This is a genomic window from Pirellulales bacterium (assembly GCA_036490175.1).
Taxonomy (GTDB): domain Bacteria; phylum Planctomycetota; class Planctomycetia; order Pirellulales; family JACPPG01; genus JACPPG01.
In genome coordinates, this window is sequence record DASXEJ010000336.1 from 1 (window position 1) to 44250 (window position 44250).

Annotated in this window: 36 protein-coding genes; 13 read left to right on the forward strand and 23 right to left on the reverse strand. The window is 61.1% G+C overall.

The genetic code is table 11. The annotated features are described in order from the left end of the window. Both VGG64_25275 and VGG64_25280 read left to right on the forward strand, forming a co-directional pair. Entirely contained in the window at nt 1–96 is a 96-nt protein-coding gene (locus tag VGG64_25275; protein ID HEY1602942.1) for a GxxExxY protein, read from the forward strand. A gap of 195 nt (nt 97–291) precedes the next feature. Continuing rightward, on the forward strand, nt 292–3618 hold the full coding sequence (locus VGG64_25280) for an error-prone DNA polymerase (GenBank protein ID HEY1602943.1): 3327 nt from the start codon (nt 292–294) through the stop codon (nt 3616–3618). A gap of 37 nt (nt 3619–3655) precedes the next feature. Here VGG64_25280 and VGG64_25285 read toward each other — a convergent pair whose 3' ends face one another. Beyond that, nucleotides 3656–6769: a PVC-type heme-binding CxxCH protein gene (locus tag VGG64_25285; GenBank protein ID HEY1602944.1), complete on the reverse strand. Its 3114-nt coding sequence runs from the start codon at nt 6767–6769 to the stop codon at nt 3656–3658. 252 nt (nt 6770–7021) lie between these two features. On the opposite strand from VGG64_25285, the gene VGG64_25290 reads away from it, so the two are divergent. Beyond that, entirely contained in the window at nt 7022–7975 is a 954-nt protein-coding gene (locus VGG64_25290) for an ABC transporter ATP-binding protein (GenBank protein ID HEY1602945.1), read from the forward strand. 173 nt (nt 7976–8148) lie between these two features. After that, a complete protein-coding gene (locus tag VGG64_25295; protein HEY1602946.1) occupies nt 8149–9717 on the forward strand; it encodes a hypothetical protein in 1569 nt (522 codons plus the stop codon). Between the two features lie 103 nt (nt 9718–9820). Here VGG64_25295 and VGG64_25300 read toward each other — a convergent pair whose 3' ends face one another. Both VGG64_25300 and VGG64_25305 read right to left on the reverse strand, forming a co-directional pair. Further along, nucleotides 9821–10444, reverse strand: a complete 624-nt coding sequence (locus VGG64_25300; protein ID HEY1602947.1) for a class I SAM-dependent methyltransferase — start codon at nt 10442–10444, stop codon at nt 9821–9823. Nucleotides 10445–10751: 307 nt separating this feature from the next. Further along, nucleotides 10752–11003, reverse strand: a complete 252-nt coding sequence (locus VGG64_25305) for a hypothetical protein (GenBank protein ID HEY1602948.1) — start codon at nt 11001–11003, stop codon at nt 10752–10754. Nucleotides 11004–11877: 874 nt separating this feature from the next. Here VGG64_25305 and VGG64_25310 point away from each other — a divergent pair. Next, a complete protein-coding gene (locus VGG64_25310) occupies nt 11878–12582 on the forward strand; it encodes a hypothetical protein (GenBank protein ID HEY1602949.1) in 705 nt (234 codons plus the stop codon). A 155-nt stretch (nt 12583–12737) separates the two neighbouring features. On the opposite strand, the gene VGG64_25315 is transcribed toward VGG64_25310, so the two are convergent. Both VGG64_25315 and VGG64_25320 read right to left on the reverse strand, forming a co-directional pair. Beyond that, nucleotides 12738–12923 carry a hypothetical protein gene (locus tag VGG64_25315; GenBank protein ID HEY1602950.1) on the reverse strand — a complete coding sequence of 62 codons (186 nt, stop codon included), beginning with the start codon at nt 12921–12923 and terminating at the stop codon, nt 12738–12740. Between the two features lie 303 nt (nt 12924–13226). Next, entirely contained in the window at nt 13227–13463 is a 237-nt protein-coding gene (locus VGG64_25320) for a hypothetical protein (protein HEY1602951.1), read from the reverse strand. 328 nt (nt 13464–13791) lie between these two features. Here VGG64_25320 and VGG64_25325 point away from each other — a divergent pair, with 328 nt between their 5' ends. Then, nucleotides 13792–14061, forward strand: a complete 270-nt coding sequence (locus VGG64_25325; GenBank protein ID HEY1602952.1) for a hypothetical protein — start codon at nt 13792–13794, stop codon at nt 14059–14061. Between the two features lie 62 nt (nt 14062–14123). Here the strand turns inward: VGG64_25325 and VGG64_25330 are convergent, their stop codons facing one another. The 7 genes from VGG64_25330 to VGG64_25360 all read right to left on the reverse strand — a co-directional run bounded on the left by VGG64_25330 (nt 14124) and on the right by VGG64_25360 (nt 21818). Then, the gene (locus VGG64_25330) at nt 14124–15536 is read right to left on the reverse strand and encodes a flavin monoamine oxidase family protein (GenBank protein HEY1602953.1); all 1413 of its coding nucleotides are present in this window, start codon (nt 15534–15536) and stop codon (nt 14124–14126) included. Nucleotides 15537–15746: 210 nt separating this feature from the next. Continuing rightward, complete coding sequence (locus VGG64_25335) at nt 15747–16295, reverse strand: hypothetical protein (GenBank protein HEY1602954.1); 549 nt, start codon at nt 16293–16295, stop codon at nt 15747–15749. A 214-nt stretch (nt 16296–16509) separates the two neighbouring features. Continuing rightward, on the reverse strand, nt 16510–17532 hold the full coding sequence (gene moaA / locus VGG64_25340) for a GTP 3',8-cyclase MoaA (protein HEY1602955.1): 1023 nt from the start codon (nt 17530–17532) through the stop codon (nt 16510–16512). 27 nt (nt 17533–17559) lie between these two features. After that, nucleotides 17560–18009 carry a molybdenum cofactor biosynthesis protein MoaE gene (locus VGG64_25345; GenBank protein ID HEY1602956.1) on the reverse strand — a complete coding sequence of 150 codons (450 nt, stop codon included), beginning with the start codon at nt 18007–18009 and terminating at the stop codon, nt 17560–17562. A gap of 5 nt (nt 18010–18014) precedes the next feature. Then, complete coding sequence (locus tag VGG64_25350) at nt 18015–18260, reverse strand: MoaD/ThiS family protein (GenBank protein HEY1602957.1); 246 nt, start codon at nt 18258–18260, stop codon at nt 18015–18017. Next, the gene (locus tag VGG64_25355; protein ID HEY1602958.1) at nt 18257–21232 is read right to left on the reverse strand and encodes an anaerobic glycerol-3-phosphate dehydrogenase subunit C; all 2976 of its coding nucleotides are present in this window, start codon (nt 21230–21232) and stop codon (nt 18257–18259) included. The genes VGG64_25350 and VGG64_25355 overlap by 4 nt, the downstream gene beginning before the upstream one ends. A gap of 67 nt (nt 21233–21299) precedes the next feature. Beyond that, entirely contained in the window at nt 21300–21818 is a 519-nt protein-coding gene (locus tag VGG64_25360) for a hypothetical protein (GenBank protein HEY1602959.1), read from the reverse strand. 676 nt (nt 21819–22494) lie between these two features. On the opposite strand from VGG64_25360, the gene VGG64_25365 reads away from it, so the two are divergent. Then, nucleotides 22495–23535, forward strand: coding sequence for a hypothetical protein (locus tag VGG64_25365; protein ID HEY1602960.1), 1041 nt, complete (start codon nt 22495–22497; stop codon nt 23533–23535). 67 nt (nt 23536–23602) lie between these two features. Here VGG64_25365 and VGG64_25370 read toward each other — a convergent pair whose 3' ends face one another. The 4 genes from VGG64_25370 to VGG64_25385 all read right to left on the reverse strand — a co-directional run bounded on the left by VGG64_25370 (nt 23603) and on the right by VGG64_25385 (nt 26500). Further along, nucleotides 23603–24358, reverse strand: coding sequence for a hypothetical protein (locus tag VGG64_25370; GenBank protein HEY1602961.1), 756 nt, complete (start codon nt 24356–24358; stop codon nt 23603–23605). 133 nt (nt 24359–24491) lie between these two features. Continuing rightward, nucleotides 24492–25151, reverse strand: coding sequence for a GTP cyclohydrolase I FolE (gene folE, locus VGG64_25375; protein HEY1602962.1), 660 nt, complete (start codon nt 25149–25151; stop codon nt 24492–24494). 207 nt (nt 25152–25358) lie between these two features. After that, entirely contained in the window at nt 25359–26048 is a 690-nt protein-coding gene (locus VGG64_25380) for an LON peptidase substrate-binding domain-containing protein (protein ID HEY1602963.1), read from the reverse strand. A gap of 50 nt (nt 26049–26098) precedes the next feature. After that, nucleotides 26099–26500: a DUF309 domain-containing protein gene (locus VGG64_25385; GenBank protein ID HEY1602964.1), complete on the reverse strand. Its 402-nt coding sequence runs from the start codon at nt 26498–26500 to the stop codon at nt 26099–26101. 341 nt (nt 26501–26841) lie between these two features. Between VGG64_25385 and nth the strand changes: the two genes are divergently transcribed. Both nth and dcd read left to right on the forward strand, forming a co-directional pair. Then, nucleotides 26842–27669, forward strand: coding sequence for an endonuclease III (gene nth, locus VGG64_25390; protein HEY1602965.1), 828 nt, complete (start codon nt 26842–26844; stop codon nt 27667–27669). Between the two features lie 110 nt (nt 27670–27779). Beyond that, complete coding sequence (dcd, locus tag VGG64_25395) at nt 27780–28358, forward strand: dCTP deaminase (protein ID HEY1602966.1); 579 nt, start codon at nt 27780–27782, stop codon at nt 28356–28358. Between the two features lie 255 nt (nt 28359–28613). Here the strand turns inward: dcd and VGG64_25400 are convergent, their stop codons facing one another. Together VGG64_25400 and VGG64_25405 are read right to left on the reverse strand one after the other, a co-directional pair. Then, nucleotides 28614–29762 (reverse strand): TlpA disulfide reductase family protein, encoded by a 1149-nt coding sequence (locus VGG64_25400; protein HEY1602967.1) that lies wholly within the window; start codon nt 29760–29762, stop codon nt 28614–28616. A 266-nt stretch (nt 29763–30028) separates the two neighbouring features. Beyond that, nucleotides 30029–31402 carry a PQQ-binding-like beta-propeller repeat protein gene (locus VGG64_25405; protein ID HEY1602968.1) on the reverse strand — a complete coding sequence of 458 codons (1374 nt, stop codon included), beginning with the start codon at nt 31400–31402 and terminating at the stop codon, nt 30029–30031. A gap of 108 nt (nt 31403–31510) precedes the next feature. On the opposite strand from VGG64_25405, the gene VGG64_25410 reads away from it, so the two are divergent. Continuing rightward, nucleotides 31511–33379: a pentapeptide repeat-containing protein gene (locus tag VGG64_25410; GenBank protein HEY1602969.1), complete on the forward strand. Its 1869-nt coding sequence runs from the start codon at nt 31511–31513 to the stop codon at nt 33377–33379. Between the two features lie 59 nt (nt 33380–33438). Here VGG64_25410 and VGG64_25415 read toward each other — a convergent pair whose 3' ends face one another. From VGG64_25415 to VGG64_25425, 3 genes are all read right to left on the reverse strand, one after another. Beyond that, nucleotides 33439–34848 (reverse strand): DUF1501 domain-containing protein, encoded by a 1410-nt coding sequence (locus VGG64_25415; GenBank protein HEY1602970.1) that lies wholly within the window; start codon nt 34846–34848, stop codon nt 33439–33441. 132 nt (nt 34849–34980) lie between these two features. Further along, a complete protein-coding gene (locus tag VGG64_25420) occupies nt 34981–36528 on the reverse strand; it encodes a trypsin-like peptidase domain-containing protein (protein HEY1602971.1) in 1548 nt (515 codons plus the stop codon). A gap of 211 nt (nt 36529–36739) precedes the next feature. Then, a complete protein-coding gene (locus VGG64_25425) occupies nt 36740–38911 on the reverse strand; it encodes a penicillin acylase family protein (protein ID HEY1602972.1) in 2172 nt (723 codons plus the stop codon). 297 nt (nt 38912–39208) lie between these two features. Here VGG64_25425 and VGG64_25430 point away from each other — a divergent pair, with 297 nt between their 5' ends. Together VGG64_25430 and VGG64_25435 are read left to right on the forward strand one after the other, a co-directional pair. Then, a complete protein-coding gene (locus VGG64_25430) occupies nt 39209–40840 on the forward strand; it encodes a carboxylesterase family protein (GenBank protein ID HEY1602973.1) in 1632 nt (543 codons plus the stop codon). 201 nt (nt 40841–41041) lie between these two features. After that, nucleotides 41042–41275, forward strand: a complete 234-nt coding sequence (locus VGG64_25435; protein HEY1602974.1) for a hypothetical protein — start codon at nt 41042–41044, stop codon at nt 41273–41275. Nucleotides 41276–41308: 33 nt separating this feature from the next. Here the strand turns inward: VGG64_25435 and VGG64_25440 are convergent, their stop codons facing one another. Further along, nucleotides 41309–41827, reverse strand: coding sequence for a hypothetical protein (locus VGG64_25440; GenBank protein ID HEY1602975.1), 519 nt, complete (start codon nt 41825–41827; stop codon nt 41309–41311). Between the two features lie 148 nt (nt 41828–41975). On the opposite strand from VGG64_25440, the gene msrB reads away from it, so the two are divergent. Continuing rightward, complete coding sequence (gene msrB / locus VGG64_25445) at nt 41976–42464, forward strand: peptide-methionine (R)-S-oxide reductase MsrB (protein ID HEY1602976.1); 489 nt, start codon at nt 41976–41978, stop codon at nt 42462–42464. 187 nt (nt 42465–42651) lie between these two features. On the opposite strand, the gene VGG64_25450 is transcribed toward msrB, so the two are convergent. Next, nucleotides 42652–44250 (reverse strand): hypothetical protein (locus VGG64_25450; GenBank protein HEY1602977.1); only part of this gene is annotated, 1599 nt, incomplete at its 5' end.

Below are 44250 nucleotides of genomic sequence, written 5' to 3' on the forward strand. Positions count from 1 at the left end.
CTGACCTATCTCAAACTCAGCGGTAAGCAAGTGGGCTTGCTGATCAATTTCAATGTGCCCGTTCTGAAAGATGGCATAAGGCGCAGGATTCTCTGATCAAAGTGCAACGCCTTTGAAATTTTTCGAGAACCATAAACGTGCGAAGGACCTTTCAACACCTTCTGCATGTCTCCGTGCCTCCGTGTCTCCGTGGTGAAAGTCTTTATTCCCATGTTTTGACGATGCGCCATGCCCGATCCGCCCCCTGCGAAACGTGCCGTTCGTTTTTCTTCTACGCCGCGAGCAAGCGCGGTGCGGCCTGCAGTCCGTTATGCCGAGTTGCACGTCAAGACGAACTTCTCGTTTTTGGAGGGAGCTTCGCATCCGGATGAACTGGTCGCTCGTGCGGCCGAGCTGAACTATGCGGCCTTGGCCATTACGGATCGCGATAGTCTGGCAGGGGTGGTGCGCGCTCATGCCGCGGCCAAGGCCGTGGGGCTAAAGCTTTTGATCGGCGCCGAAGTGCACCTGCTCGACGCACCCGCGGTTGTTCTGTTGGCCACCGATCGGGCGGCGTATGGGCGACTGGCGCGGCTGCTCAGCCTGGGGCACCGCCGTGCGCCGAAGGGATGTTGCGAGCTACGCCTGGACGATGTGGCCGAGCATGCCGAGGGCCTGTTGGCGCTAGTATCTTTGCAGGATGCCGAAACGGAACCTGGGAATCTGTCTCGACAGGACCAAGCGCGCGGAGCAACCGCGGGCGGCTTCGCGGAAGATGTCGCGGACGAAGTTGCGAATGCCAGCAAGAACAATAACGAGGCAGCGACAGCCTTGCGCCTCTCGTCCGGCTTTTCGCGGCATCAGGGCCAGCGGATAAAGAACTGGCTGGCTCGCTATCGTGAAGCTTTTGGCGATCGCTGCTACGCGCTGGCCGAGTTACACCGGGGGCCGGATGACCAGCGCCGGCTCGCGGAAATGATCGAGAAGGCGGGGCACGCGCGGGTGCCGCTGGTGGCTGCCAACGACGTGCATTATCACGTCCCCCCGCGGCGGGCGCTGGCCGACGTGCTGCTGGCGACGCGTTTGGGCACGACGGTCGTAGCGGCGGGGCCACAGTTATCTGCCAACGCCGAACGGCATTTGAAATCACCCGGCGAGATGGCCGAACTGTTTGCCGCCTTCCCTGCGGCTATCGCGCGCACCTGTGAGATAGCGGATCGCTCGACATTCTCTCTTGAGGAATTGCGTTACGAATATCCCGAGGAACTTTGCCCGGCGGAAATAACGCCGCTGGCTCATCTGACGATGCTCGCCTGGCAGGGCGCACAGCAACGTTATCCGCAGGGAATTCCAGACAAGATTCGCACGCTGGTCGAGCACGAGTTGAAACTGATCGAAGAGTTGCACTACGAGGCGTATTTTCTCACCGTGTGGGACCTGATGCGATATGGCCGCAGCCGCGGCATCCTTTGCCAGGGACGCGGATCGGCGGCCAATTCCGCCGTTTGTTATTGCCTGGGAGTTACCTCGGTCGATCCGGCGCAGATTGCGGTGCTGTTCGAGCGATTCGTCAGCCGCGAGCGTAACGAGGCTCCGGACATCGACATTGATTTCGAGCATGAACGCCGCGAGGAGGTGTTGCAGTACGTATACGACAAATATGGACGTGATCGCGCTGGCATGACCGCCGAAGTGATTACATATCGCCCACGCTCGGCCGTGCGCGACGTGGGCAAGGCTCTGGGGCTGTCGCTGGATCGGGTCGACGCCCTTTCCAAAACGCTGGATGGCCATCACGACGAGCATCGTTGGAGCGATCGGCTGCGCGACGCCGGCGTGGATACCGAAAGCCTGGTGGGGCGCCAGTTGGCTGCGTTGGTCGAACAGTTGATCGGCTTTCCTCGCCATCTTTCCCAGCATGTCGGAGGCATGGTGATCACGCACGGGCCCTTGTGCGAAATGGTGCCGATCGAAAATGCCGCCATGCCCGGCCGCACGGTGATCCAGTGGGACAAGGATGATCTAGACGAGTTGGGGATTTTGAAAGTCGATTGCCTGGCACTGGGCATGCTGACCGCGATTCGCAAATGCTTTGACCTGATCGAGCTTCATTGTGGCCAACGATGGACCTTGGCCACAGTGCCGGCCGAGGATCCGGCCGTGTACGAAATGATCTGCCGCGCCGACACCATCGGCGTATTCCAGATCGAAAGCCGCGCGCAGATGAGCATGCTGCCGCGGCTACGGCCGAGCAAGTTTTACGATCTGGTGATCGAAGTGGCCATCGTGCGGCCGGGGCCGATCCAGGGAAACATGGTGCATCCCTACTTGCGCCGGCGTGCCGGGCTGGAACCGGTCACTTATCCCAACGACGCCATTCGCGATGTGTTGGAAAAGACCATGGGCGTGCCGATCTTCCAGGAGCAGGCCATGCGGCTGGCCGTCGTGGCGGCCGGTTTCACGCCGGGGGAAGCGGATCAGTTGCGTCGCGCGATGGGGGGCTGGGGCCGGCCTGGCGTGATCGAGCAATTTCGTCAGAAATTGATCACCGGGATGCTGGCTCGCGGGCTGTCGGCCGAGTACGCGGCGGGCGTGTTTCAGCAGATCAGCGGCTTTGGAGAATATGGCTTTCCAGAGTCGCATTCGGCCAGTTTTGCGCTGTTGGTTTATGTCTCGGCCTGGCTCAAGCATTACTATCCAGACGCGTTTGCCGCGGCGCTGTTGAATAGCCAGCCGATGGGTTTTTATGCGCCTGCCCAGTTGGTGCGCGATGCCCGCGAGCATGGCGTAGAGGTACGGCCTGTGGACGTAAACCACAGCCAATGGGATTGCACGCTGGAGGCAGGCGATTTGGATTCAGCACAGGACGCGCGAGAAGGTCCTGCATCTTCTTCTTACGCGGCAAGAGGGGCAGGACGGGCGCTACGTCTGGGCATGCGCTTGCTGCGAGGGTTGCCCAGTGGCGTGGCAGAAAAGATTGTCGCGGCGCGTGGCGCGACTCCGTTCCACTCGCTGGCCGATCTCGCCCGGCGGACGGGGTTGGGGCGGGCAATGTTGATGCGGCTTACAAAGGCAGACGCCACGCGGTCGCTGGCGCTCGATCGGCGCACGGGATTGTGGCAGGCGCTGGCCGAAGAATCGCAGGCCCGGGCGCTACCGTTGTTCGATCGTTTGCCGGGGGATGCGGAAGAAGAACCGGCTGCGCCGCTGCCTACCTTAACGACGTATGAAGAAGTGCTGGCCGATTATCGGACGGCGGGTCTATCGTTGCGGGCACATCCGATGTCGTTTTTGCGAGCGAGGCTCGAGCCGCTAGGGATCTTGCGGGCTGGCGAATTGGCCACGGCGCGGCCGGGGCGCCAGGTGCGCGTGGCCGGCCTGGTGTTGGTACGGCAACGCCCGGGCACGGCCAGCGGCGTCACCTTCGTCACGCTAGAAGACGAAACCGGCGTGGCTAATCTGATTGTTCGCCCCGATGTCTGGCGACGCTATCGCGCGGCGGCCAAGCATGCCGCGGCACTGATGGCCCAAGGACGGCTGGAGCGACAGGGCCAGGTGATTCACATCCTGGCCAATAAGTTGGTGGACGTGGTGCAGATTTCGCAGCGGATCGACTCGCAATCACGGGATTTCCGGTGAACGAAGCCGTGCCTGGCACGGGCACACGCCGACGCCCTCACTCGCCCCCTTCGCGGCGGCCGGGCTGCGTGCCGATGTCGTAATGCATCTCTTTGAGAAATGTCAGCAGGTCGGCCATCTGCTGTTGATCGACCGTTTTCTCGAGTCCTTCGGGCATGAGCGACTTGTCGCTGCTGGCGATCTGGTCGATCTCGCTTTTCAGGATCGTTTGTTCAATGTTCTTGTCGCGTCGCAGCGTGATGCTGCTGGCGGTTTCGGCCGCGATCAATCCGGAGTGAATCCCGCCGGAACGATCGATGATCGTGTACTGAATATAGGCCGGCTGCACCTCGCGATTGGGATCCAGGACGTGCAGCAGCAACTCTTCGGGTGTGCGATGCTTGGTCAAAGCCAGGTTTGGCCCTACGGCCTGACCTTGCGCGCCAATCTGATGACAGGCCATGCACTCACGCTGGTAGATTTTCTCGCCGGCCGCCGAATTCCCCTGTAGCGCGAGCGCCGGCCGGTAGCGATCATACACCTCTTGACGAGGGCTGGTGTCGACCTCGAACAGCTTTTCGGCACGGAGCCGCACCGCCACGTCGCGATGCGCCAGCAGCATGCCGCGCTCGACGCGGGTGACCTGGTTGGCGGCTGCTTCGCCGCTCTCGATAGCGGCGACAAACTGTGCCAGCCACTCGGGCCGGCCGAACAATGCCTGTACCGCAACGGCGCGCACGCGTGGCGTATATTGCCGCCAAGGCGCCAGCAATAGCGCTGCGACTTCTGGATTGTCGAACGTGGCCAACGCCTGCACGGCGTTTCGCTGCGCTTCCTCGGGTTCGTGCGGCACCAGCAGGCTCGCCAGCGATTCACTGACCTGGTCGAATTGGCCACATGACAATGCCGAAATCGCTTGAGATCGCTCGCCCGGCGGCGTGTCCGGGCTGGTTACTTGCCGCTTGGCATCGGAAACGACATGGTCGACCAGCGCCGCTGAGCTTGTCGAAAGCCGGGGTCGCAACCGTTGCAAACTGGTCTCGGCACCGCGCAAGCCGCTCGCCATGCCCAGCAGGATCGGTTGCATGGTCGTCCGCGAGACAGCGGCGGCGGAATTCGCTAGCGCGTCAAGCAAATCCGCAGCCTGACGATCGTGGTCGTCGTCACGCCCGACAAGAAAAGCCAAATGTCGCAGCAAAGTTGCATCGCACGAGTTTCCAGCGGCCGAGTCGAGTCGTACCACGTTTAGCAAGAACGCACGGGCGCGTCCTCGGCTGGAACTGAGTAGGGCCATGCGAATCCAGGGGTCGCTGCCGTCGCGGCGCGCGATGATTGTGAGACCGTTAACAGCATCTCTCTGGGCAGCTTCGTCACCGCCAATCTCGCCCACCGAGAACGCAACCTGAAAGCGCACGCGCGGCGATTCATCCGCTGCCAGGCGCACGACAAGGGCCCGCAGGTCTGCGGCCTCGGTCAATCGGGATTCGGCCAATCGCACGGCATGCTCGCGGACGCCGGAACTTGTGTCAGCCAAGGCGACGCGCAGATCGTCGTTCGTTAATGCGCCGAGTTGATCGAGCGTGTAGAGGGCGTGCAGCCGCGCCAACTCGAACGAATTCTCGCTGGCCATCTGCCGCAGCGGCTCGACAGCGGCTTTGTCTTGTCGTTCGCGCAGCAGACGCTGCGCCGTATCGCGCCACCAGCCGCCGCGATGCGCAAGCGCAGCTACCAGGTCCGCCGTGCTGGCCGAGTTCAATTGCGGTTGCGCGGGGGTCGTAAATCCGTCGGGCGTGATGCGATAGATCCGACCGCGGCCTTGGCTTCGCAAGTTGATGCGCGTCACCACATCCCACGGCACGTGTACCGATTCGATTACCTCGCGGGCCATATCGGTGACGTAAACGCAGCCATCCGGGGCATTGAGACTATTAACAGGCCGAAACCAGATGTCGTTCGAGCGGACGAATTCTGTGTTATCGTCGGCGCGCAGCGAGCGAAACGTCACGCCGTCCGGCTCCAGACGGCGGCGATGGATCAGGTTGGTCTGGCCGTCACCAACGATTAGGTTGCCGCGATATTGCGGCGGATAAGCATCGCCGCGATAGATCACCAGGCCCGCCACACCGTCCAATACGTCATGGCTCAGCCCTGTCGAGTTGGCCGAACGCTCGCCCAGGGCCAATCGCCGCGTCGAACGCACGATGCGCCAGCCTTCGAGCGGGCTGATTCGAAAAATCTGCACGGCGCCCGGCGTCAGATCGTTCACGGCGCTGGGAACGGCCAGTAACGGATTGCGGGCCAGATAGCGATTGGGCAGCATGACCTGCATCGACGGGTCGGCCTGATCGCACAGGAAACGATTTCCCCAATCATCGAAGGCGTTGCCGAACTGTCCTCCGCCCGTGGTCAACTCAATGCGCATATTTTCGGGATCGAAACAGAAGTCTCGCCCGCTGATGGCCACGGGTTCGGCGGCCGGGTCATCCTCGGCGCGGATTTGGCCGCCGTTCTTGGACGTGGTGGCGTAGATTTTGCCGTCCAGGCCCCAGGCCAGGTTATTGACCGAGCCTTGTTCGTTTTGCGTGCCAAAGCCAGAGTACACAATACGGCGCACGTCGGCCTGTCCGTCACCGTCGGTATCTTTGAAGTAGTAGATGTTGGGTGCCGCCGCGACAAAGACTCCCTGTCGCCAGGGGACCACACCGGTGGGCCACAGTAATTCGTCCGCGTAGGTATAGCTCTGGTCAAAGTGGCCATCGCCGTCGGTATCGACCAGCATGCGCACGCGGCCGGTCGGCTTGTCCCCTTGCTGAGGACGGTAGGGATAGTCGCGCATCTCGGTGACGAACAAGCGGCCTTGTTCGTCGAAGGCGGCTGCCACCGGATCCACGACGTCGGGTTCGTGAGCCAGCAGATCCATACGAAAGCCGGGAATCGTCTCGAAAGACTTAAGTGCTTCGGCCGGCTCACGAGCGGGAACGGGTTTGAGAAGTTCGTCGAGCTGAAGCTGTGGCAACAGGGGAGCAGTACTGCTCGTTGTCGGGCCGCGCACTCGCGCCTGCGCGGCGGGCGGATCGTGCCTGGGCCGGCTGGCGATTGCCAACCAGGTAAGACCACCTAGCATGCAAACGATAAAGATCCGCGTCGACAGGCTCATCGATCCTCGCATCATCGCGACAGGTTCGGGCTCTCAGCGCCGCAGCCACATGCCGACGGCGCACGACCGGCGGTCCTCGCCCCGCACCACATGATAAGCCCGCCGGAACGCAGTCGCCAGAATCGGCCGCCGGCGAACCTGGGCAACCAGTGCGTTTTTTTATCCCGCCAAAAACGGCCGCAGGCCCGCCAAATGTCGGCGGGAGTCATGATTTCCACCAGCGCTTTGCTTACCCGCGGTGGACCCCTTACAGTTGAGGGTCGCATCGTGGGCACGTCGCAGGGGCTGTTGTGCATGATCGAAATCCGCCATCTCCGCAAACAGTACGACAGCACTGTCGCGATCGACAATTTGAATCTGTCGATTCCCGAAGGTGAGGTTTTTGGGCTGATCGGGCCCAATGGCGCGGGCAAGACGACTTTGATCCGCATACTCGCCACGCTGATGGAACCCACCTACGGCGAGGTGAAAATCGCCGGCATCGACGTCTGCGAAGCACCGCTAGAAGTGCATCCGCTGATCGGCTACATGTCCGACTTTTTCAGCATGTACGAAGACATGCTGGTGTGGGAATACTTGGATCACTTCGCGGCTTGTTACGGCATCGAGCGGGCGCGGCGCGAGCAGCTTATCGACGACGTTTTGGAGCTGGTCAGCCTCGAGGTGCGTCGCGACGACAAGATCAAGGCGCTGTCGCGTGGGATGAAACAGCGGCTGTGCTTTGCCAAGACCCTGCTGCACCAGCCGAAGGTGTTGCTGCTGGACGAACCGGCGTCGGGGCTGGATCCGGCAGGACGAATCGAATTCCGCGAGATTCTCAAGAAGCTGCGCGACATGGGGCGCACCGTGCTGATATCGAGCCATATCCTGACCGAGATGGCCGACTTCTGCACGTCGATTGGCATCGTCGAGCAGGGGCGCCTGCTGGCCAGCGGCCGCGTGGAAGATATTTTGCGGCAACTCAAATCGCGAATGCGGCTCGTCATCGAAGTCGCGGCCGAGCAACCACGGCTCGTGGCATTGTTAAAGGAAGAGCCTGCGGTGGAAGAGTTGGAGACGCGCGACGGCCACGTGACGTGCGCTTGGGGAGCCGCCCGAGAGGATCTGCCCGCGCTGCACCGGCGCTTGGTGCAAGCCTCGATCCCGTTGGTCTCGCTGAGCGTGAAGAAGGACGATCTGGAGGATATATACATGCGCATCTCGGGTCATCGGACGAGCTAAATGGTGAGTCGTGTCGAATGTCTCAGCCGGCAATGCCAAATCAAACTGTGGCGGCACGCGTACGGCATGAAATTCGATCCTGGTAGTTCGTGCTTCACACGGCATTCGCAGCTTAGATCCTGGACGTTGGATTTATAAGATCTTGGCCCATTCCTTATCTGCAAGCAGCTCTCATGCGACTTGACTACTGGAACGATCCGCTGGTGGTGAGCGCATACCGTGTGCGGTTTCGCGGCAGCGGGCCGTCGATTGTCGCCGGTACGTACTTTCTGGCGTTAGTTACGACCGGGGGCATCCTACATCACTATCTGGCGGCCGACCCGAATGTGTCCTGGGTGCGGGTCTATTTTATCGTTCTGATCTCGGTGGAAGTTGTGATCACCGGCTTGTTCGCCATGATGGCAACCTGGCAATCGATGCACGCTGAGGTCGTGAATCGCACGCTCGACTATCAGCGGATCGCGGCGGTAGCGCCGCGCGACATATTGCTCGGCAAGCTAGTCGGCGAGCCGGCCCAGGGTTACTTGATGGCGCTGGCCGGATTACCCCTTTTGGCCTGGTGCTGGGGTATGGGCGCCGTCTCCCTGGAGGCGTTGGTACTGCTCGTCCTGCAGGTGTTTACCACGGCGATTTTGCTAGGCACGCTGGGACTGGTGCATCCGTTGGACACGGGAGGCGACAAGAGCAAAACGTCCGGTCGCACGATCAGGAATGTGGCGCTGATAATTTTCGGCGTGTACGCGATGCAGATGTCGATCTTCATGTCGCTCATGGGCAACCATCCATTGACGCAAGTCCCACTGGGATTGCTGACGCCCGTGTTTTCGATCACGGCCGTGGCGCGCGAGATGCCAGAGGAATATGGCCTGCCATTTTATTCCTGGCGCGTACCGTGGCTGTTTCTCACTCCGGTGACCCAACTAGCGGTCGTGGCCATCGTTTTGCACTCGATCACCCGTCGTTTGGTCAGTCCTGTGAACGTGGCATTGGGCAAGCCGATCGCCTATGCGATCCTAGCGGCGATCGACGTGATCGTGATCGGGGCGATGCTGGATCCCCGCACATTTCCACCGGCGCTCGACATGCGTGTCGCAGCGTTTTGCTTGGCGCATGTCGTCGCCTCGTTGCTGATTGTCTTGACGGTCACGCCCAACCGTGAATGTTTGCGAACCTGGATCTGGCGGCTCCGTGGACGGCAGCCGTGGTGGAAAGATGCATTGGTCGGCGAACGCTCAGAGAATTTCGGGGCGCTTGTCGCGTTCTGCCTGATGGGACTCGCCGCAGGCATGCTTTTAATCATCTTGCCTGCCGGCGCGCAGGTGGCGCCCGTTGCCGTGGGAGAACGAGTGGCGTTCTGTTTGCCGCTCGTGGGCACGATGTGCCTGCTGATTTTGGCAGTGGGGTCGCTTTACCAATTGCTGGTGTCAATCGGGACGGCTGGCGCGACGATATTTGTCGGACTCGTGGCCACGATCGTGATCGTTCCGCACATGGCCGGCGCTTACCTGCAGATACCGGAACTGATGGCCGCGAGCCCTTCGGCACAGTTTACGCAGTGGATTGCGGAGGTGCCCCCGAGCTTGCCGCTGTGGCCGCTGGTGGCGGTTTACGGCACGATCCTGATGGTCTCTCAGTACGTGCTTCGTCAGCGGATCAAGAAAAGCAGCGCCGCGGTTGGGCGCATCATTGCCGGGATGCTGGCCGAACCGGTTCCGGCCGAGTCGGTCGCCAGCGGCGCGTAGTGATTCCCAGCGAAACGCTGATTCAGCGCGCGACGCGAATTATGCTCGCGCGGCGGGCGCCGCGCGAAAGCATTTGAAGGCCCGCGCCCAATGCGGCCGCGAACTACGCATCGCGCCGCACGAGGCCCACGGACCAGGCCAACGGCCCAGGGCTGACGTCGACGTTTTCGAAATGAAACGGCCGGATCCATTCGATGTTGAACATCGTGCCCAACTCGGTGCGAATTTCTTGCTCGCTGACGCGCGGAGGACCTTCGCTCGTAGATTCGTCGTTGGCGTTGCCGGTCAGCAGCAAGAAACGGGTGCCCGGTCGTGTGAGCCGGTCGACGGTAGCCAGATAGCCTGGCAAATTCGTGCGCCGCACGCAGTGGTAGCAACCGCGATCGAAGACGAAATCAAAGGGTTGTTGAGCCGGCATGGCCGCTACATCGGCGACGAAGAAATCGATGCGCAACAGCGCTGTTTGCGCGTGTTGACGGGCGCGATCAATGGCCACGGCCGAAATATCGGCGGCCGTCACCCGAAATCCCTGCTGGGCCAGGTAAATGGCGTTCGTGCCCGTGCCGCATCCCAGTTCGAGGGCGCTACCGGGAGTAGCAAATCCCTCGGCGAGCACGCGCACCAGTTCCGCCGAGGGGCGCTGCGTGTCCCACGGTAGGTCGCCTGCTTGATAGACCTCGTCCCAGTCGCGGGATGTGACGGTTTTGGGGCGTTCCGCCTGGCTCATTATAGCGCCTCCGCGCGGGTAACTGATTTGGGAACCATCGCCGCTGAATTATAGGCGCTGATGCCACGAGAAGGCTAACACACTTAAAAGTGCGCCAGGGAGCCGTATGCCTGAGGTGCGGGCTTGCGAAATTGTGCCGCGACACCCTCTGCCAGTCGAACGACCAACTTGATTGCGAACGGACCAATCCGATTACGCAGTGCCGCGAGATGGCCAGTGGCGACAGAGCGATTGATATCGCACCGCTTGCAGACCCGGTAGCGGCGATCCGGCGCACACTTTCTGTGCGCAGTCAGTGCCGGACGCGTTATCGACCGATTTGGTCGAGCGTTGTGATAGGGGTCTCGATCGTCCCGGCGATAAGGTATTTGCCCTTGCCTTTGCGGGTTACTTTCGAGCCGCCGGCCGCGGTTTTGAGATGCTTCCGTCCGGCGAGCTGCATCGTGCCCCCCTGGAAGTCGTACGACACGAAATCTTGCGTGCGGACGATCTCGTGATCGTTGCCCGCGGCATCTTTGGCCACAAAGCGACCGGTTTCGCGCGTCTCGTGTCGATCCATTTTTTGCGTCCTTCGCAGTTCCAGGATTGGTCGGCGGCAGGGCGCAGTATAGACCGCAAGTAAGGAGATAAGCGGATAATTGTTCTCTATGACGACGGAATGTGAAAGGAATGCAAAAAAAGTGCGAACCGCCGGCAGAGGCACTACCGGGCGGGCGATGCGTGCCGGCAGTTCTATTCCTGCGCACGGAGTGGAGCGCAGGCGTGCCGAGATCATGGCAAAGAATCGCCGATCGCGAAACCCTGCTGACGGAATCGCAAAGCTCGTGGGCTGGCCGCGCGTGGCAAGGGAACCGCGCGCCAAGGGACAGCCCATGCTTTGCCGAACAAGTTCCCCACAATGGCGCATGGCATGTCCCGGCTGTCAAAAGTGTCTATTGCCTGAGGAGCGCGGGGGAATGCTAAGAGGCACGCTTGCGTCGCAGCGTGGATACCCAAAAGCGGCTATCCAAGGCCCACCATTAATGCCCGGTCCATAGCCCCGGCACGACGTGCCGATATGAAAGCAAGTGGTAAGCTTGTGGTGAGCACGTGCGTTGCTGCTGAGCATCATGACGGCGCCGCGCCTTGACGGGTCAACTTGATTCTTGCGGCGTCTGCTGCCAGCGGCGTAAGTGCCCCGAGAGGCGGCATTGCGAACCGAACCGCTGCTGCGGACTGACATTCGTCCCGCGCCCGCGAGGCATGGCCAAACGCGGGACGGTTCGCCATTCGACCGGGCGCACGTCCTGACAGTGGGTGGTATCGATTATTTGGCCGAAAATCGCCCCACGTCGATCGCTCCGCGTAGTTGTTGATGCTGAGCATTACGTAAGCGCACTAACAAGTGGCTGTTTATGCCTTGACCGTCGACGCCAGGAACTCACAATAAGATCATGGTGTCGGGACATCCAAGACCGGTAGTAAACGCCGCTGCCACGGTGATCGACCGGCCGGACTTTCTTGTCCGGCTAGGGGTGTTACTCCCTTGTTCGGAGCAAGATGTCAAGGAGGCGTACCTAGCCAAGGCCAGGCACGCACACCCGGACGCTGGCGGTAACCACGAGCGATTTGTCGAGTTACAAACCGACTACGAGAAGGCGCTGGAATATTGCAAGTTCCATTCCGGTCGCCGGCGTTGGCTAGCTGATAGCGTCGAGCGCTATATCGAGCAACAGCAGGTGGTCGCCGAAGTCGAAGAACGGGGCGGTCGGGCCACCTTGGAGCACCTCGACTGGCTGAAGCGCGAAGTCGGCGAGGATTTTGCCCAGGTGCTGGATACGATCGCCGGCATTCGATTTTCTGGCCCCATGATTGGCGATGAGGAGATCGAGTATCTCGTCAGTCGTCGTGCGGTGCTCGATTCGCTCCATTGGCTCGACCTGTCGCGGTCGAAGGTCACGCACCGCGGCTTGTCTAGGCTGGCGGCGTTGCCGAATCTGCGGAAAATCGATATCCGCGAAACCGCGATCGGCAATCGAGGCGTTAAGGCGATGAAGTCCCTGCCGAAGCTGGAGTGGGTCGGACTCAGCGGCACCGCGGTCAATTGGTTCGGGCGATTTCGCTTACGCCGCTGGCGGCCCAACCTGCAAATCGCCTGAGCGTGCTGGCAATCGCCGCGGTCTCGACCGGGACATTTTCCTTCCGCGCAAACGTTAGCCCGAGGCAGATGCGAGATTCCGGCGGCTTTTATTCGCCGCCAGACTCTCGCCGCAGCATCGGGCTGGTGCGATTACTCGATTGCGGGCCTGATGAATCAGGCGGCGTCTTCGAGCTTGGTGAGCATTTCGATCGCTAGGCGGGCGTTGGCAAGCCCGCCGATCTGGTCGACAAAGTCCTGCACGGCCAGCATCTCGTCGACGCCGAGGTCCACGTTGGCCGCGTCGATGGCGGATTCGATTTCGGCGGCCGTTAGATCTTGAATGCGGAGAAAGCGGCTCATGGCTGGGTCCTTCCTTGGCTCCAGAGGGGAATGCGAGCTCACAGTGAGGAATCGGAAGCAAAGGGGTTGCGAATTGAGCGATTCGTCCGAAGTCTGTAAGCAGATACCGATTAGGCAACTTTCGACAGCGCATCGCTGCCAGCAGAGCAGTGTTGCGCCGGCGACTTCTCGCTAGCGCCGCAGCAACACCACGAACGAACGCGCACGGGCTACGCGCGCCCTTAAGAGGTGCAATCAACAGTCGCTGCAAAATAGGCCCCGTCACAAAAGCCCGGTCAGATGGCCCCTGTCAGATAGGCCCTATCAGATAGGTGCAATCAAACAGGCGACGGAAGTCGGTTGTTCGGCCGTCGAATGACCCACGAAGATTCCCAACGCCGGTGCGACCACCTCCGGCCAAGCCATGCCGTAGCGCTTGAGCACATCGGGCAGCACGTCGCGCACACGGCACAGACCTTCGTCGATCGCGGCGGTGCTTGGGTACTGGCTTACCGAGCTGCTCGCGCGGCGATCGCCATCACGGTCGTCTAAAGCCCGCATCGATTGTTCCCCCTTGCGCACTGCGAAGGAATTTGATGTCCTAGCCGTCAGAATCGATTTTACCGGATACTGTACAAATGTCAACTATTTGGGTGCGGGGCGTCTCGCGACTAGGTACCGCGACTTGGCGGTAGGACCGGGACGAGGGGCCGAGCCCTAAATATCCGCGTTTCTAGCGATCCAGTTGCGATCCCCTCTGCGGCCTAGCGAAGCCCGGAGATGTGCGGCGAATAAACGAGCGATTGTGCTTGCGGCAACAACGTTGCCATCGATACGCCGATGCAAGTCAGGCGAGAGCAATCGGATTAACCCTCGGAGTTTGTTGCGGATGAACGAGGTAATACACTTCGACCCGGTCCACGACCTGGTTCTGCAGATCATGAGCGAACTCGGGGAGTGTGCCGCCGACGAGTCGGAAATCACCAAAAGTGTCTTGGTTCGGCAAGGACACTACTGCGGGCGAGCCTTCAAGTTCCGCGACATCCGCGCCGTTTGGTTCGCGGAAGCCAACGAGCTGAAATTCTACCGCGAACGTGGTCCGCTGTTGCGCTCTGTGCGATTGAACGGAGCGACGCAAGCGTATCGCGCGGCGGCCTAGCGTCCTTGCCCGGTGCAGTCGCGATCGCAGAATTTGGCACAGCAGCGCGACGGCCGGCGCGCTTACGACAGGGTGCCCACGCGTCGCTGGGCTGGCAACAGCGGAATGACCTCGGCCGCGGCGCGCTCGCCCGACTGGATTGCGCCATCGAGATAGCCTAGCCACTCGTCCGCGGTCTCTGTGCCCGACCAGTGGATGCGGCCGCAGGGGCGTCGCAGTGCCTCGCCAAAGCTGGTCAGCGCACCGGGGCTGGTTACGCCGACGTAGCAGCCGCGACTCCAGGGATCGTCATTCCAGTTCTTCTCGGCGAAATCGGTCGGGGCCAGCGCCTGCGGACCGAAGAACCGCGCGAATTCTTCCAACACGCCGGCTCGTCGTTCGGCCGGCGATCGCTCGCCCCAGACCCGTGCCACCTCGCCATCGCTGAACGATACCAGGGCCGGGTGTGCCCCGTCGTGAGATGAATCATCGAATGTCGTGACGGTCGGCCCCGTATCGCTGAATGCTTCGCCCGATAGCCCGGCCTCGCGCCAGAACGCGCGATCGTATGTGGCGACGTACTTGATAACCGATCCCATCGGCATCCGCGCCGCGATCTGATCGCGTGCAGCCGGCAAAGCGGCTTCGTAATGAATGCGGCCGGCCAATAGCGGCGGGATGGCCACGATAACGCGTTGAGCAGAAAAGCGGCCGACGTCGCTGCGTACGATCACGCCGTCGTCATGTTGTTCGATGGCGCGGACCGGCGCGCTGAGAATCAGCCGATCGGCCAGCGGCTCGGCCAGCCGCTGCGAGATCTGTTGTGCTCCGCCGACAAAGCGTTCCTGTTGCGCGCCGCCACGAATCGAGATGAGACTTTCCAGCCCATGTCCCGAGCGCAAATAGTTGAGAAAGAACAAGAACGACAGGTCGCGCGGTTCCGAGGTGAAGACGGCCCGCGTCACGATGTCGAGGAAAAGTCGCGCTCCCTTGGTGCGCATGTTGCGGCGCTTCCAGGTTTCGAGCGTGATGCTGTCCCATTCGCGGGCATGCGGCGCTGCCCAGGGGCGATCGGGGGACAATTCACGCTGAAATTTATCGAGCCTCTTGCTGGCCCACAGCAATTCGAGCTGCGCAAGCACGGACAATCGCGGCAGGTCGCCCTTGTAACGCTGCAGCTTGCCGGCCCAGGAGAGAATCTTGGTGCCGGTGTCGTACTGTGGGAATCGCTCAATCCCTAGTTCGCTGGCCAGTGCCGCTAGCCGATTTTGCGTGGGACCGATCCACTGTCCCCCCAGGTCGATCGTCTCGCGACCGAGCTGCTGACTGAGCGTGCGTCCTCCCACCCGGTCGCGGGCTTCCAAAATCAGACAGCACACGCCTTGTCGGGTAAGCTGTCGTGCAGCGCAGAGACCTGCCAGTCCTGCTCCTACCACTACGACGTCGATGGCCTCGCGCGAACTGCCCGCTCGTTGCTGGTCGGCCGCAAGCGACATGATCGTTCTCCCCCGTAGAGCTGCGAAGTGGCCGCTTTCCCCCGGCGCACAGGCTAACCGCGCGCATCGACGATGGTCAACCAGATTTATGCCGTAAGAGATGTCGTCCCAGCACTGCGCATGACGGGGACGGCGCTCGACAATCACGGAGACGGCCAACGGCGGTCGCGGTGCGGAGTGCGGCGCTCTCTCGCCACAGTCCGACTGTGGCTAGCGCCGCAGCGGGACGTCCTCGACCAACGCGTCCGAACCGGTGTCGCCGGTCGATTCTGCCGCAGGCGCGGGCGTGGTTGTCCGGTGGCGATTCCACCAGGCGACGAGCTTGGGCTGCTCGAAGGCCTTTTGCCCCTTGATGACCTCGACCGAGCGGACATCTTGATTGGCGTCGTAATGCACTTCGACGCGCACGTCGGTACCATCGGCCAGCATCTCGGCCGGGATGCCCACCACTTCCCACAGCCCGAACGTGGCCACGTCGGCTGCCCCGTGGATCAGTGCCCGGCCGGCCTTGACCCCCTTGGTGTATCCCTGCTTAAAGGCGAAGACGTCGACGGTGTCTCCTTCGCGCTCGTCAATCCAGGTGGGCGCACCGAGCTCGGCAATGACATGCGTGCGCGCTGTGCCCTGGCTAAGCACGCCGAGATCCTTCTTTGGAGGCTGTTGCGTGGCCTTTACCGCGGCGCAGCCGCCTGCCATCGCCGCCGCGCAGGCGAGCAAGATCAATATGCGGTCGAGGGATTGGACGCCAGCAACATACACAGTGTGTCGGGCTCCGCAGTAGGAGGCTAGGGGGGGGCGATCATACTTATGATCGACCAACCGGGTCAATCGCTGGCATCCGACGATCCTGTCAATCTCGCAACGGAAACGCTTTAAACGCGCCTTCCGCAAGCAGCGAATACGTGGTCTACGTAAGCCGGGAGTAGAAGGGGGGCGCCCAAGCAGGGTGGCCGCGGTGCTAGAAAACCTGCGGTCAGCCGCCGATCTGAAACATCGCGCGATCGGGTTTAACGAATCGATCGCTATTGATGCCGTGACCGGCTTTCTTAGCGCCGACGCACGTGCTTACCAGGTCGGCCAATTCTTCGTCGCTGCCTCCCGCGCGAAGCAGCGCGCGGGCATCCCATTCCACCGTCGAAAACAGGCAGTTGCGCACTTGGCCCTCGGCCGTTAGCCGCAAACGGTTGCAGTCGCCACAGAAGGGTTGGGTCACCGGGTTGATGAAGCCCACCGTGCCATGACCATCGACAAAACGGAAGTCCGTCGCCGGTTGGCTCGGGTCGACGATCGGCAGCGGCTCGAGCGGCGCGATCTCGGCCTCTAGGATGCGGCGGATTTCATCGCCGGCGAGCACCTGAGAATTGTCCCAGGCACCGTCCGCATCGAGGGGCATGAATTCGATGAATCGCAGCTCGAATCCATGATGCCTGGCGAAGTGGCCCAGCGGCACAATCTGTGTCTCGGTGATGCCACGGATGGCCACGGTATTCAGCTTGATGTTTTCAAAGCCGACGCGTTGCGCTGCGAACAATCCCACCACGATGCGTTCGAAACCGTCGCGCCGCGCGATCAGCCGGAACGTCTCGGCATCGAGCGCATCGAGACTGACATTCAAGCGGTGCAGGCCGGCATCCCGCAAGGCCTGGGCATTTTCGGCCAGCAGAATGCCGTTGGTCGTCAGCGCGATGTCTTCAATCCCTGGTACGGCAGCTAAGGCTGCCACCAGGCGTGGCAGATCCTGCCGCACCAGCGGTTCGCCGCCGGTGAGCCGAATCTTGTTCACACCCAGCCCGGCCACCACGCGGGCGAACCGCACGATTTCTTCAAAAGTTAAAATCTCGTGGCGCGGTCTGAACGAGACGTTCTCGGCCGGCATGCAGTAGAAGCAACGAATATTGCACCGATCGGTGACGCTGATCCGCAGGCTATTGTGCACGCGGCCAAAGCCATCGACCAAAGGTCGCACAGTCGTCGAGATGGACGTAGGGCAACTCATATTCGCCATCATCCCCCAGGAACCCGTCTATTGCAACGGACGGCGCGCATCCCCCTCGCACGTCGGCAGACCCGGATGAACCCACTCGGTGGTTCCATCGGCCCAATGTTCCTTCTTCCAGATCGGCACAACCTCTTTAAGTGTATCGATCAGCCACTTGCCGGCGGCGAAGGCCGCTTCGCGGTGGGGCGTGCTGACCGCCACGGCAACGCTCACTTCGCCCAAGGCGACGGCCCCCAACCGATGCACGATCGCGCACTCGACCAGCGGCCAGCGGCGGCGGGCTTCGGCCTCGAGTTCCGCCAGCTTCTGTTGGGCCATGTCCGGAAAGCATTCGTACTCGAGCGACGCGGTCCGGCGCCCGGCAGTGAACTCGCGTGCCGTGCCGAGGAACAACACGACGGCGCCCGCTTGCGCCGAACCGACGCGGGCTAGCAAGCCCGCTATGTCGATTGCGTGAGTGGTCAATTCCACCATAGTTGCTACCCTCCGCTCACCGGCGGAATGCATGCGATTTCGGCCGGTTCGACGATCGTTGCCCCGTCGTCAGCATAATTAGTGCCAATGGCAAACATGACATGCGGTGCAATACGGGCCAACTCGGGGCTATGGCCCGCCAGCGCTTGTCGCAATTGGCCAATCGTGGCCGTCGCTGGCAGTTCCAACTCCAACAAATCGCGGCCGGCGAGCTCGCGGGCGACGGCAAACAACTTCAGGCGCACAATCATGTGACCACCAGATCCTCGCTCCGCGCGGTCAGTAGCGCGGCGGCCTCGGGCATCACGCCGTAGGCTAGGGCGAGCAGCTTGAGCGGGTGAATCGTCGGCTTGCTCGTCCCTTGTTCCATTTGCAGTTTGCAGGCACTGCACTCGGTCGTGCCGGCTTGAAATGTTCCGTCGCGCATGGCCGAAATCAAGCCCCAGCCGGCCCGCAAGCTATTGCGATAATTTATCTGCGCCAGTCCGAAAGTGCCGGCCATTCCCGAGCATCCCCGCTCGGTTTTTTGTACCGACAATCCGGGAATCAATCGCAGCAGACTCTCGCCCGGCGAGCCGATTTCCAGCGCCTTCAGATGGCAGGGTTGGTGATAGCCGAGCGTGGCATTGACCGGCTTGAAATCGAGTTGCAACTTGCCAGTGAGGTGCATTTGCCACAGATAGTGGCAGGCCTCGAATGTATTCGCGGCGACAAGTCGGGTGTCATCGTCGTCGAGCAGCAGCGGATACTCGCGGGTCAGGCAGAGCACGGCCGACGGCTCGCTGGCCACGATTGTATATCCCTGTCGGATAGCCTCGGCCAAGATACGCACGTTGGCCGTGGCCACCTTGCGGGCCGCATCGACCGCTCCGCGCGAGATCATCGACATGCCGCTGGTGGCCTGATCCGGATGGACGTAAACCGGCACACCGTTATGTTCCAGCACGCCCACCAGGGCTTCGGCCAATTGTGGATCGTGGTAATTGGCGTACACATCGACGAAGTAGAGGACCTTGCGTCCGGTGCGGCGCGTGGGATTGGTCAAACGGCGCCGCGCGGCCCGCCGGATAAAGTTTCGCGACGCAAAGCGCGGGAGTTTGCGGCGTTGGGCAATGCCCAACACTTTCTCGACGAACCAGCGCGCCTGGCGGTTGCGAATCACCCAATTGGTGAACGGACTTAACAGCCCGCCAATTACGCCGACCAGGTCGATCCGCGACAGGACCCAATCGTCCAACCGCAGCCCATTGTTGGCGACGTATTGCGCCTTGCCCTCGATCATGAGCTTGGGGATATCGACTCCGGCCGGACACTCGAGCCGGCACATCTGGCAATTGACGCACAGATCTGCGACCTCCTTGAAATCGTCCGAGGCCAGCGTCTTGGGATCCAGTGTGCCGGTCAGAACGCCGCGGATGAGGTTCGCCTTGGCACGGGGCGATGCTTCCTCGGCCGGCGCGAACCGAAAAATCGGACACATGCGGACCGAGCTGTCTTGGGCTCGGCAGGCGCCGCAACCATTGCAGCTGGTCGCCACGTCGGCCAATTCGGCGGCGCTCCAATTCAATGCGAGCTCGACCAAGGCCGGCTCCTCCTCCAGCGGCGTGTCGGCCGCGACCGGTACTTCAGACAGCATGGCCGGCACCAATGCCGGACGAAGATTGCGTGTCATTAGGTCGGGATCGTCGCCGATCACTTTGCCCGGATTGAGGATATTTTGCGGGTCGAAGATGCGTTTTACTTCGCGCAGCACGGGATACAGTTCGCCGAACTGGCGTGCCACGAATTGCGTGCGGCTGAGTCCGTCACCGTGCTCACCACTAATCGTGCCGCCGACGGCAAATACCGCCTCGTACAGATCGCTGGCCAGAGCCGACATGATGCGAACATGGTCGGGGTCGGCCAGATCGAGAAACGGGCGAATGTGCAACTGTCCGTGGCCGGCATGACCGAACAACGACGCTGTGACCTGATGCCGTTTGAGCACGTTCTGCATCTCGACGAGGAAGCCTGCAAGCGCGGCAGGCGGAATCGCGATATCCTCGATAAACGGCAAGGCGCGCGTCGAGCCTTTCAATCGATAAAGCGTCGGCACGACTTTTTGTGCTAAGCGCCAGGAGAGCTCCATGTCGTCCCGGCTGAAGGCTGCCCGCGATTCGATCGCCAATCGCTTGCGCCGCCGCACGCGTTCCGTGAGTTGGCGCATCCGCTCGCGTAGTTCGAGCGGGTCGGGGCTTTCCAATTCCACTAACAACAGGGCTTCGGCTGTCGCTGGAATCATCGACGCGTATTGCGGATCGGTCTCGCGCGCCAAGTTCAAATGACGGCGATCCATCAGATCGCAGGCGATTGGATTGAACGGCAGAATCTCTTCGACGGCGCGGGCCGCGTTTTCCAACGATTCGCAAAGGAACAGCACGGTGCCCAAATGTTTGGGCAGCGGGTGCGTCGTGACGGTCATTTCTGTAAAGAGGGCCAGCGTCCCCTCGGATCCGGCCAGCAGGCGGGGAAGATCGAGATGCCCGTCGCTGAGCACGCCTGCCAGTTCGTAACCACAGCGATTCACCAGGCTCTTGCCCTGGTGTGCGGCGATCGCTGCGGCATGACGCGCGAGTAATTCGGCCAGCTGCGTTACCAGGTTTCGCTTGATCGGATCTGGGTCATTGCTGACACCGTCCAAGAGAGGTTCGCGCCCCACGTCGAGTGGTGTGCCGTCGGCCAGCACAATGCGCAATTGCCTGATGTTGTTGCGGGCTGAGCCGTATTTGAGCCATTTCGATCCGGCGGCGTCGATCGCCACGACGCTGCCCATCGTGGTTACATGGCTCATCGCCGGATCTGGCCCGAACACGCGTCCGTAGGCCGCGATGTATGCGTTCAGACGTTCCAACACCACGCCCGGCTGCACCTGAACCCAATCGGGACCATGGGCCAGGATGCGGCGAAAATCATTGGAAAAATCCAGCACCAGGCCAGGGCCGATCGATTCGCCGGCCAGTCCCGTTCCCGCTCCGCGCGCATGGACGGGAATCAGATTGGTATGGGCGTAGCGGAGGCAAGCCGCCACGTCGGCCGCCGAGCGTGGGCGGATAACGCCCAACGGCTTGATCTGATACAGACTGGCGTCGCTAGCATAGAGTTGCAGGAAGACATCGTCGCAGCGGACCTCTCCGGCGACTAACCCCCGCAAGTCTTCCTGGATCCGCGTGCGCTGTTCGTCCATGGAGACATAGTGCCCAGCCGAGCCGGTCTAGAGGCGTGAATGCGATCGGTCGTTCAGCAGGCAGTTATTAATGATCCGGCGAATCGGGAGGGGAGTGAACTTCTGCGGTGGCACGTGCAACCGCTGAGCTGGGTTGGGCCAGCCGGGCCGCCTGTTGCCGATACTTTTCGTGCGTCTCGAGATTGAATGGCCCATGTTCGGTCATCGACGCCAACTCGCGATACTCGGCGTGGCAGCGGTAGCAAACCAGACTTTCGCCAACCAGGAAAAACAATCCCATATCGGCCAGCGCCGTCGCGGACAAAACTGCGAAGGTCAGATAGGTCCAATAAAAGTACCAGGTCACGCAACTGAGCCCGAACCCGATGACGACGATCGCCAGACCCAGACGCTGGGGGAAATCCTTGCGGACAAACAGGTCGTCGCTGCCGCAGACCAGGCAGCGGTGCAGCTCGGAATTGCTCCAAGCGTCTGACGGCGCCGGCAGCACAGCATGGCACTGCGAGCAGTCGATCAAGGTCGCATTGTCAGCGAAGGAGGCGGCTCCAGTCTCGTGGCAGCGCGGACAGGCAAACGTCACGTTCATCAGGGACAGTTCTGGCAGAAAGATCCACACTCATGGCCCGGCTTCGCCCGGGCCTCACTCCATCATAAAGGCTCAGTTTTCACTGACAACCATAAGTCATTGTAATCAAACGGGATGCACCGGTCCAAATGCCCTAAAAGGTTTGCCCAACTGTTTCTGAGAATGCCCCAGTTTTCCCGGCTATTTCCGTCCGCTACTTACCGGCTGAATTACCGGTTTACTTGCCAAATGCTCCCTCCTCCAAGGGATTGAGGTAGCTGGTTGCAGGCAATGCAGCCGGTGTGATGACCGTTTACTACTGTGACCGGTGCGTTCTCCTTCGGCATTCCTGCTTTGCTCGCAGCAACCCGCACCGATGATAAAAGCTCCTACACTGATTCCCAGTGCAACTGGAACAGTGACCCATCAGAGCGATACGAACCTGACCGTTGCTGCAGATAACCCGGCCCCCCGCCAGCGTATTGTTTGGTGGAATTCGAGTGGTCGCGTTCTGCACATTCACGACGCACGCGTCGCTGCGATAGCCGACTACCGTCGTAGAGCGGGCGACTCTTCCTGTCCATTTGAACTAACAATAAGTTAATCCGCGATTTCCTTGAGACTCCTATGCCCTTCGGGTAGTCTGATCCGAAGTTCGGCCCAGCTTGATTCTTTTGCAGTAGAGAAGGAGTCGCTAGTGAGATCGACAAGAATTCGTGCGTTTCAGGGTGCTGCGATCGCTGTCATTCTGGGCTTAAGCCAAGTAAGCAGTGCTGCGGTCGTCAGCTTCACGGTGGACACCACCGGTGGCGCAACGGGTTTGACCCCCATCGCCAACACAGCAGCCAACATCGGCAAGTACGCGGCGGGTAGCTTCCTCACGCTGAGTGGTAACATTAGTGCTTCAACAAACGGCGTGACGGCCGCCAGTACCTTCGGCGTTACCGCTGGCTCCAGCGGCTCCTTCTCGACCGGAAATCCGGGTAGCCTTACGTCCTACTATGCCGGGACGCTGTTGGCCAACGTGACTCCAACCTCCATTGCGTTCCCTGGCGGAAGCAGTCTTGATGCCAGCGTCTACACCGCGCATTACCCCGAGGTGAGTGGGGCCGCCGTCTTCCTGGCTCCGCAAAGCGGTGGCGGAGCGTCGGGCGTGCCGGGTTCGGATCCCGCCGACTACGGTGCGAGCATCACGCTCAAGACCCCTAGCCTGGTTGTAGCGGCAAGCGGTAACGCTGCATTGCGAAATGCGGTCGCCGATATCTCGCAGACGGGCGGCATCTTGAGCCAGGCCCTGATCGGCACCCCGGGAACCCAAACCTTCACGACCACCGGCAACCTCGGGGTCGCCCTTACGGATGGAGACCTGGATTACAACCTTAAAGGAGCCGTGATACTCGGACAAACCGCTCCGAACATCTTCGGAACTGGTTCGCTTGCCGGAGCCCCAATCGGCGTGAGCGCGGGCGGAGTCGGCACTTTGACAACCGTGATTGTGGACCCCATTCGTCAGATTGAGAATCTGATGCTCACGGTGCCAATCATGTCTACGTTCACTGAAGAGATAACCGGTAGCACAGCAATCACCGTCGCCATCACCCTGACGGGACAAGTCGCCGCTTATGCGACGTATCAAGTGCCAGAGCCAGGGTCGATCGTGATGTTGATCTTCGGTGGACTGGCCCTGATCCCCCTTGGCTATCGCCGACTGCGTAAGCAATATGTCGATCAGGCCTAGTGCTTTGTCAACGCTTAAATTTCGAAAGGACGTTGTCCAGTAGGGAGTTAAAAACAGAAACGCCATATCACAAAGGATAGCCCGATTGGGCGGACAGTAGGCCGGATGCCAATTCCCCCAGGAATGTGGTGATGACGGCCACATACAGGATGCCGGTGGCGCTTTGTGTATTCGGGATTTTCAGCGTTTGCCAGGCCATTGCGGCCAGCACTGCCGTACCGACCAGTCCTCCCAGCCAGCGCAACGAGAGGAACAGCACATCGGTCATGGTGGGCCAGCCGGTGGCGGCTACGTCTTGGCTGAATCCCCAGGCGCACACGCCGGCCCGCAAGACCACGGCCAGGGCCAAGAGTCCCGTCAATCGCCACAGCGGGGCAAGGGGCATCCCCGGTGCGTTCAAGTACCAATGCCCCAGCAGCATGGCGGCCATCGTCGTGCCCAACAGCAGCCCACCGGTCAAAGGATCGAGCCAGGCAAAAACGGGGGACATTAGAAGTGTCTCGCCAGCCGTCGCTGCCAGGCGCGCGGCCGTCAGGTCGGCCGAGGCAACAAGTGCCAGCGCCAGCAGACCCAATCGCGGTCGCTCGTACAGCCACAACACAGCCCCCACGTAGCTGAGCACTGCGGCGGCCACCGACGGCCAGAAGGGATGTGACGACACCTGCCCACCGCCGGTCAACAGTGCGACCAAGACGTTCAGGCCTAAGAGAACATACAAGTTATTGCGGTAATAGCCGCTAGTGACTTGCCGCGGCGAGACCAGCATCATCGCCGCCGCGAGCCCGAACGACAGCCGCAAAATGAACTGGGTGAGCGTCAACACGGGGCGAAGGTATCTTCCGCGAGAGTCCGGACGGTGGCGGAACGGCCGGTAATGGTTTGCAAGGCGGTAGGAGTAAACAAAGCGGAAGCAGTGAGATCGTGCCCGCCGCCGCGCAATGACCGGTTTGGGGCGGCTATGACTTTCGGTTGCCGTAAATCAGGTTCATGATCTCGGAGCGGCTCGACAGGTTGGCACGGAACACGCCACGCATAGCCGACGTTACGCAAACGCTGCCTGGCTTGCGCACGCCACGCACCGTCATGCAGGAATGCGAAGCTTCGATGACCACGGCCACGCCCTTGGCTTGCAGTTCTTCGACTAGCAAATCGGCAATGGTCTCGGTCATCCGCTCTTGAACCTGCGGGCGCTTGGAGACGACTTCGATCACGCGGGCGATCTTACTGAGCCCGATGACCCGGCCATTGGGCAAGTAACCGACATGGGCCTGGCCCATAAACGGAAGCATGTGATGCTCGCACATGCTGTTGAAGCTGATGTCTTTGACGAGCACCACTTCGTCGTATTTCTCCGTGAAAAACTTTTGCAGGTGCTTGCGCGGGTCATCGTGTAGGCCGCTGAACAATTCGGCGTACATTCGCGCGACACGGGCCGGCGTTTCGCGCAGCCCCTCGCGATCGGGATCCTCGCCGACGGCGGCCAGGATCTCGCGCACAGCGCGGCGAATGCGCGCCTGATCGACGGGGCTGGCGGGTTGGGAGCCTGTCGCGGCGGTCGGATGGTCGTCCAATTCGGCCGTGAGCGTCTCAAAAACGGTATCAGCGGAATCCGCCATAACACACTTCCACAGGTTTCACATTGGGGCGTCACTGGATATTAGCGCCGCCTCAGGGGGGGGTCAAGCGGCCTCGACGGCGAACCCCCTCCAATGCGTGGTCGTAACTCTCGTGTACGGCAGAAGATGCCGGTTGCACGAGCTACGACCACACTGGCGTGTTTCATCGCCCGTGGCGCATGTTGGCAGCGCGCCGCCCAGGACGCGTCAGTTGACGCTGAAGTTTGGCGGAAACGATAGATCGTTCTCGGTGCCCCGCTTTGCCAAGTGATCGAGCAGTTGCGCGGCCCGCGAGTAGACGTCGCACTGGGCCAGCAACTCGGCTTTCTGCGCAACGTCCAACGGCAACGTGTAGGCCACGATATCGGTTAGCGTGGCGAGATCGATCTCTTTGCTGAGCAGCTGGGCGAGTGGCCCTTGAACCTCGGTCGTATTGGGCATCGCACCGCGGAAGGCAGAGAACAAGCGGCGGGTGAGCGCCTCTTTATCGGCCGACGATTGGGCCGGAAAGCGATCGACGCAGATTTGGGCCGGCGCGCGGCGAAAACTGGCCATCGGCGGCAATTCCGTTCCCAGGGCAATGCGGGCCACGCCGGCCAATAGCAGGTTGTGCCGGCCGTCGGGCAGGCGGACGTGCGTGGCGATCCGCCCCAAACACGCGATGGGGTGTACGGGGGGCCGCCCCTCGTAGTCGTTTTCCCAGCCGGGTGCCAACACGGCCATGGCCAGCAACCGGTCGTCCGCCAGGGCGTCTTCGAGCATGTCGCAGTAGCGGGGCTCAAAAATGTGCAACGGCTGCAGGACGTGTGGAAACAGAACGAGATTCGGCAGCGGAAACAGCCGTGCCACGCCCGAGAACTCGGCCGGGTCGAATTCGAGGTTGTCAGGTAAGGCCATGATCGACCGAGCGAGAATGTACGACAGCGCGCGACCAGCCCAGCGCAAGTCTAGCTCGAACCGCCGGCAGGGGGCGGAGCCAAATGAATCTCGGGAATTTTCTCGGCCTCGATCTCGACGTCCGGCCGTTCCTCTTCGCTGTCGACAATGCCGGCAAAACAGAGTTGCATTTCGGCGAAAAACTTGTCGAGGTCAATTCCCTCGTGAAACGGCCGGTAGGGCGCCAGGTAACCCAGGCTCGTGTAATACAGCTTTCGTGCGCCGCGGATATTGCCGTTGCCGAAATGGTGCAGTGCCACGGCCGCCTGGATCAGTCCTTGATAGAATTTTCGGGACGCGCCCTGGTACTCGGTCCACAGCTCTTCCCAGGCCTCGTGACTTTCGAAGAAGTCGCATTCGTTAAACAGTTCGATGCCACGCAGATACAGCGGATCGTATTCGGCCGTGGTCATGGCGGACGGGTCTCGGCAAGATGAACAGGCTGCGAATTTTTTGCGAGCCAGTGCGCGATTATAGTCGATGCCGCGGGACGCGACTATCGACGGCCGTCGACGGAAAACTCGCACGAGGCTGACACATGCGCAAGCCATTGCCGCGTCGCGCACTGCTTCGTAGCGTTCGTCCTGCCGACAGATGACATATTGCCTGCCGAAGCGTTTTGACTGCTTGACAGGGAATGCGGTAACTTCAAAAATTGATGCCGGCGCCTCTTCTTGTCTCGATGCGGGAATGTTCACCACCTACGGGATCGGTCCCGACTGGTCGACCGGCGGCACCCTTTTTCTAGGCACGCATGGCAAGCACCGTTACAGCTCGAAGTCATGCGGCCCGCGTGGCGCGCAAGCTTGCGCAGCTCTATCCCGACGCCGAATGCGCGCTGGTTCACGATTCTCCGTTGGAATTGTTGGTTGCGACGATCCTTTCGGCGCAATGTACGGATGCGCGGGTGAATATCGTTACCAAGGAGCTGTTCCAACGCTATCGCACGGCGGCCGACTTTGCCCAGGCGCCGCTTCCCCAACTGGAGAAGGCGATTCAAAGCACCGGCTTCTTTCGCAACAAGGCCAAAAACATCAAGGCTTGTTGCCAGACGCTCGTGGATCGTCACCAGGGCGAGGTTCCGCGCGATATGGAGAGCCTGGTCGTGTTGCCGGGCGTGGGGCGGAAGACAGCCAATGTGGTGCTGGGAACCGCCTTTGGAATTGCCTCGGGCGTGGTCGTCGATACGCACGTGGGCCGGCTCAGCGGGCGGATCGGTCTGACCAAGAGCCAGGATCCGGTCAAAATCGAGCAAGATCTGGTACGCGAGCTGCCAAGCTCGGCGTGGATCGATTTCAGCCACCGTATGATTCAGCACGGCCGCCGGGTTTGCATGGCCCGCAACCCGCAGTGCGGCGCCTGCGGACTGTCCGATATTTGTCCGCGTATCGGCGTGGCCGACCCGGCCCGATCCATCGAAAAGACAAAGCCCGGCCGATCCAAGGCGAGCGCCGCGAAATCGGCCACGATCAAGAAAGCTACGGCGAAGGCGACCAAAACCAAGGTCGGACCTGAAAAGCCGGCGGCCACAAAATCAAGCGCATCGCGGCGCAGAAAAGCCAAGGCGGCGATTCCGGATTGAAGCAGAGTGCGTGACCAAAGGCGGATTGTGTACGACAAGGCGCTAGTGCGGCAGAAATGGTTACAGTGTAGGGGCAACTAACCGACGGTCAGGAAAGCGAGCGAACACGAATGATTCTCTCAGGCCACGAGATTCGCGAGCAACTTGGCGGAAACATCGTCATCGATCCGTTCGATCCCGCGCGGCTGAACCCCAATAGCTACAATTTGTCGCTACACGATGAGGTGCTGATCTATGAAGAGGTCGTCCTCGACATGCTCAAGCCCAATCGTGTGCGACGCATCACGATTCCGCCGCAAGGGCTGGTGCTCAATCCGCATCAACTCTATCTAGGCCGCACCATCGAGCGCACCGAGACGCACAACCTGGTGCCGATGATCGAAGGACGATCGTCGATCGGGCGGCTGGGCCTATTTGTCCACGTCACTGCCGGATTTGGCGACGTCGGCTTTTGCGGCTACTGGACGCTGGAAATGTTCGCCGTGCAGCCGGTGCGCGTTTATCCCGGCGTGCCGATCTGCCAGATCTTCTACCATCAAATCGCCGGCAGCTATACCGAGTACGACAGCGACAAGTATCAGCACAACCACGACATTCAGCCGAGCATGCTGTTCAAGGAACTGAATCCCGAATCGAGCAACGACCCGCAGCTGCAATTGGCCTTCGGCATGGAACGGATGGTCAACTAAGACCAGAAAACACGCTGGAACCACGAATCACACGAATGACAAGAAAGGCGACGAATCTTTTCGAGTCGTTCCTTTTTTCTTGTTTATTCGTGTGATTCGTGGTTGCCAGTCTTTCTTCGTCTTGGCTAACCCGACGTGGTGGCCGATGGCACAGAGAACCGGCGTGCCATGCGTATCGCCGCCGCCCATAAATGCGTTCGACGCATTAAGCCGCAGGGCGAATCGGCGCCATCCGCGCGCCGGCCAGATGCGATCCTACTTATCGCTCGTCGGCAGTTTGAGCGGCGCGTAGTAGGGCTTGTCCCCCAGCGCACGGTACTTGGCCATCCAATTGCGCGTCGCTGCCGGCGTAAACGACCAATCCTGCCGGTGGTAGTTCCAATTGTCGGGACTCAGCGATTGGGCCTCTTTCCAATGCTTTTCGGCGAGCTCGCCTTCCTTGTGCTCTTTAAAATACGTCGCCATCTTGAAATGGGCGTCGGCCAGGGCGAGCGGCGCCGGCCGAGCCGCCAGGCTTTGGCGCAACTCGTCGGGGGTTGATACGAAGCGGCTTTGCGGGCCATGCTCGACCCAGTCGCGCAAGCCAGCCACGTAGTCTGATCCGTTGACCTTGATGCCCAGCAGAGCCACGTTGTGCGAATAGGCGACCTCGGGCGGACGAACGACGTGCCCTTGTTCGTCGACCCACACGCCCGTGGGGACGTTGATCATGTGATACAGCGAGCTGACGACGTGGTCGCGATCGATCAGTGTCGTGTAGGTGGCCTTCGCCTTGTCATACCACTCGCCGGCCACGGCTTCTCCACCCGTATCCTCGGCCACGGCAACGATCTCGAAATTCTTGCCTTTGAGCTCGTCGTACAAAGTCTGCCAGCCCGCCAGGTCGAGCTTGCAGCCACACCACGATGCCCAGGTTACTAGCAGAACTTTCTTGCCACGGAAGTCCGACAGATGGACAAGCTTGCCCGTGCGATCGGGCAGGGCGAAGTCGGGCGCGATGACGCTTTCGAGACTGGCGGCCCGTACGGCCGGGACCTCGCCGAAGCTGAACACGCGGTGCTCTGGTTCGGCGACAATCGATTCATTGAGCGTGCGGGCGAGCTTGGAGAGATTGAAATAGCTTTTCCCATCTTGCTCGCGCAGAAAACCGGCTGCCGGATCGCGCTTGATCGGAATGCACACTGCGCCGCAGCAAGCCCCCTCGAGCTTGAGTTCGAAGCCGTTAATCTGGGCCAGGTCCTCGGGCAACACCCACAAATCGCCATCGGCCACCACCGCATTGGCCAATTCCACTGTCCGGTCGGGCGTAAGCACGGTCACTGTGTCGGCACAGACGATACCCGCCGGGCTGAACATGCACGCGGCGACTACTGGCGCGAGCAACCGACGCATACTGAAATTCATGGCAAGCTCCTGAAAGCCGATGCGAAGCCAGGCGAACGCCAGGCTAGAAATCGTAAAACTAGTACGAGCACAGTCCGGTTGTGGATGTATTTTCCGGCGCCCCTTACGGCAACCAGGATAAAGACCCCAAAATCGGTAATCCCTAAGATAGCCATTCATCTAGGCAGGAAATAGTCCCAAATGCGCTCGACGAGCTCATTCACGAGGGCGAATCGCTCGACGAATGTGGCTTAGATCCAGGACTGGGGTTGCGGACTAATTGCCCACTACTTTGGCGATTCGATACGGAACAGCTCGGAGTCGGTGCGAAGAAAAATGGCCCGGCCGGCAATCGCCAAAGACGCGAGTGTGCGTCCCGGCAGCGTATTGGTCGCCAGTCGCTGGAACTTGGGTCCTGGTGCCAACACAGTGACGACGCCGGTCTCGTTCAGGAGATAGATCCGTCCGTCGGCGTATAGCGGGGACGCCGAAAAGTCTCCTCCCACACGTTCGCGCCAATGCTGCTTGCCGGTCTTCGCATCAACGCAACTAGCGATGCCGTTATCGCTCACGTAATACAACTCGTCGCCGACCAAAAGAGGCGAGGGGTTATGCGGTGCGGCCTGGCTATTGTGCCACGTGACGTGACTCCCGGTGACGTCGCCACGCCCATCGGGCCGAATCGCCCACACGTCGGGCTTGTAGTAGCCGCCGGCAACAAACACTGTCCCGTGGCCAAATACGGGGCGCGGCACCTGGGCGAAATTCTCATGTGTGACCCACCACAATTCTTGGCCGGTATCAGGGTCGAGCGAAACGATGCGATCCGCCTGATTACTGATCAACTGCCAACCCGACGTCGTGGATATCACAAGCGGCGTCGATTCGGCACAGCCCCCTGGGAAATTCTGTTTCCAGCGCTCTGCGCCCGTTTGCTTGTCGAGTGCGACCACGTATTGGACATCGGTGCCCAAACACGGCACGATGAGCAGGTCACGATAGAGCACAGGCGAACTGGAGGGGCCGTACGCCTGCTGATGCGGAAGAACCGTCTGCCAAATTATCTTTCCATCGTCAGAGAGGCACGCCGTGCCATGCGGGCCGAAATGTACGAAAACTCGATCTGCTTCGAGTAGTGGTGTTGGCGAGGCCAGGCTGTTTTTCTGATGCGCGGCACCTTTTTCCGCCAACGTGGCGACTGGTACGTTGTGCCGCATCGCGCCGCTTGCGCGATCGAGGCAAATGGCGCGCAACGTCTTGCCGTCGGCATCGGCCGCGGTGAGCCAAATCTGTTGACCACGAATCGCAGGGGACGACCACCCCAGGCCCGGTAGACTCGCTTTCCAAGCGATGTTCTCGTTTTCGCTCCAATTGAGGGGCAGATCGACCGCCGGAGAGTCTCCTTGGCCAGTCGGTCCACGAAACTGGGGCCAGTCGGCATCGCTGACCGTGGCGACGAGCGGCTTTGGTTGCGATTCGGCCGTCGAATCCTCGGCAGCGCTAGAAAGACAGGTGCTGCTGGCAAATGCAACTATCACGGGCAGCAACCCATACGGCAGCGGCAAGCGACTGCGCATCATCAGGCCTTTCTGCTCAGAGGTCGTATTGATGTCGAACGGCGATTCAACATCAGGGCTCCATTTGCCGGAGAGGATAGACAATATAGCAGGAGACTATCGCGACCTAGCACACGCCACCACAAGAGTGCCTTGCGACGCGGCGTGGGATACAATGGCAGCCGATTCTCCGCAGGTTCGGAGGTTGACGTCATGATTGTACCCGCGCGTGCGATCGTCCGCCCCCAGGTATTCATTGCCGATGCGGATACACCGTTGCCGGTAGAAGATGAGGTCCGCGAGCGTGTCGACGCGGGCGTAGTCGGACTCATCCAACTTCTGGGACCGCCGGGTTCGGGCAAGTCCACAGCCCTCTCCCACCTCGCATATTTCTTTGACGGCGATCCGCACGTACTATTGGCTGATTGCCCCGCTGCACTCGCGAGCGAAGAGCTGGTTCGTGCGGCGCGCGACAGGCTCGTCATTTTCGCAGCCGCGGACCGAAGTGCTGTTCCGGCGGCTGCCAAGCGATGGCGAATGGTCACTTGGACCGAGGATTTGTATATCGAGTACTTGTTGGCTGCGCACCGCGAGCGTTGCGGTTCGGTCATGAGCCGTATTCTTGCCGATCCAGGACGGCGTGCGATTGGGGGCCGACCTGAATTATGGCGCGCGGTGCTCGATTGCCTTGCGGCCGACGAATCGTTGACGGATGCGAAGTCCGCACTTCGGTCCGCCGTCACGGCCCGCCTTCACACGTCGTCGGTGCGAGCAACCGCACGGCGACATTGCTTTCTGGCAGTTTGCAAACCCGACCGCGCCGACGATGCGGCTGCAGACCGACTCATTAGCGCCGAAGCCATCTCGTTGCTGCGACATTCGTTCGTACAAATGATGTTGGCGGCCGAACACCTTGCCATTTCCCTTGAGTCAGTTCCGGTGGGCCCGCTTCTTGAACAACGCCTTCCAGCGTCGCTCGTGCAGGAAGCCGCGACGCTTGTCACCGGCAAGGCGGACGTGACGACGCATTTGCAGGCCATTCTCGACGGAGCGAATCGCGTCGCACATCCCATGGCCGCCAGCCTGTTGCACGCAACCGCGTTGAAATGGGTTCCACGCGCTGGGGCAGCGCCGCTGCTGGCGGGCGCATATCTCGCGCGTGCCGCGTGGCGCGGGGTCCGACTTAAGGACCTTGATGTTAGTAGGGCGAGTATGATCGAGTGCGATCTCGCGGACTCATGTATCGACGGATTGATTGCCAACGGCGCCGACTTGTCGGGTGCCATGCTACACGGCGCACGGCTCGATAAACTTCGCGCGGAAAAGGCCATACTCACCGAGGCCGATCAGTCGCACGCTCGGACTCCGAAGGCGCATTTCCGATCGGCTGACCTGCGCCAGGCGAACCTTGAGGGCGCTTTACTGAAGGACGCGAACTTTTCAGCAGCGGATCTACGCGAAGCACGCGTCTGTCGCGCGGATTTGTCTGGGGCCAATCTGACGACGGCGCAGCTCGAGGGGGCCGACTTCAGCGGTGCCAACTTGTCGTCGGCCGATTTGACAGGGTTGACGTTGCGGGGTGTCGACTTCACCGGGGCCCAGTTCTCCCGGGCAGTACTTCGGAAGTGCGACTTGGAAGGAGTTACCTTGCCTGGTGCGCGAATGGAATTTGCCATTCTGCACGGCACCTACTTGACCGGGAGCCGAATGCCCGAGGCTCGGTTGCGAGGAGCGATTCTAGCCGGCGCGGGACTGGCCGACATCGAATGGGAGCGGGCCGACCTGCGCGGCGCTGACCTTCGCGGCAGCACCTTCCACCTTGGTTCGTCGCGCAGCGGTCTTGTCGGAAGCCCGTTGGCGTGTGAAGGAAGCCGTACGGGCTTTTATACCGATGAGTCGCACGAGCAATATTTCAAGTCACCCGAGGAAATTCGTAAAGCGAATCTGCGCGGCGCGGACTTGCGCGGCGCGAGGATCCTTGACGTCGATTTTTATCTCGTCGACGTACGGGATGCGAAATATACCTCTGATCAAGCAGTGCATCTGCGCCAGACGGGCGCGATTCTTGAGACCAGAGTTTGATGATGCGGATCGGCACGGCGTCAGACTCGCCTGTGTACTAGCGTAGTGCCGCCGCGAAATCACCCGAATAGTGCCTGGATCGGCGTTCCCAGGGCCACGGCGTGGGGCCTGCCGAGGGGATCAACCAATTGTGTCTCGGGCGCGATGCCAAGGGCGTGATAAATCGTGGCGGCGATATCTTCTGGCGTCACGGCATCGCTTTTGGGGTAGGCCGCATGCTGGTCCGAGGCGCCGAATAGGGCGCCGCCACGCACTCCGCCGCCGGCCAACAACACGGTATAGCAGTGGGGCCAATGGTCGCGTCCGGCGGCGTCGGCGCCCGCGCCGCTCGTGATTTGCCCGAGGCGCGGCGTGCGGCCGAATTCCCCCATCGCGACGACCAGGGTCGAATCGAGCAGCCCACGCTCGGCAAGGTCTGCCAGCAGCGCCGCAAAGGCTCGATCGACGTAAGGGAGCAATGACTTTTTCAAAAGCGGAAAGTGTTGACGATGCGTGTCCCACGATTGATCAAATCGTCGGCCCGTACAGACAGTAACCAGGCGCACGCCCGACTCGATCAACCGGCGGGCCAGCAGCATGCTCTGACCCAAGTGCGGCAAGCCGCCGAATTTGCGCGCCTCAACCGAGCGATCCCGCCGGTCGGGCAGGCCGTAGCGCTCGCGGATGCGAGCCGGTTCGTCGTCCAGGTCGAACGCTTGCTGCGTTTCGCCCGTCGACAGCAGCTCGAACGCCTGGCGATAGTGCGTGGCGAAATCGGCCCCTTCCTCCCACGACGCGGTGTGCTTGTCCAACAGATCGCGCAGCGCTCTTCGCCCGGCGAGCCGATCGTGCGGTACGTCTACAGGCAATGCCAGGCCTGGCGCGTGGAATCCTGGCGCGCTGGGATCCCCCGTAACGAATGGATCGCAGGCGGCGCCCAAAAAGCCACCGTTTTGGCCCGGCAGATCGTAGCCGTTGTTGGACATGATGTCCGGCAATTGCACGGCAGCGGGGAGCGCCCTACCGGTTGGTCGCAGCCGCGCGAGGACGGCGCCATAGGGCGGGAAGTTATCCGGCTCGTCATGCACGATCAGACGGCCGCCGCGCAGCGGCTCGCGCCCCGTGAGCGCATAGTACGCGCCCGCATTGTGATCGACGACTGTATGGTGTACCGAGCGGACCTGCGCGACCAGGTGCATCTGCGCTGCGAGTAACGGAAGATGTTCGCAGACTTGGATGCCGGGAACACTGGTGGCGATGGGGCGAAAGTCGCCGCGAATCTCGGCCGGGGCCTGCGGCTTCAGATCCCACAGGTCCTGATGAGCCGGCCCCCCTTCCAGGAAAAAGAGAATGCAACTGCGTGCCTTGGCGGGCGAAGTATTTGGTGCGGCAAGAGCCACGCGCTCTAGCAGGCTCGGCAGATTCAGCCCGAGCACGCCCAGCGAGCCAATTTCGACCATCCAGCGGCGGCGGTTAAACCTGGCGGCCATGAGTCCAGCGCGCCTCCACGCGGCTAACGTTGATTGACAATACGGAGGGTAACTTTCCGCAATTCCGGCGAAGCGCCACGCCGAGGCGTGTCGAACTTCGCTTTCAGGTCATGGCCGCGTGCAGCGCCGCGGCTATTTCTTCCAAACGCTGCCCAGTCCGTCGGAATATTGCTGACGGATGCCATTGTCGGTGAGGATTTCTTCCGTGGCGTTGATCAGGTCCAAACGCCGGAACACCAGCGTCTCGACTTCGGTCTCGGCGAATTTGAATTCCAGGAACTCCTCTGTGCTATCTCGTACCAGTTCTACGAGGTGCGCCAGATTCTTGATGTCCACACCGTTCAGTTTCTCCAGCACGTGCAAGGCCGGAGAATCGTATCCCTTGGTAATCCGATTCGAAAAGAACGGCGATGGAATCAGCACTAACTCTTCCCCCTCGAACGCCGGCTGATCGTTGGCACGTGTCACTAGCGGGCTTTTCTTGCCGGACAGAAACGCCAGATAACGTGCGTCGCTGAATATCGCGCCGGCGAGCTCGGCCGAGGCGGTGGAAAAGACCAGGGGGCCCAGAATGAAGTAGCTGGGATAGCCACCGTCGAGGCGGGGGATGACGCGTGGGCGGCGGGCGGCGACCGGTGCCTCTACGTCGAGTGTCGCCCCGTCGCGCAGCAGCGTCAACGGAACCTTGCCATCGTGCGTTAGTTGCGGCACGTAATACGTGAACATCACTTGCAGGTCGTCGCCCAATCGCACGTTGCCGCTACGATCGAGCGTATGAGGGCCGATCCGCGTGACCACGTCGCGTGTGTGCAGCGAGTTTGCCGAAGCGTCGCCGCGCAGTCGCGTGATCATGCAGCCGCCCAGATCCTTGGGAACTTTCAGCCAGGCGCGCAGGGCGTCATTCTCGATCGTTTGGAACTCTTCCCAGATTTGCGGCTTGCCATCGTACTTGCCGTCTTGCACGTCGGCCAGGAACGTCCGCACCTCTTCGGCCGGAATCAGGTAGCCAATGTTGTCGGCCGCGGCCAGACCACTGAAGGCCACGCCGATGACCTTGCCGTCCGAGATGGCCGGTCCACCGCTATTGCCAGGGTTCAGTGCGGCGTCGATCTGAATGCGCAAGCCAGACACGCCAAAGTAATAACCGGTGTATTCGACGCGTGAGGCGATGCCCTCGGTTACCGAGATCTGGTCGCCGCCGATCGGAAATCCGTAGACGTTGACCGCGGCCTTGATGCGCGGCAAGCCTTCATCGAGCGTCAGCGCCGGCCGGTCGCTGAAAAAGGACTCGTCCTCGACGCTCAGCACGGCCAGGTCGATCGGCGTGGCGATGCCAATGACCTTGGCGGCAAACTTCTCGGCCGACTGGTAGGGCTGCACGTAAATCTGGCTGGCATAGCCCACCACATGCGCATTCGTGATGATCCGCTTGCCGTCGATGACAAAGCCAGTGCCCGAGATCTCGCGGGGGGCACTCTTAGTCCAGGGGCGAAAGAAATCGGGCAGCCGCTGCGTGGTGTGAATCTTGACGACCGACGGGCGGACGGCATCTTGATCGGCCCGTGCGGCGGCCGGCGCGCTGGCCAGAATCACGATCGCCAAAATAGCGGTTACCAGGGCCGATATCGTCCCACGGATGAAAACGAGTGCAGGGCAATAAGGGGCGGGCTGCGCTTCCATCAACGTCCTTTGTATGTGTGCTTCAACAGGGCAGGGGCCGTAAACAGTAAGCCGTCGGCCGATCGCGCGCGCCCGCCAGGTCGAGCGGAAGGTGCAGTCCAGTTCGAGCAGACACCCCGCGACGCCTATCATTCTGAACGCTGGCGTGCAGTGGTGCAATGGCGAACGGTCGTGAGACGATTCACGGTCAATCAACGAAAGTCGTGGATCGTCATTCTTCGCCGGGACGATAGGTCTTCAGCAACTGCGCCGTGATTTCGGCATCGGTAAATGCGGCCGGTTTCAGCCGGTTCTCTGAGAACAGCGATGCCTGATCGTTGAAATGGGGCGACGTTGGCACATCGCTCTGGCTGTACGCGACGTTGGTGAAGGCACGCGGCGGCTGGCTGAATTCCACAGCAAACACAAAGCTGTCGCCGCTATTGGCCGCGAGTTTGCCGTCATGGTCAGCCTTGAACTCCAGGACGCGGAAGCAGCCCATCAGGCCTGGACCGCCGCTAACGGGCAAATCGACAGAGCCCTTGCGGATGCGATGTACTTCGCCCCAGGTTACATCGGGGCGGCCGTACAGCGCGTTGATGTCGGCGAGCGCCGCATGGAATTTTGAAAGGGCCCGCTCGCGATCGGCCAAGCCGCGCGGTGTCGTCATGGGTTCGGCGGCGTTCCACGGGACGGCGAATTTGCCAACGCCTTTTTCGTAGTAGCGCTCCCACCAGTTAGCGAAGAGCGTTCCGCCTCGACTCGCCGCCGCGACGGTATTGTTCCACGATTCCAAAGCTTGAATCGCCGCGGCCAACTGCGGCGTGGACGGCTCGCTGCGCAGCGCGGCGATCAAATCGTCTTTGACCCGTTCTGCCAGCAGCATCAGTGGGCTGTGCTTGAGCGTACACACATCCTCGAGCGAGAGCTTCTTGTCGTTATTCACCAGCCGCAGGCTGTGCTGCGTACGCAGGCTAAGGTCGTTGGGCGAAAAGTGGGCCGGATACCGCGCCGGGTCGAGGAGCGCTTGCAAATTGGTTAGGTAGGGAGGCGAATTGCAATTCTGCACGTAGCCGCCGAGAGGATTCAGCAGTTGGGGCAACTCGTCTGTCGAGTGAAACTTCGTCCATATATCGCTTGTTCGCGTGGCATGTACCGCGGTTGCTTTGTGGGCCGGGTGAGGCAAATTGGGAACGGTGCCGTTCCAGATGTAGAAGATGTTGCCCACGCTGTCGGCGTAGCAAATGTTGAACATGGGGAGCAGGTTCATCTCGACGGTTTTACGAAACTCGTCGAGGTTCGTCGCCTGCGACATCCGCAGCCATTGTTCATAGGCGCGATAATTGTCGTAGCTGGCGTTGCGCAGCACGTAGATCTTTGTCGGCGTCCGGAGCACGACCGGTCCGATGGGCGTGTGCCAGAAGGTACGCTGCTGTGTCGAATTGTTGTCAGAATCTTTCACCACGACTTTAACGTCGTCACGCTTTAAAGGCACCGATCCGCCATCGAACAGGTAATGATCGGCGGCGGCCGGATCCAGGTCCAGTTCGTAGATCTCTTCCAAATCGGGCGCATTGACGGTGTGGGACCAACCGAGATGTTCGTTCCAGCCGCTGGTCAGTATGGGACGGCCGATGAATGTCGAGCCGTAAAAATTCATCCGACCCGGCACGATCATGTGTGCCTCGTAATAGGTCGAAACGGGCTGCCAGTGTTGGTGCGGATTGCCCATCAGCATGGCATGGCCCGACTGGCTGCGCGTGGGTGCGAAGGCCCACATGTTGGAACCGATCACGGAATCGTCGACGCCGTCGTCTTGCTGTGCCGTTTTGACTCCCTGGGATTTCAGAAAATCCTTGAGGATGTCATTGCGGTTGAAAGCGAAGCGCATGACCCCCGCGATTCCGTAGGCGGCCAGGTCATGCCCCGTGACGATGGGTGCCCAGGCGGGCGCCTGATCGTGATGGCGGGCGACATAGAAGTTCAGGCCGGCGGCAAAGCCCTCGAGCATCGCGCGATAGTCGGGATCGAGCTTGTGATAGGTTTCGACGGCCCGTGGGTAAACGCGAAATTGGTAATTGAAGAAATCGGCCGTGACGTTCTTGTCGTTGTCTCCAGGGCCAAAAGTCGCGGCCAGTTGGCTGCGCACGCCGAGAATGCCGCGCAGGATATTGTCGAGGTGATCCTCCGCCTGGCAGTAGGCGAATCCGAAGGCCGCGGCTTCGAGCGTTTCTCCTTCAATATGCGGCACGCCAAACTGCGTGCGGCGGATTTGCACCTGCTTGGCCAGAACCGCGGGGTCCGCGGCAGTCGCCGTGACCCAGGGGGAAACGATCGCACCAAATGCCGTGGCGCCGACCAAGGCCGTGAAAGCAGCGCAGCCGAACCGTTGCGTGATCGCCATACGACCCCCGGTGCCATTTAGACGGACTGATTACAGCCAGTGAAATCCGGCCTGTGTTGCGGGCTAGCGCAGCTTAACTGGGGTGCAAGTCGGGTTCAACTCGCGAACCCAGCGGTCGGCCGGCCAACCGCGCCCGTGCAAGTGGGACTTGCTGGAGAATGTCTGCTCAATGCCGGTGGCGTTGAACGTTCACGGGCCGTTGCTTTGGCCTATTGCGAAGCCGACAATGGGCAACGTCCCGCAAAGCTCATTTCCGCGGCGCATCAGACGCAACCACCACGTTCGAGGATGGCACGCATGTTACTCGACAAGAATCCGTCGTTGATCTCCTGGGCTGTCTTGTCCGCTCGAACTATCGGATATTTGCTACTGGTGTGCGGAGTTGCCATTGGCATCACGCCCGCCGCGCTGCGTGGCGAAGAAGCGCTCGGCATCGACGGGGGGAAGATCCGCGGATCGAACGATGACTCGGGCGTGCGCAGTTACAAAGGAATACCGTTTGCCGCGCCGCCGGTGGGCAAACTCCGTTGGCAGCCGCCGCAGCCGCTGGTCGCCTGGGAGGGAACGCGCGACTGCACGCAGTTCGGCGCGGTGTGTCCACAATTGCCCTATCCAGCTGGTTCGATGTATGTGCAGAAGCCACAACCGCAGAGCGAAGACTGCCTGTTCCTGAACGTCTGGACCGCGGCCAAGAGCGCCGCCGAGCGGCGCCCCGTGCTGGTGTGGATTCACGGTGGCGCCCTGACGCGCGGGTCGGGCTCGATTCCGCCCTACGATGGCACGTCGCTCGCGCGGAAAGGCGCCGTGGTGGTGACGATCAACTATCGTTTGGGACCGCTGGGATTCTTCGCGCATCCGTCCCTCAGTAAAGAGTCGGATCATGGTTCATCGGGTAACTACGGCATGCTCGATCAGATTGCGGCGCTCGAGTGGGTGAAGCGGAATATTGCAAACTTTGGCGGTGACCCGTCACGGGTGACGATTTTTGGCGAATCGGCCGGATCGTGGAGCGTCTGTTACCTGGTTGCCTCTCCGCTGGCCAAGGGATTGTTCCACGGTGCGATTGGCCAAAGTGGCGGCGCGTTCGCGCCCATGGCGTTCTTGAAAGAGGAAAAGCATGGCGTTCCCTCGGCCGAGAAAGTCGGCGAGCGTCTGGTCAAGGAACTGGATTGCGAAGCGGCCGAGAGCGCCGCGGAGGCGCTACGGGCGAAAACACCTGACGAGCTACTGGCCGCGGCCGAAAAAATCGGCCTACGCATTCGGCCGAATGTCGACGGTTGGGTGCTACCCGACGACGTGTACGCGATTTTTACGGCCGGCAAGCAGAATCATGTGCCGGTGATTGTAGGCTCGACCGCTGACGAAGGAACCACACTCGCCGCGGCCCTGGTGCCGAAGACCAAAGAAGCCTACGAGGCGGCCGCGCGAACTAAGTATGGCGACCTGGCCGATGAATTCCTGGCGGTCTATCCGGCGGCCACGGACGAGGACGTGCGGGGCGCGTTCCTGGCCAGCGTCCGCGACGAATGGTTCACCTGGGAAATGCGCACCTGGGCGCGACTTGCCGAGCGTTCTGGCAACGCGGCCTATCAATACTTCTTTTCTCACGTTCCTCCCTCGCCGAACAAGGCGCAAAACGGCGCCTATCACGCGGCCGAGATTTTGTATGTGTTCGACAACCTGCCGACTGTGGATTGGCCCTTTAGTGTCGATGATCGAGAACTGGCCGAAGACGTTTCGAGTGCCTGGGTCCGCTTTGCGGCCACCCGGGACCCAAACGGCGGCGATCTGCCGTTGTGGACCACCTATGACGCGGCGGCGCAATACTATATGGCCCTGGGGGATCGGATCGAGCCGCGGCGGGAGTTGCTCAAGGCCCAATGCGACTTCTTTGACAAGTTCTACGCGGCCAAGCGGATCACGCCCTGAGCGTTCTGTTGCTGGATCGAAGACGTGCAGCGCGGCCATGCAGGATCTACGATTGAGCGCAAGTCCTTTAGAAATGGCCCGATTTCCGTGCTCTCGCGCATTTGGCGCGGGACTTGCTATTTGCTGCGGTCGAAATGGCCCATAAGGCGCAGGGCCCGAATCGTCGCGCCAGCATAAGCAAGATGTCTCGGAGGTGCCAGGATGTCACAAGCCATCACCAATCGGCGAGGTTTTTCGGAGCGGATCGCGCGGGAATGCCGTCGCATGCGGACGGCCTGGACCAATCAGGAACGCAACCGCCGCCAGGCAATTGCCCGCCGCCGCCAGGAACTGCTGCAACCTTTGCTGGTGGACTCACCGCGGAATCAAGAAGCGGCCGAGTTATGGGCCGTGGGCTCGGTTTCGGCGGTCGATCTGGCGCGGTTGGCCGGGTAAGTCGTTTCACTTGTGCGCAAGGGACCAGGGCCGTCAATTTGGTGCCTGACGGTCAACCGCGATGGGCACCTCGATCGGTTTGCTCCCATTGGTGGGCGTGACCAGAAGCCGTGAAAGCTCGAACACGCTTTCCGTATCTTTTACTTTAAAAGTTGCGGTTACCTGGGCGTTACCGCTTGAGCCCTGAACGATGAATTGGCATTCCAATTCGTCAGCGGGAGCGTCGGCAGGCCGCAATGGCCAAGTCACGTCTTGGTCGGGCGGCAATCGCAAGGGCTTGCCCAAGCGGTCGTTCACTTCGTTATTTTCTATAACTGCACTAAAGGCAGCCTGTATTGCCCGTTGCGCTATGGCGCCGATTCCTTCCACCGTCGCCGCCAGAAGTTGTGCCGGCACATTCAGAATTGTTTGAGCTGTCCGTTTGGCCAACGGTACTGGCGCAAGCATTACGGCGACGAGCAATACCAAACCAACGAGCGCGACCAAACCGCGGACGGCGCCCGCTCTCGCTGCTGCGCCAGGAATTCGATTCGTAGCACGTCCCGTGTTCATTGTTCGGTGCTCCCGGCAATCTGCGTTCGATTGGATGCGCCCTAGGGACCGGGACTTCGCACAAAACGCTCCTTACGCACAGCCCGATGCTGCTGCTATATATGATTCTGCGGATGGCGACTTTATTCCAAGTGCGGGAGAGAAAACCATGGTGCGGGTTCGCGTCTTCGATAGCCAAGGGAAGCTCGTGGGGCCTGTGGATTCGCCGCGCGTGGAGCTTTCGGACGAACAATGGCAAACGCGGCTTTCGCCCGAGCAGTACCAGATCGCCCGCGACAAGGGGACCGAGCGGGCCTTTTGCGGCACCTTGCTCGATAACAAGACGGAAGGAGTCTATAGCTGCATCTGCTGCGGCCTGCCGCTATTCGCTTCCAACGCGAAGTTCAACTCCGGCACCGGCTGGCCGAGCTTCTTTCAGCCGATCGCCAAGGAGAATGTCATTGAGGAGCGCGATGCGAGCTATGGAATGGTGCGCACGGAGATCCTCTGTGCGCGTTGCGACTGCCATCTAGGACACGTCTTCGACGATGGTCCGCCGCCTACGCGGCTGCGCTACTGCCTGAATTCGGCGTCGCTCAGATTTACGCCCACCACAGATCTGGCGTCGTTGGCCGACCCGACCGCGGTGGCTCCGTAGTAAAACTTGCGGAACGGCGCGATCTACAGGATCTGTAAAGCCGCGCGTCGCTTCAAGCGCGCTGCTGCCGCGACGCAAATGGGCCGCGCTCTAGCGCGAGTGGCATCGGTCCGTTAGGAGCTGCTGCGTACATACAGCCAAGCGGCTCTTATGTCGGCTAGAAGTTGGTCGTTCGGCTGCTCGCCCCTCAACGGGACGATGGTTTAGGGCCCATCGGCACATTAAACATGCCGCCCCCCATGCCGCCGCCCATGCCTCCCATGCCGCCGCCCATTCCACCACCCATCATTCCACCGCCCATGCCGCCCCCCATACCGCCGCCCATGCCGCCTCCCATACCACCACCCATTCCGCCGCCACCCATGCCGCCCATGCCACCCATGCCGCTGACCATGCGAGTCATAATGGGGATCACGAGGTCGGCCACCGGATAGACGCGGGTGGTGAGAATCTCGTCGGCCTTTTCCTTGGAAGTGATTTTCAGCACCTCATCCTGCACGACGTAGGTCAGATCGAACTCTTCCAGGATCAACTTCAGCGCGCTGCGCAGGCTGATCCCCTTGACGTTCTTGGTGACAGGAGCTGATGGATCGACCGCGGCATCGGTGAGCCCCTTGTTATCGAGCTGGATTTCGATGTCGTGCTTGCTCTTGATGTAATCCACCACGTCCGACAGCGGCGTGTCGGCAAAGTCGAGGTCGGTGTTATTGCCGAGCTCGCGATAGATTTTTTCTTCGGAGGAACCAGGCTGATACAGGCTCACCGCCTCGCCGTACTTCTTGCGGCGTTCGGTCTTCAACATCCATTCTTCGGCCGAGGGATAGATGATCGGCGGCTCGTCCGACTGCGGAATGTGGGCCACTTCCACGGCATACAAGGCTTCCACGACACCTTTATGGCGACGCCGCACCAGCTCTTGCATGTCGTACACGTAGCCGCGGGTGCGAGCTTCGACCGGACCCATCACCGTGGCGATCGCTCGGCCCGGCTCGGGTGTGTAGCGCAGCGGCGGGTTTAGTTCGGTGGCCCGGTTGGCTTCTTCTTCGGCGTCGCGGAAACGCCGCTCGTCGAGCAGTGCATTGAAGCGCGCCAAGAGCTGCTCGGCCTTCTCTTCGTTGATTACCAGCTCGCGATTCAGTTCCTTGCGAGCGTCACTCTCGGCCTGTACTTCTTGCTGATGAATCTCTCGCTCGAACTTCTCCGAGGAACGACGCGAAGCGTCTTGCAAGGCCGTTTCCAATTGGCCGGCTAATTGTCCACGCAGCGCGGTATCGAGTTCGGGCGTCTTGCGCACGCGCTCGAGCTCGACCTTCAATCCATCGATCACCGCGTCCGGATTGGTGGCCATCTGGGTGCGGGCGTCGTTGACCGCCGTACGAACCTCGGTCTGCACCGATTGCTGTAGCACGCGCCGCTCGCGATCGACTGCGTCCAACAGGCCGCCGTCGGGGTCGTCGGCAGAGACAACTCGGGTTTCGCGCTCATCAGGGCCAGTAGCGGTATCGCTGCTGTCAGCGGCGAATTTCATTTGAGGGACCGCGGCGCCGGGCTTGCCAGCCCGCTGGGCCAATCGCAGCAGGGCACTGGCGTCGGCGTCCGAGGCGTTAGCCTTGAGCGCCTGCTCGGCCAACTGCTGCGCCTGCCCAGCATCGCCCGAAGCGAGCGCCACGCGACTCAAACGATTGAGCCCCTGGGCGTCGTCCTGCATCATGCGCCGCGCCTCGGTCAACCCTTGGCTGCCAAGCGTCGGCAGGCTGAGCCCACCGTCATGGCTGGCGGATTCCAC

Coding starts and splice junctions, on each gene's coding strand:
- VGG64_25285 (HEY1602944.1), bottom strand. CDS start 6,769: ATGATGCGAGGATCGATGAGCCTGTCGACGCGGATCTTTATCGTTTGC.
- VGG64_25295 (HEY1602946.1), top strand. CDS start 8,149: ATGCGACTTGACTACTGGAACGATCCGCTGGTGGTGAGCGCATACCGT.
- VGG64_25300 (HEY1602947.1), bottom strand. CDS start 10,444: ATGAGCCAGGCGGAACGCCCCAAAACCGTCACATCCCGCGACTGGGAC.
- VGG64_25305 (HEY1602948.1), bottom strand. CDS start 11,003: ATGGATCGACACGAGACGCGCGAAACCGGTCGCTTTGTGGCCAAAGAT.
- VGG64_25310 (HEY1602949.1), top strand. CDS start 11,878: ATGGTGTCGGGACATCCAAGACCGGTAGTAAACGCCGCTGCCACGGTG.
- VGG64_25315 (HEY1602950.1), bottom strand. CDS start 12,923: ATGAGCCGCTTTCTCCGCATTCAAGATCTAACGGCCGCCGAAATCGAA.
- VGG64_25320 (HEY1602951.1), bottom strand. CDS start 13,463: ATGCGGGCTTTAGACGACCGTGATGGCGATCGCCGCGCGAGCAGCTCG.
- VGG64_25325 (HEY1602952.1), top strand. CDS start 13,792: ATGAACGAGGTAATACACTTCGACCCGGTCCACGACCTGGTTCTGCAG.
- VGG64_25330 (HEY1602953.1), bottom strand. CDS start 15,536: ATGTCGCTTGCGGCCGACCAGCAACGAGCGGGCAGTTCGCGCGAGGCC.
- moaA (HEY1602955.1), bottom strand. CDS start 17,532: ATGAGTTGCCCTACGTCCATCTCGACGACTGTGCGACCTTTGGTCGAT.
- VGG64_25345 (HEY1602956.1), bottom strand. CDS start 18,009: ATGGTGGAATTGACCACTCACGCAATCGACATAGCGGGCTTGCTAGCC.
- VGG64_25350 (HEY1602957.1), bottom strand. CDS start 18,260: ATGATTGTGCGCCTGAAGTTGTTTGCCGTCGCCCGCGAGCTCGCCGGC.
- VGG64_25355 (HEY1602958.1), bottom strand. CDS start 21,232: ATGGACGAACAGCGCACGCGGATCCAGGAAGACTTGCGGGGGTTAGTC.
- VGG64_25360 (HEY1602959.1), bottom strand. CDS start 21,818: ATGAACGTGACGTTTGCCTGTCCGCGCTGCCACGAGACTGGAGCCGCC.
- folE (HEY1602962.1), bottom strand. CDS start 25,151: ATGGCGGATTCCGCTGATACCGTTTTTGAGACGCTCACGGCCGAATTG.
- VGG64_25380 (HEY1602963.1), bottom strand. CDS start 26,048: ATGGCCTTACCTGACAACCTCGAATTCGACCCGGCCGAGTTCTCGGGC.
- VGG64_25385 (HEY1602964.1), bottom strand. CDS start 26,500: ATGACCACGGCCGAATACGATCCGCTGTATCTGCGTGGCATCGAACTG.
- nth (HEY1602965.1), top strand. CDS start 26,842: ATGGCAAGCACCGTTACAGCTCGAAGTCATGCGGCCCGCGTGGCGCGC.
- dcd (HEY1602966.1), top strand. CDS start 27,780: ATGATTCTCTCAGGCCACGAGATTCGCGAGCAACTTGGCGGAAACATC.
- VGG64_25400 (HEY1602967.1), bottom strand. CDS start 29,762: ATGAATTTCAGTATGCGTCGGTTGCTCGCGCCAGTAGTCGCCGCGTGC.
- VGG64_25410 (HEY1602969.1), top strand. CDS start 31,511: ATGATTGTACCCGCGCGTGCGATCGTCCGCCCCCAGGTATTCATTGCC.
- VGG64_25415 (HEY1602970.1), bottom strand. CDS start 34,848: ATGGCCGCCAGGTTTAACCGCCGCCGCTGGATGGTCGAAATTGGCTCG.
- VGG64_25420 (HEY1602971.1), bottom strand. CDS start 36,528: ATGGAAGCGCAGCCCGCCCCTTATTGCCCTGCACTCGTTTTCATCCGT.
- VGG64_25425 (HEY1602972.1), bottom strand. CDS start 38,911: ATGGCGATCACGCAACGGTTCGGCTGCGCTGCTTTCACGGCCTTGGTC.
- VGG64_25430 (HEY1602973.1), top strand. CDS start 39,209: ATGTTACTCGACAAGAATCCGTCGTTGATCTCCTGGGCTGTCTTGTCC.
- VGG64_25435 (HEY1602974.1), top strand. CDS start 41,042: ATGTCACAAGCCATCACCAATCGGCGAGGTTTTTCGGAGCGGATCGCG.
- VGG64_25440 (HEY1602975.1), bottom strand. CDS start 41,827: ATGAACACGGGACGTGCTACGAATCGAATTCCTGGCGCAGCAGCGAGA.
- msrB (HEY1602976.1), top strand. CDS start 41,976: ATGGTGCGGGTTCGCGTCTTCGATAGCCAAGGGAAGCTCGTGGGGCCT.